General features: G+C 64.8%; 49 protein-coding genes (1 of these 49 running past the window's edge). 31 read left to right on the top strand and 18 right to left on the bottom strand.

Annotated features, from left to right (window positions below; translation table 11 throughout):
- Window positions 1–566: the 3' portion of a Bax inhibitor-1/YccA family protein gene (locus IEG05_RS09695; protein ID WP_014820361.1), read on the top strand. It extends 103 nt beyond the left edge of the window; only the last 566 of its 669 coding nucleotides appear in the window; the start codon falls outside the window, past its left edge; it ends in the stop codon at window positions 564–566.
- Between the two features lie 99 nt (window positions 567–665).
- Here IEG05_RS09695 and IEG05_RS09690 read toward each other — a convergent pair whose 3' ends face one another.
- Window positions 666–1,934, bottom strand: coding sequence for an MFS transporter (locus tag IEG05_RS09690; RefSeq protein WP_014820362.1), 1,269 nt, complete (start codon window positions 1,932–1,934; stop codon window positions 666–668).
- A gap of 214 nt (window positions 1,935–2,148) precedes the next feature.
- Between IEG05_RS09690 and tusD the strand changes: the two genes are divergently transcribed.
- The 6 genes from tusD to IEG05_RS09660 all read left to right on the top strand — a co-directional run bounded on the left by tusD (window position 2,149) and on the right by IEG05_RS09660 (window position 5,603).
- On the top strand, window positions 2,149–2,541 hold the full coding sequence (gene tusD / locus IEG05_RS09685; RefSeq protein WP_014820363.1) for a sulfurtransferase complex subunit TusD: 393 nt from the start codon (window positions 2,149–2,151) through the stop codon (window positions 2,539–2,541).
- Window positions 2,541–2,900, top strand: a complete 360-nt coding sequence (gene tusC, locus IEG05_RS09680; protein WP_014820364.1) for a sulfurtransferase complex subunit TusC — start codon at window positions 2,541–2,543, stop codon at window positions 2,898–2,900. The genes tusD and tusC overlap by 1 nt, the downstream gene beginning before the upstream one ends.
- Window positions 2,900–3,202: a sulfurtransferase complex subunit TusB gene (gene tusB, locus IEG05_RS09675; protein ID WP_014820365.1), complete on the top strand. Its 303-nt coding sequence runs from the start codon at window positions 2,900–2,902 to the stop codon at window positions 3,200–3,202. The genes tusC and tusB overlap by 1 nt, the downstream gene beginning before the upstream one ends.
- Window positions 3,199–3,531 (top strand): TusE/DsrC/DsvC family sulfur relay protein, encoded by a 333-nt coding sequence (locus tag IEG05_RS09670; protein WP_014820366.1) that lies wholly within the window; start codon window positions 3,199–3,201, stop codon window positions 3,529–3,531. The genes tusB and IEG05_RS09670 overlap by 4 nt, the downstream gene beginning before the upstream one ends.
- Window positions 3,528–4,511 (top strand): glycosyl transferase family protein, encoded by a 984-nt coding sequence (locus IEG05_RS09665; protein ID WP_014820367.1) that lies wholly within the window; start codon window positions 3,528–3,530, stop codon window positions 4,509–4,511. Before IEG05_RS09670 ends, IEG05_RS09665 begins: the two co-directional genes overlap by 4 nt.
- Window positions 4,512–4,595: 84 nt before the next feature.
- Window positions 4,596–5,603, top strand: a complete 1,008-nt coding sequence (locus tag IEG05_RS09660) for a glutathione S-transferase family protein (RefSeq protein WP_020306321.1) — start codon at window positions 4,596–4,598, stop codon at window positions 5,601–5,603.
- A 115-nt stretch (window positions 5,604–5,718) separates the two neighbouring features.
- Here IEG05_RS09660 and nahK read toward each other — a convergent pair whose 3' ends face one another.
- The 5 genes from nahK to IEG05_RS09635 all read right to left on the bottom strand — a co-directional run bounded on the left by nahK (window position 5,719) and on the right by IEG05_RS09635 (window position 14,778).
- Window positions 5,719–8,319: a hybrid sensor histidine kinase/response regulator NahK/ErcS' gene (gene nahK / locus IEG05_RS09655; RefSeq protein ID WP_020306320.1), complete on the bottom strand. Its 2,601-nt coding sequence runs from the start codon at window positions 8,317–8,319 to the stop codon at window positions 5,719–5,721.
- Window positions 8,288–9,451 (bottom strand): nitric oxide-sensing protein NosP, encoded by a 1,164-nt coding sequence (nosP, locus tag IEG05_RS09650; RefSeq protein ID WP_003284516.1) that lies wholly within the window; start codon window positions 9,449–9,451, stop codon window positions 8,288–8,290. Before nosP ends, nahK begins: the two co-directional genes overlap by 32 nt.
- Window positions 9,452–9,779: 328 nt before the next feature.
- Complete coding sequence (locus IEG05_RS09645; RefSeq protein WP_003284517.1) at window positions 9,780–10,967, bottom strand: porin; 1,188 nt, start codon at window positions 10,965–10,967, stop codon at window positions 9,780–9,782.
- A 293-nt stretch (window positions 10,968–11,260) separates the two neighbouring features.
- On the bottom strand, window positions 11,261–13,792 hold the full coding sequence (gene pqqF / locus IEG05_RS09640; protein WP_046619440.1) for a pyrroloquinoline quinone biosynthesis protein PqqF: 2,532 nt from the start codon (window positions 13,790–13,792) through the stop codon (window positions 11,261–11,263).
- 38 nt (window positions 13,793–13,830) lie between these two features.
- A complete protein-coding gene (locus IEG05_RS09635) occupies window positions 13,831–14,778 on the bottom strand; it encodes a MerR family transcriptional regulator (RefSeq protein ID WP_003284519.1) in 948 nt (315 codons plus the stop codon).
- 93 nt (window positions 14,779–14,871) lie between these two features.
- On the opposite strand from IEG05_RS09635, the gene IEG05_RS09630 reads away from it, so the two are divergent.
- Window positions 14,872–15,318: a thiol-disulfide oxidoreductase DCC family protein gene (locus IEG05_RS09630; protein WP_046619441.1), complete on the top strand. Its 447-nt coding sequence runs from the start codon at window positions 14,872–14,874 to the stop codon at window positions 15,316–15,318.
- On the opposite strand, the gene IEG05_RS09625 is transcribed toward IEG05_RS09630, so the two are convergent.
- A complete protein-coding gene (locus IEG05_RS09625) occupies window positions 15,315–15,629 on the bottom strand; it encodes a DUF6482 family protein (RefSeq protein ID WP_169313165.1) in 315 nt (104 codons plus the stop codon). The genes IEG05_RS09630 and IEG05_RS09625 overlap by 4 nt on opposite strands.
- Before the next feature lie 207 nt (window positions 15,630–15,836).
- Here IEG05_RS09625 and folE point away from each other — a divergent pair, with 207 nt between their 5' ends.
- From folE to IEG05_RS09590, 7 genes are all read left to right on the top strand, one after another.
- Window positions 15,837–16,394, top strand: coding sequence for a GTP cyclohydrolase I FolE (gene folE / locus IEG05_RS09620; RefSeq protein WP_014820374.1), 558 nt, complete (start codon window positions 15,837–15,839; stop codon window positions 16,392–16,394).
- Window positions 16,394–16,765 (top strand): dihydroneopterin triphosphate 2'-epimerase, encoded by a 372-nt coding sequence (gene folX / locus IEG05_RS09615; RefSeq protein WP_014820375.1) that lies wholly within the window; start codon window positions 16,394–16,396, stop codon window positions 16,763–16,765. The genes folE and folX overlap by 1 nt, the downstream gene beginning before the upstream one ends.
- Window positions 16,766–16,775: 10 nt before the next feature.
- On the top strand, window positions 16,776–17,294 hold the full coding sequence (locus tag IEG05_RS09610) for a chalcone isomerase family protein (RefSeq protein ID WP_046619442.1): 519 nt from the start codon (window positions 16,776–16,778) through the stop codon (window positions 17,292–17,294).
- Window positions 17,291–18,529, top strand: coding sequence for an MFS transporter (locus IEG05_RS09605; protein WP_046619443.1), 1,239 nt, complete (start codon window positions 17,291–17,293; stop codon window positions 18,527–18,529). Before IEG05_RS09610 ends, IEG05_RS09605 begins: the two co-directional genes overlap by 4 nt.
- The gene (locus tag IEG05_RS09600) at window positions 18,526–19,053 is read left to right on the top strand and encodes a DUF3833 domain-containing protein (RefSeq protein WP_014820378.1); all 528 of its coding nucleotides are present in this window, start codon (window positions 18,526–18,528) and stop codon (window positions 19,051–19,053) included. The genes IEG05_RS09605 and IEG05_RS09600 overlap by 4 nt, the downstream gene beginning before the upstream one ends.
- Before the next feature lie 237 nt (window positions 19,054–19,290).
- On the top strand, window positions 19,291–19,731 hold the full coding sequence (locus IEG05_RS09595) for a PAS sensor domain-containing protein (RefSeq protein ID WP_014820379.1): 441 nt from the start codon (window positions 19,291–19,293) through the stop codon (window positions 19,729–19,731).
- Window positions 19,732–19,908: 177 nt separating this feature from the next.
- On the top strand, window positions 19,909–22,566 hold the full coding sequence (locus IEG05_RS09590) for an EAL domain-containing protein (protein WP_046619445.1): 2,658 nt from the start codon (window positions 19,909–19,911) through the stop codon (window positions 22,564–22,566).
- Between the two features lie 41 nt (window positions 22,567–22,607).
- Here the strand turns inward: IEG05_RS09590 and hemH are convergent, their stop codons facing one another.
- Together hemH and IEG05_RS09580 are read right to left on the bottom strand one after the other, a co-directional pair.
- The gene (gene hemH, locus IEG05_RS09585; protein ID WP_046619447.1) at window positions 22,608–23,633 is read right to left on the bottom strand and encodes a ferrochelatase; all 1,026 of its coding nucleotides are present in this window, start codon (window positions 23,631–23,633) and stop codon (window positions 22,608–22,610) included.
- Between the two features lie 80 nt (window positions 23,634–23,713).
- Window positions 23,714–24,616: a TIGR01777 family oxidoreductase gene (locus tag IEG05_RS09580; RefSeq protein WP_046619449.1), complete on the bottom strand. Its 903-nt coding sequence runs from the start codon at window positions 24,614–24,616 to the stop codon at window positions 23,714–23,716.
- A gap of 332 nt (window positions 24,617–24,948) precedes the next feature.
- On the opposite strand from IEG05_RS09580, the gene IEG05_RS09575 reads away from it, so the two are divergent.
- The 9 genes from IEG05_RS09575 to IEG05_RS09535 are packed head-to-tail and all read left to right on the top strand — an operon-like array spanning window position 24,949 to window position 34,328.
- Complete coding sequence (locus IEG05_RS09575) at window positions 24,949–25,908, top strand: YbgA family protein (RefSeq protein ID WP_023443726.1); 960 nt, start codon at window positions 24,949–24,951, stop codon at window positions 25,906–25,908.
- Between the two features lie 2 nt (window positions 25,909–25,910).
- Window positions 25,911–26,846, top strand: a complete 936-nt coding sequence (locus IEG05_RS09570; protein ID WP_023443725.1) for a MerR family transcriptional regulator — start codon at window positions 25,911–25,913, stop codon at window positions 26,844–26,846.
- Window positions 26,843–28,273, top strand: a complete 1,431-nt coding sequence (gene phrB, locus IEG05_RS09565) for a deoxyribodipyrimidine photo-lyase (RefSeq protein ID WP_046619450.1) — start codon at window positions 26,843–26,845, stop codon at window positions 28,271–28,273. Before IEG05_RS09570 ends, phrB begins: the two co-directional genes overlap by 4 nt.
- Entirely contained in the window at window positions 28,270–28,698 is a 429-nt protein-coding gene (locus tag IEG05_RS09560; protein ID WP_046619451.1) for a nuclear transport factor 2 family protein, read from the top strand. The genes phrB and IEG05_RS09560 overlap by 4 nt, the downstream gene beginning before the upstream one ends.
- Window positions 28,695–29,462: an SDR family NAD(P)-dependent oxidoreductase gene (locus tag IEG05_RS09555; RefSeq protein WP_023443722.1), complete on the top strand. Its 768-nt coding sequence runs from the start codon at window positions 28,695–28,697 to the stop codon at window positions 29,460–29,462. Before IEG05_RS09560 ends, IEG05_RS09555 begins: the two co-directional genes overlap by 4 nt.
- 2 nt (window positions 29,463–29,464) lie before the next feature.
- Window positions 29,465–30,712 (top strand): NAD(P)/FAD-dependent oxidoreductase, encoded by a 1,248-nt coding sequence (locus IEG05_RS09550; RefSeq protein ID WP_046619453.1) that lies wholly within the window; start codon window positions 29,465–29,467, stop codon window positions 30,710–30,712.
- Entirely contained in the window at window positions 30,709–31,524 is an 816-nt protein-coding gene (locus IEG05_RS09545; RefSeq protein WP_191121991.1) for a DUF1365 family protein, read from the top strand. Before IEG05_RS09550 ends, IEG05_RS09545 begins: the two co-directional genes overlap by 4 nt.
- A complete protein-coding gene (locus IEG05_RS09540; protein WP_046619454.1) occupies window positions 31,511–32,788 on the top strand; it encodes an SAM-dependent methyltransferase in 1,278 nt (425 codons plus the stop codon). The genes IEG05_RS09545 and IEG05_RS09540 overlap by 14 nt, the downstream gene beginning before the upstream one ends.
- Window positions 32,789–32,831: 43 nt before the next feature.
- Window positions 32,832–34,328 (top strand): methyl-accepting chemotaxis protein, encoded by a 1,497-nt coding sequence (locus IEG05_RS09535; protein WP_046619456.1) that lies wholly within the window; start codon window positions 32,832–32,834, stop codon window positions 34,326–34,328.
- A 14-nt stretch (window positions 34,329–34,342) separates the two neighbouring features.
- Here the strand turns inward: IEG05_RS09535 and IEG05_RS09530 are convergent, their stop codons facing one another.
- Window positions 34,343–35,674 (bottom strand): oxygen-independent coproporphyrinogen III oxidase, encoded by a 1,332-nt coding sequence (locus IEG05_RS09530; protein ID WP_046619457.1) that lies wholly within the window; start codon window positions 35,672–35,674, stop codon window positions 34,343–34,345.
- 261 nt (window positions 35,675–35,935) lie between these two features.
- Here IEG05_RS09530 and IEG05_RS09525 point away from each other — a divergent pair, with 261 nt between their 5' ends.
- From IEG05_RS09525 to IEG05_RS09505, 5 genes are all read left to right on the top strand, one after another.
- Complete coding sequence (locus tag IEG05_RS09525) at window positions 35,936–36,694, top strand: SIR2 family NAD-dependent protein deacylase (RefSeq protein WP_046619460.1); 759 nt, start codon at window positions 35,936–35,938, stop codon at window positions 36,692–36,694.
- Window positions 36,695–37,139: 445 nt separating this feature from the next.
- Window positions 37,140–39,698 (top strand): nitrite reductase large subunit NirB, encoded by a 2,559-nt coding sequence (gene nirB / locus IEG05_RS09520; RefSeq protein ID WP_046619462.1) that lies wholly within the window; start codon window positions 37,140–37,142, stop codon window positions 39,696–39,698.
- Window positions 39,698–40,081, top strand: coding sequence for a nitrite reductase small subunit NirD (gene nirD, locus IEG05_RS09515; RefSeq protein ID WP_046619465.1), 384 nt, complete (start codon window positions 39,698–39,700; stop codon window positions 40,079–40,081). The genes nirB and nirD overlap by 1 nt, the downstream gene beginning before the upstream one ends.
- Window positions 40,082–40,166: 85 nt before the next feature.
- Window positions 40,167–40,979 (top strand): formate/nitrite transporter family protein, encoded by an 813-nt coding sequence (locus tag IEG05_RS09510; protein ID WP_014820396.1) that lies wholly within the window; start codon window positions 40,167–40,169, stop codon window positions 40,977–40,979.
- Between the two features lie 60 nt (window positions 40,980–41,039).
- Window positions 41,040–42,761 (top strand): bifunctional protein-serine/threonine kinase/phosphatase, encoded by a 1,722-nt coding sequence (locus tag IEG05_RS09505; RefSeq protein ID WP_046619466.1) that lies wholly within the window; start codon window positions 41,040–41,042, stop codon window positions 42,759–42,761.
- Between the two features lie 3 nt (window positions 42,762–42,764).
- Here the strand turns inward: IEG05_RS09505 and IEG05_RS09500 are convergent, their stop codons facing one another.
- On the bottom strand, window positions 42,765–44,735 hold the full coding sequence (locus IEG05_RS09500; protein ID WP_191121990.1) for a DEAD/DEAH box helicase: 1,971 nt from the start codon (window positions 44,733–44,735) through the stop codon (window positions 42,765–42,767).
- A 207-nt stretch (window positions 44,736–44,942) separates the two neighbouring features.
- On the opposite strand from IEG05_RS09500, the gene IEG05_RS09495 reads away from it, so the two are divergent.
- The gene (locus IEG05_RS09495; RefSeq protein WP_046619470.1) at window positions 44,943–47,930 is read left to right on the top strand and encodes a PAS domain-containing protein; all 2,988 of its coding nucleotides are present in this window, start codon (window positions 44,943–44,945) and stop codon (window positions 47,928–47,930) included.
- 22 nt (window positions 47,931–47,952) lie between these two features.
- On the opposite strand, the gene IEG05_RS09490 is transcribed toward IEG05_RS09495, so the two are convergent.
- The 7 genes from IEG05_RS09490 to IEG05_RS09460 all read right to left on the bottom strand — a co-directional run bounded on the left by IEG05_RS09490 (window position 47,953) and on the right by IEG05_RS09460 (window position 57,399).
- Window positions 47,953–49,914 (bottom strand): PhoX family protein, encoded by a 1,962-nt coding sequence (locus IEG05_RS09490; protein WP_046619472.1) that lies wholly within the window; start codon window positions 49,912–49,914, stop codon window positions 47,953–47,955.
- Window positions 49,915–49,942: 28 nt separating this feature from the next.
- Window positions 49,943–50,773 carry an energy transducer TonB gene (locus IEG05_RS09485; protein ID WP_046619473.1) on the bottom strand — a complete coding sequence of 277 codons (831 nt, stop codon included), beginning with the start codon at window positions 50,771–50,773 and terminating at the stop codon, window positions 49,943–49,945.
- Entirely contained in the window at window positions 50,773–51,234 is a 462-nt protein-coding gene (locus tag IEG05_RS09480) for an ExbD/TolR family protein (protein ID WP_046619474.1), read from the bottom strand. The genes IEG05_RS09485 and IEG05_RS09480 overlap by 1 nt, the downstream gene beginning before the upstream one ends.
- Window positions 51,235–51,247: 13 nt before the next feature.
- The gene (gene tolQ, locus IEG05_RS09475) at window positions 51,248–51,961 is read right to left on the bottom strand and encodes a protein TolQ (protein ID WP_003300068.1); all 714 of its coding nucleotides are present in this window, start codon (window positions 51,959–51,961) and stop codon (window positions 51,248–51,250) included.
- Between the two features lie 69 nt (window positions 51,962–52,030).
- Entirely contained in the window at window positions 52,031–53,947 is a 1,917-nt protein-coding gene (locus IEG05_RS09470; protein WP_046619475.1) for a phytase, read from the bottom strand.
- Window positions 53,948–54,022: 75 nt separating this feature from the next.
- Window positions 54,023–56,506, bottom strand: coding sequence for a TonB-dependent receptor (locus IEG05_RS09465; RefSeq protein WP_046619478.1), 2,484 nt, complete (start codon window positions 56,504–56,506; stop codon window positions 54,023–54,025).
- Between the two features lie 593 nt (window positions 56,507–57,099).
- On the bottom strand, window positions 57,100–57,399 hold the full coding sequence (locus IEG05_RS09460; protein ID WP_152664402.1) for a hypothetical protein: 300 nt from the start codon (window positions 57,397–57,399) through the stop codon (window positions 57,100–57,102).
- Window positions 57,400–57,463: 64 nt separating this feature from the next.
- On the opposite strand from IEG05_RS09460, the gene IEG05_RS09455 reads away from it, so the two are divergent.
- On the top strand, window positions 57,464–57,671 hold a 208-nt coding region (locus IEG05_RS09455; protein ID WP_224742764.1), incomplete at its 3' end, for a transposase.

The raw sequence follows: 57,671 nt of genomic DNA, 5'->3' as shown, positions 1-57,671 counted from the left end.
TCAGCGGCCTGGTGGCTTACCTGGCCATGCAGGCCAACGCGGCCTACCCGAACATCTTCGTGGTGCTGATCGGCTTTTATGGCCTGTTCTTCCTCACCGCCAAGCTGCGCAACTCGACATGGGGCCTGGTCTCCACCTTCGCCCTGACAGGTTTCATGGGCTACACGCTGGGTCCGATCCTCAACATGTACCTGGGGTTGGCCAACGGTGGCGAGCTGATCAGCTCGGCGCTGTCGATGACCGCCCTGGTGTTCTTCGGACTGTCGGCCTACGTGCTGATCACCCGCAAGGACATGAGTTTCCTCAGCGGCTTCATCACCGCGGGTTTCTTCGTGCTGATCGGTGCGATGCTGGCGGGCTTCTTCTTCCAGATCACCGGGCTGCAGCTGGCGATCAGCGCAGGTTTCGTGCTGTTCTCCTCGGCCTGCATCCTGTTCCAGACCAGCGCGATCATCCACGGTGGCGAGCGCAACTACATCATGGCCACCATCGGCCTGTTCGTCTCGCTGTACAACCTGTTCATCAGCCTCCTGCAGCTGCTGGGCATCTTCGGCGGCGACGACTGATTCACGGCTGAGCCTGCCCGCCTCGGCGAGCAATCCGACACCCTGCGAAGGCCACGCTTTCGCAGGGTGTTTTCGTTTGGGCGGTCAATACGTCGCGCCTCAGCCGGCGCGCGAGGTCTGAGCCTCGGGCGCGGCATCCTCGAAGCGGTCTACCTGGCGCAGACTCCTGAAGCCGAGCATCCAGCCGCCGGTCACCGCCAGCGTGCAGAAACTGCCCAGCAGCGCCGCCGGTACCGCACCGAACCAGGCGGCACTGATGCCGGCGCGGAACTCGCCGAGCTCGTTGGACGAACCGATGAACAGCATGTTCACCGCATTGACGCGCCCACGCATGGCGTCAGGCGTGGAGAACTGAATCAGCGACGAGCGGATGTACATGCTCACCATGTCCGCGCCTCCGGCGACGAACAGCGCGGCGAACGACAGCCAGAACAGGCTGGACAGCGCGAAGACCATATTGGCGAGACCGAACACCGCCACGGCAATGAACATGGTCATGCCGACATGGCGGTTGAACGGCCGCGTGCTCAGGTAGAAGCCCACCACCACTTCACCCAGCGCCATGGCGCTGCGCAGCGCACCGAGGCCGGTCGGGCCGACGTCCAGCACCTCCTGGGCGTAGATCGGCAACAGCGCGACCACGCCGCCGAGCAGCACGGCAAACAGATCCAGCGAGATGGTGCCGAGGATGATCGGTCGCGAGCGGATGAAGCGAATGCCCGCGGTGAAGCGCTGCCATGCGGTAGCCTCCAGCGCCCGCATGGCCTCGCCGTAGCGCACCGGTACCCGTTGCAACAACACGATTGCCGCGAGGAAGAACAGCAGGCAGGCCGCATAGGTCAGCCCGCCACCGCCGAGTGCGTAAAGGCCACCGCCGAACACCGGCCCGGCGATGGTCGAGCCGCGCACGATCATGCTGTTGGCGGCAATGGCTGCAGCCAGGCGCTCACGCGGCACGATCTGCGGCAACAGGCTGGACAACGCCGGCGCGGTGAAGGCGCGGGCGCAACCGTAGAACACCAGCACGATATAGAAGCTCGGCACCGCCCCGCCGCTGAGCGAGAGCCACAACAGAGCCGCCGCGCAGATCGCCTCGAGCGCCCAGCTCAGGGCGAGGATGCGCTTGCGATCGTAGCGGTCGATCAGGTCGCCGGCTGGCATCAGCAACAGGAACATCGGGATGAACTGGGCTAGGCCGACATAGGCCAGCGACAGCGGATCGCGGGTCATGTCGTACACCTGCCAGGCCACCACGACGGCGAGGATCTGCACGGCGAACATGGCCAGCACGCGACTGATCAGAAACGGCAGAAAGCCAGGCTGGCGGTAGACGGAATCAGGCAAAGCGGAAGTGTCGGCTACAGACATGGGATATCCAGACAGCCAGGCCCGGTACGGGCAGAAAGCCGGCCAATCTACCGGAGTGGCGAAGACCCGAGCAATGCTGGCCCGCCCGGGCGCAGCCCGTTAGCTCGGGTATCCCGCGGAGCCTTACCGCGCGACGACAGTCCGGATGGGCGACGACGGATTCTTCATCCTCGCAGCTGGCGTATCATGTCGGCTGTTTCGCAATGGTGCCCCGATGAAATTCGTAATCGCCCTGTTCGCCCCACCCCACTCGCCGGCCGCGCGTCGCGCGCTGCGCTTCGCCGAAGCCGCGCTGTCTGGCGGCCACGAGATCAGCCGCCTGTTCTTCTATCAGGACGGCGTGCACAGCGCCTCGGCGAACATCGTCGCGGCCCAGGATGAGCTGAACGTGGCGGCCGAATGGAGTCGTTTCGTCAGCGCTAACCAGCTGGACGGCGTGGTCTGCATCGCCGCGGGTTTGCGGCGCGGCGTGCTCGATGCCGGCGAGGCGCAGCGTTATCAGCGACCCGCGGCAAACCTCGCGGCCGGCTGGGAGCTGTCCGGGCTGGGCCAACTGCACGAGGCGGCACAGCAAGCCGATCGCCTCATCTGCTTCGGAGGTCATTGATGGCGCGTTCCCTGCTCATCATCAGCCGCCAGGCGCCCTGGTCCGGCCCATCCGCCCGCGAGGCGCTGGACATCGTGCTGGCCGGCGGCGCCTTCGAGCTGCCGCTGGGAATGCTGTTCCTCGACGACGGCGTATTCCAGCTCGCCGCCGCGCAGCAGGCGGCACCCATCGAGCAGAAGGATTTGACTGCGAATCTGCAGGCACTGCCACTGTTCGGCATCGATGCCCTGTTCGCCGCACGACGCAGTCTCAGCGAGCGCAACCTCGCCGAATCGGCGCTGGCACTGCCGGTCGAGATCCTCGACGATGCCGGCCTGCACACCCTGATCAACCGCTACGACCATGTGATCACGATCTGATGGCTACTCTGCACCTGCTTTCTCATTCGCCGTTCAGCGACAGCCGCTTCGCCAGTTGCCTGCCGCTGCTGGGCGACGCCGACGCCCTGCTGTTGACCGGTGACGCCACCTATGCGCTACAGCCCGGCAGCCAACCGTGCCAGGCGCTGGAGCAGCTGCCCGAGCAGGTCGCCCTGTTCGCCCTGGAAGAAGACATGCAGGCCCGCGCGATCGCCGCCCTGCCGCCGCGCGTCCAGCTGCTGGACTATCCCGGCTTCGTCGAACTGACCTGTCGCTATCCGCGGGTCAACAGCTGGTTATGAGCCTGATCGTCGAAGGGCGCGAAATCGCGCTGGACAAGGACGGTTTTCTGGTCGATCTGAGCGACTGGAACGAAGCCGTTGCCGAAGCGCTGGCGCGCCGTGAAGAGTTGGAGCTGGAAGACGAACATCGGGAAGTGCTTCGGCTGCTGCGCGAGTTCTATGCCGAATTCCAGCTGTCGCCGGCTACACGCCCGCTGATCAAGTACACCGCACTCAAGCTGGGGCCTGAAAAGGGCAACAGCATGCACCTCAACCGCCTGTTCAAGGGCACCCCTGCCAAACTGGCCGCCAAGCTGGCCGGGCTGCCAAAACCGAGCAACTGCCTATGAGCCTCGAAACGCCTGCAGAACATCCTTTCGCCGCCTTCGTGCGCATCCTTGGCAAAGGCAAGCGCGGCGCCCGCGACCTGACACGCGAAGAAGCCCGCGAAGCCATGGGCATGCTGCTCGACGGCAAGGTGGAGGACGCTCAGCTGGGCGCCTTCCTCATGTTGCTGCGGCACAAGGAAGAAAGCCCCGACGAGCTGGCGGGCTTTACCCAGGCCGTGCGTGAGCGCGTGCAGGCACCGACTATCCCGGTCGATATCGACTGGCCGACCTATGCCGGCAAGAAGCGCCACCTGCCCTGGTATCTGCTGGCAGCCAAGTGCCTGGCAGCCAATGGCATACGCATCCTCATGCACGGTGGCGGTGCCCATACTGCTGGGCGCATCTATAGCGAACAGCAGCTTGAGCTGCTGGGCATTCGTCGATGCGAGAACTGGCAACAGGTCAGCGTGGCACTGGACCAGAGCAATCTCGCGTTCATCCCGCTGGGAGCCTGGATGCCGGTGCTGCAGCGCATGATTGACATGCGCAACCTGCTCGGCCTGCGCTCGCCAATCCACTCGCTGGCGCGCCTGCTCAACCCGCTGGGCGCACGCTGCGGTCTGCAGAGCATCTTCCACCCCGGCTATCAGGATGCCCATCGCCAGGCCAGCACCCTGCTCGGCGACCACGCCATCGTCATCAAGGGCGAAGGCGGCGAGATCGAGATGAACCCGGACAACATCTCCCATCTCTACGGCACCACTGGCGGCACGCCGTGGGACGAGGAATGGCCGGCACTGTCCGAGCGGCGCCACGTGAAGCCCGCACAGCTCGACCCGCAGCAGCTGCTTGCCGTCTGGGCTGGCGAGCAGGAAGACGCCTACGGTGAATTCGCTGTGATCGCCACCATGGCCCTTGCCCTGCGAGGCCTTGGCGCCACGCGGGAGGCAGCTTTCGAGCAAGCGCAAAGCTACTGGCGCACCCGCCATTCATCGATTTAAGCGATAGGATTAACCCGCCATTCGGTCACATCGATCGAACGATGCTTCCTAGACTGGCCTCCTATGCCGTAACAGGAGGGCACCATGGGATTACTGATCGATGGCCAGTGGCACGACCGCTGGTACGCAAGCCGCGATGGCAAATTCGAACGCGAACAGGCCAAGCGCCGGCACTGGGTCACGCCCGACGGCGCGCCCGGGCCTGACGGCCAGGGTGGCTTCCAGGCCGAGGCCGGTCGCTATCATCTCTATGTTTCGCTTGCCTGTCCGTGGGCGCATCGCACGCTGATCTACCGCAAGCTCAAGGGGCTCGAGCCGCTGATCGACGTGTCCGTGGTCAGCTGGCTGATGGCCGAACACGGCTGGACCTTCGACAAGTCCACCGGCTCCAGCGGCGATGCGCTGGACGAATTCGACTACCTCCATCAGCGCTACACCCGTGACGATCCGAAGTACTCGGGCCGGGTCACCGTTCCCGTTCTTTGGGATCGCGAGCGCCGGTGCATCGTCAACAACGAGTCGGCCGATATCATCCGCATCTTCAACAGCGCTTTCGACGAGCTGACCGGCTCTACGCTGGATTTCTACCCAGAGGCGCTGCATGGCGAAATCGATGCGCTAAACGCGCGGATCTATCCGGCGATCAACAACGGGGTCTACCGAGCAGGTTTCGCCACGACCCAGGAGGCCTACGAAGAGGCCTTCGACGAGTTGTTTCGTGAGCTCGACTGGCTGGAGCGACGCCTGGGCAAGCAGCGCTACCTGACCGGGGAGTACCTGACAGAGGCCGACTGGCGCCTGTTCACCACAGCCATTCGCTTCGACGCGGTTTACCACGGCCACTTCAAGTGCAACCTGCGCCGCATCGAGGACTATCCGAACCTGTCGAACTGGCTGCGCGAGCTGTACCAGTGGCCGGGAATTGCCGAAACGGTGGATTTCACACACATCAAGAACCACTACTACGCCAGCCATCGACAGATCAACGGAAATGGCATCGTGCCGAAAGGTCCGCTTCTTGGACTGGATCGACCACATGATCGCGAGCGCCTGCGAGGCAACGGCATCTGGGTGAGATCGGAGCACAGCTAGCCTGAAAGCCATACCATCGCCCAGATGTCGTGCTTCTACAAAACTCCAGGTCCTGTGGGAAGCGCGCCCGCGGCGATGCGGTCACATCCGGCGGCTGCCGGGGCCAGCGGATCAGTCATCCAGCTGTACCATGCTCGAGCATATGGCACATGGCAGTCTTCAGCTTCATCGGCCGCACCGGCTTGTGCATCAGCATATGGCCCAGCTCGCGGACCTGCTGCTTGAGTTCGTTGCTGTAGTTGGCGGTGATCATCAGCGCCGGTAGCGGGCTGGCGCGGCGCGCATTGACGGTGGCGACGACATCGATGCCGGTGTGGCCATTGTCCAGGTGGTAGTCGGCGATCATCAGATCGGCCTCGGCATGGAAGTTGTCCACCTGCCTCGCCAGGTCCTCCTCGGACAGCGCCGTGATCACCTTGCAGCCCCAGCCTTCCAGCAACGTGCGCATGCCCGCACAGATCGCCGTGTCGTTATCCAGCACCCAGACCCGGGCGCCCTGCAGCCGCTGTAGCACCAGCTCCGTGGTGCTCGTCTCAGGCCGCGCCTTGGGTGCGCGCTTGGCCAAGGGTACGTCGATGGCGAAACACGAGCCGCGTCCCGGGTGCGAACTGACCCGGATACGATGGCCCAGCATACGGGCGATCTTCTCGACGATGGCCAGGCCAAGGCCGAGACCACGATCCTGGTTGGGACGCACGCCCTCCCCGCGTTTGAATTCCTGGAAAATTTCCTCGAGCTTGTCCGACGCGATGCCCACGCCGGTATCCCAGACTTCGATGGACAGACTCTGCCGGTGGCGACGACAACCGAGCAGTACGCGTCCTTTGGGTGTGTAGCGAATCGCGTTGGTCAGCAGATTGCGCAGGATGCGCGCGAGCAGCTGGATATCGCTGCGCACCAGCGCCGAACAGGGAATGAAGTCCAGCTGCAACTGTTCGGCCCCGGCGATCTGGCGGAACTCCATGGCCAGGTTTTCCAACAGCTCACTGACGGCGAACGGGGCGATATCCGGTTTGATCACGCCGGCATCCAGCTTGGAAATATCGACCAGCGTGCCGAGCAGGTTCTCCACGTCTTCCAGCGAGTTGCTGATGTTGCGGATCAGCCCGCCGTTGGGCGCCCCCGGTTGTTCCAGCAAGGCGCTGGTGAACAGCCGCGCGGCGTTGAGCGGCTGCAGCAGGTCATGGCTGACCGCGGCAAGGAATTTGGTCTTGGACAGGTTGGCCACTTCCGCCTCGCGCTTGGCTTCGCGCAGCCGCGCCTCGACATGGCTGCGCTCGTCGATCTCGCGCAGCAGCTGGTCGTTGAGGCTGGTCAGCTCGGCAGTGCGCTCACGCACCCGCTGTTCGAGATTCTGATAGGCCTGGTGCAGCGCCTCAGCGGTGCGCCGGCGATCGGTGATGTCCTGAATCAGCACGAAAATACCGGCCACTTCGCCATTGGCCTGCCGGTTCGGCACATAGGAGCGCAGCATGTAGCGCTGCTGGCCGGCATGGTTGCGCTCGGCCATCTCGAAGCTGACGCTCTCGCCCGACAGTGCGCGATCGATGTAGGGCTCCAGTTGCCGCCAGTGCTCGCCGCTGTGGACCTCGCGCAGCGACTGGCCGAGCATGCCGTCGCTGGGCCAGCGATACCATTCCTCGTAGACCTTGTTGGTGAACTCGTAAGTGAGATCGGCCGAGACGTAGGCGATCAGCGCCGGCACATGGTCGGTGATCAGGCGAATCCAGCGCTCGCTCTCGCGCAGCGCCTCGGCATGGCGGTAGCGCTCGGTGATGTCAGTAAAGGTATTGACGAAGCCGCCGGTGGGCAGCGCATGGGTGCGAATTTCCAGCACGCGGCCATCGAACAGGCGCTGCTCCAGCTCGCGGATTGGCCGGCCGCGGGCGTCACGGCTGTTGGGTGTGAGCAGGGTCAGCTCGCTGTCGGCCATGACCTCCTCGAACGGTCGATGTGCCTCGATCGGCGCCAGCCCGCAGAGTTCGAGAAAGCGCCGGTTCCACAGCTCCAGCGCACCCTCGGCGCTGACCATCGCTACGCCCTGGGACAGGTTGTCCACCGCGCGCTGCAACAGCCTCGACTTCTGCGCCAGCGCCTGCTCGCGACGCATGGTCTCGCTGACTTTCACCTCGGTGATGTCGGTGTAGAGAATCACCAGCCCGCCTTCACGGGTCGGCCGCTCGCTGACCTGCACCCAACGGCCGTTGTTCAGTCGATACACCGTGGGCTCATCGCCCTTGCCGCGGTGTTCCTCGACGATCAGACCGGTGCTTTCCGCCAGCCGGCGGACCTCGGCCAGCCGCGTGCCGGCGTTGATGCGCGCGCGCGTGCGCGTCCATAGCGACTTGAAGCGACGGTTGAACAGGACGATGCGCTGATCCCGGTCGAACAGCACGAAGGCGTCGGAAATGCTTTCGATGGCGTCTACCAGGTGCTGGTGCGCGGTTTCCGCACGCAGCCGCGCATCGCTGAGCAACTGGTTGCTGCCCTTGAGCTCGGCCATCGCCTGGTTCAACGCGTCGGTGCGCTCGCGCACCTGCTCGGCCAGTTCCACCGAATGCTGGAACGCCGCATAGGATGCATCCCGTCCGGCGCCACTGGATTCGACGCGCTCGATCAGTGCAGCGTTGATGCGTTTGAGCTTGAGGTTTTCGCGCTCGAGTTCGGCCTGGCGCGCCAGCAGCTCAGCGACCTGCCCGGCCTCCGGGTCGGCCAATGGCGACACCGGTGAAGGTCTGGTTGATGTGCATGCCATTGAACTGCTCTCCGTAGGTGTTGAAGCCGATCACCTGCTGGCGTCGGAGAAAAGCCGAGGTCTGTTCGCTGGTGTCGTTGCCCTCGATTTCCAGCCGGCGCAGAAAGCAGTCGCAACCAATGGTCAACAGCGGCGGCCCGAGGCGCTGTTCCAGCCGCTCGAACAGGGCTTCCAGATTCGGCATCAGCGGACCGGGTTCCATGGCGGTGAGCACGATGCCGTTCTCCACCGCGCAATAGAAGGTCAGGCTCATGTCCTCGTTGACCTTCTGGATCGAGCGCACGTAGTAATGCTCGTTGATCCGCACCGCCAAGGGATGGGCGGCGAACAGACGGTGATCGAGATCGCTGACCGGCACACCGATCAGCCGGGCGTATTCCTCGGCGGCCGGCTCGGCGTTCAGCTCGTAGACCCGCCTGCTGTTGCTGTCGGCGCGGGTCACGACCAGTTTGTCTTCGAGTGGCAGGATGTGATGGGTGGTGAACACCTCGAAATCCAGCCAGGTGTTGATCAGCACCACGATCGCCGCACCGCTGTAGAACCGGCCGTCGTAATAGACGTAGGTATCGCTGAGGTGATTGTCGTCGCCAGCCGAACCGCCGAAATGCGGAATGCTGCCGAACGCGGCGCTAAGCGCAGACAACACGATTTCCTCACGGCTGGACAGCCCGTCGAGCAGCGTCAGCGCAAAGCTGTGGTCCTTGATCGGCGCCAGCGAGTTGCTGCGGCAGTCGCTACCCAGGCGTTCGACCAACTGCTGTGCCTCGATCAGGCTGAAGCGATCCATCTCGTCGATCAGCTCGCAGGCGATGGAAAAGCTTCGATGGTCGAAGCCGACTGCCGTCACGCAGCTGCGCCCATAGCCCTGTGAGGTGATCTCGCCTGCCGAGGTGCAACCGACCAGACGCACGCCACCGAAGTATTGGCGCAGCGCATCGCCCAGCGCCGGCAGGTCGTATTCAGCGGAACAGAAGAACAGCACGAAGCCCAGATGCGGGTGCATCAGTTGGCGCGCCAGGTCCTGCGCCACCGTTTCGGGTAGCCGCGCCTCGGACATCGCCGTGCGGATCACTTCGCCTTGTTCATCGGTCACGCACGATACCCCGCACCACCTGAATCGGATGTCCCCATTCTTGGGCAGGGCATATGGGACGAAAATGCTACTTGAGTACCGGTAAAGGCCTGCCTAGGTAGCATCGCGACGAAACAACGCAGGTTGCCAACAGTTCCGCTGCCGAGAGCGGTGATGTCGAATTGAGCAGATGGCGAAAAGGCTGGCCCCTCACGGGTACCAGCCTTTCAGGTGCAGCGGTTGTCGTTGCACTCAGGGCGTGGGGACGATCAACGTACGCACCACTGCATCGCAACGGATGGCACGACCTACGGTTCGACTGCCATCCGCGCCCTTCCGTCGCTGTTGCTTAGAAGCTGAGCGCAGCACCCACTGCGAAGGTGCGGGTTTCTTCATCCAGCGCCGGGCTATCCTTGCCTTCGATCTCGAACTGGTTCAGCTCGGCAACCAGCGTCAGGTTGTCGTTGATGCTGTGAAACAGAGCGATGCCGCGGGTCTCGTAGTCAGCCGCACTGCCCAGACCGTTGCCGTCATCCTTCGTTTTGCCGTAGGACAGGGCTACGCGGTTCTTGCCGAAGCGGTAGGAACCCTGCAGCAGGTAGCCGTCGCTGTCCACCTCACGCAGCAGTGCTTCGCCGGCGTTGTTGGTGAAGAACGGGTTGATGCCCTCGGCCTGGAAGCCCGAGGCGGTCAGCGACAGGCTGCCCATTTTGGCCTGCACGCCGTAACCCAGGCCCTTGGAATCGACTTTGTCGATGCTGCTGTCGGTGTTGTCCGAGCTCTGCTGCATGCCGTTGATCCAGGTGTAGAACTGCGTGCCGCCCATCTCGAACTCGTAGGTGATCTCGGTTTCGAAACGCGGTGCTTCCTGGTACGCCTTGTCCAGAGTGGACGAGGTGTCCTCGGTGGTATCCACCGGGTCCATGATGCCTGCGGCGATGCGCAGACCATTCATCTTCGGCGAGCGATAGGTGATCTGCGAAGTCGGGAACGGGTATGGATAGCCGGTACCAATATTGCCGAAGGAGACGCCGCCGCCATCGACCAGGCCCAGGGTATCGCTGACCTGACCGTAACCGCTGAGCATTTCGTCGAGCAGGATGTTGGAGCGACCGAACAGGCCGAAATCCTTACCGAAAAGCACTTCGCCCCACTGCTCACTCGCTGCGGTCGCGTAGAACTGACGCACGTCGATGCCGGTTTCGGTGCCGTTGGTATCGCTGTCGTTGATCGTTACCCAGAAGGATGAGCGGCCACCGAGTTTGAGGTCGCCGACCTGCTTGCCGAAGTTGAAGCCGATCCAGTTGGGCAGAAAGCCCATCTTCACCCGCGACTGCTTGCGGTCGAACTGCTCACCATCCCGATCGATGTCGCTGTGGACGTAGAAGGTGTTGAAGTAACCATCTACGGCGAAGGTGGTGTCCCCTTCATCGTAAAGCATGATTTCGGCAAGTGCCGATTGGCTTACGGTCATGGCGACGGCACTGGCAAGGGCCAGTGGTAGCAGGGTTGATACGGCTTTCTTGTTCTTGTGCATGGCGCTCTCCGCGGTAATGACGACAAGCAGTCGTGACGGGAGCGATTATCGAAAGGCCATCAGGGCGCACATACGCTTCGATGGCGGCGAAAGGCTAGTACTTTCGCCGCGGGGGTCGATCTGCGCGCAAAGCATGTCATCCGCTGACGTCATAGATGTGGGCTTAGGTACTACATCCAAAGCAGCGCGCGCCTAATCCGGCGCAGACAAAAGCCCGATCCTTCTATTGCTCGTAGTGGATGCGGAACGCCCGGCAGTACAGGGCTACCGTCTGACGACGGGGGCGGGTTCGGTCAGCGCTGCTGCCAGCGCGCGTCCGGTGCGTCTGCATTGGCCACGACACACCAACCGCCGATGGCGCTGCGCAGTGCATGTAGCTGATCACGCATATCCTGAACCTGGAGGACAGCCATGGCGGCGTTCACAGCGGCGGGATGGCTGTTGTCGCCGCCAGCCAAGCGAGCTTGCCAGATGCGCTCGGCATGCCGCCGCAAGTCCGCGCTCTGTTCTGACAGCGACGCGCTGTCGAGGGACGCCGCGGTGGTCTGCGCAGCCAGGTTGCCAGCGAAGGCTTCAAGGAAGGCTTCGATATGGCCAAGAATTTCGGGGGCCGAAGCGCTGGGGGATTGCACGGCGAACACGATACCGGGCCGCTCGCCGAACTGGCGAAAGCCGCAAAACACCGCGTAGCCCAGTTGCAGCTCGCTACGCAGGCGGCGGAAGAACGCGCCCTCCATGAGCCGTGAAAGCTGTCGCCAAGCCGCCTCCGTGGCCGCCATACGATCCGGCAGAGGGCAAAACAGGACCAGCGCAGTTTCTTCACCCGGCTCGCCAAAGCGAGACCACTGGTAGCGCGGCACGCCTGCGGCCTGCTCACTGCTGATGAGGTCCGGCATGCCGGGCACAGCATCGAGAACATCCTGCAACGGTCCACTCAGATGAACTGAGAATCCAACCGCCAATGCATCCCAGTGTGACCGGAGCCAGAGCTGATCGAGTCCGGCCTGATGCAGAGGAAGGCCATCAACGGACGTCATCGGCTCCAGCAGAGCAGGAATTCGGCGTAGCAGCTGCCGTATCAGTATCTCGTCGGCACACGGGGTTTCGGCTTTGCTGAGCAGGCGCGAACCTTCATCGAACGCACTGGCTGGTGGCGCCTTCAGTACCCTGAGCAAGTCCCGAAGAATGATCGGTGCCGCCTCGGCATGGCCGACCAGGGACAGACACCAACTGCGCCCGTGGTCTTCGAAACGCACCTCGACCCCCGCCTGTGCGGCGGCATGGGTATGTGGTCGCAATGCAGCGTTCAGCACGTGCCACAGGCCGGCCGCCGGCTGCCCACTGGACAGGCGCCACCTGACATACAGTGCACCCTGCCCACTTGCACCGTCGCCGTGCTCGAGCCAACACAGCGATGGCGACAGCACCGGCGCCGTCCGCGGCTGCACTCGCTCACTCAACCAGGGATTGCGCTCGGGGAGCTGCCATTGCCACGCTCTGGGATCTGGAATCGGCAGCTGTTGCGAAGCCACCTGCAGCGCAAATCCCGCGCCTTTCGTAGCGATGCGCGCGTGACCGTCACCGTCGCTGTCATCGACGGTAAGGATGATCGGCTCACAGCCGTGCAACGCTGTGCCCAGCGTCCTGAACGCATGCTGTACATCTGTGGCGTTGGTAGACGGCGACCAGGCTCCCGGATCGATCCAATAGCGCAACAGCGCCAATGGCTCCTTGCCCAGCAGCTCGCGCTGGCGAATATGCACGTATTCGCTCCACAGCTCGGACCAGGGCGCCTGCGATGTCATGAAGTGCAGCCAGCCACGCGCTGCCGCAACGAGCTGACCGCGATCCGCCATGCCCTGCTCTGTCAGCTGAAATTCGAGTACGACCACGCCCTGCCCCGCGTGCCAGTAGGGCGTCCGCAGCCCCAGCGCATCGCACCAGTGCGCCTCGCGCATTGCCGCGAAGAAACTGCCATTGGCCTGGGAGGCCAAGCATGACCGCAGGACATCCAGCGCCACGGCGACGCCTTCGGGCAGGTCGTCCAGCGCGAATGCCATGGCCAGGCAGGGCTTTGCAGCGTCAACCTTCAGCTGCAACGTGGCGCCGTCATCAGCGCGCAACGGCGGCACCGGCCTTGCTACCAAAGGTGCAGCCGGCAGCTGGCACTCGACGCAACTCAACACCTCAATCAGTTGCTCAAGGCTGCAGGGAGCGGCAACCAGCAGCTCCATCTGCTCGGCGTGGTAGAAGCGTCTGTGATAGCCCTGCAGCGCCTGCTGGAACGCCAGCAGCTCTACCGGCAGCGTGTCGCGATTGCCCGCGTGAAAAGCAGAAAACGGATGCGGGGTGGTCAGCGCCGTACCAATAGCGGCGTCGCACAGGGTTTCCCGATCCCGCCCACGCGCCAGGAATTCGGCCTGTAACACCTCGCGCTCGCGAAGCTGCGCAGCCGGATCGAGCAGTGGCCGAGCAAGCATATCGAGCAGGCGCTTCAACGCTTCGTCAAAGGCCGCAGGCGAAACCTGAAAGAAGAAATCGGTGTGGCGCTCGCGGGTCGATGCATTCAGTAGCCCGGCACAGCCCTGCACGAACGGCATCAGACTTTGCGACGGCCCGTAGGCATGGCTGCCTAGAAACAGCAGATGCTCGAGAAAATGCGCGAGCCCCGGATATTGACTCGGCGCGTCGTGCGCACCGGCATGCACGCGCACTAGCGCTGCCGCCTGGCTGCCAGTCGGCAACTGGATAAAGCCCACCTGCAGACCATTGGAAAGCACGTGGCGCAACGGTAGCAAGGTAGAAGGAACGCTGTCTGGCGTCATGGATTACTCTCCTCTAGCCCGACAGTCACGCGCATCGCTCAAGTATCCAGCTGGCCGGCGAGAAATTGCCGCAAACGGCGCTGCATCAGCTTGCCGGAACTACCCAGGCAGGCGATCGGCGTACCCGCCAGCGCTTCACGACCCAGTTCGGCGGCCTCACCGGCCACCGCCAGCGGGCAATCGAGCCCTAGCGATAGCTTGTTGAGCTGGCGTAGTTGCGCCTCGCCGTGGGGAACGTTGGAGAACAGGACCAGGCCCTGCGGTTTCATCTTGTCGCAGACCAGCGCGAGCTCCTCCAGCGGCTGCCCGATCGGCAGCACGCTGACGGCCAGGCTGTCGCCGCTCAACATCAGCCCTGCTACCAGCAGCTCCAGTTCGCGGCACTGCCCTGGCATCGCGGCGAGCAGTACGCGCTCGCCAGCCGGCATGCGAGCCAGCTGCAACCGCTGGAGCACCCGGGCACGGAGAAAGGCATCGAGAAAGAGCCACTCGCTGGTGCCGCCGAACTCATCCTGACGCAGCAGAAGCTCCTGCCAAACCGGCAACAGAACATCCTGAAAAACCACGGCCAGCGGATAGGTGGAGAAGACCTGGCCATAAAGCTGCTCCAGGCGCACCTCGTCGAAGCTATTCACGGCTTCGCGCAGCTGCGCTTGCCACTCACCCCACTCCCCACTGACAACTATTGCGGGCTCCTCAGCTTCGCGGGTTGCCGCGCTGCGCGCCAGAATGCTGCCGACCTTGCTTACCGCCACGCCACGCTCGGTCCAGGAAAGGATGCTGCGCACCGCTTCCACATCTGCCATCGAGTACAGCCGATGGCCACTGTCCGTGCGTGTCGGCCGGATCAGTCCGTAGCGGCGTTCCCACGCGCGCAAAGTCACCGGGTTGACACCAGTAAGGCGGGAAACCTCGCGGATAGGAAATAGCTCCTGCTGCTCGAACGCATTCGAGGCCAGGTTCGAAGCGCCGGAAGAATCGGTCATGGGGCGGCTCGCTGGAAGAGAATGCCGAGATTGTAACCCAGCGTTTCGCAGCATACCCTCTACAAACGTTGTACAAACCCGAGGTGCGATGAAATGACGCCCGATCTGCCGTTGACGCTCTATGTCGATCGCGCCTGCCCGCTCTGCGCCCGTGAAGTCCGCTGGCTAGAAAAAAAGGCCGATCCTGCACGGCTGCTACTAGTCGATATCAGCGCTGCAGACTTCAACTCCGACGGCCTCGACCGAGACGTAACGCAACTGCGCAGGCGCTTACATGCGCGTAGCGCCAGCGGAGTCTGGTTGACTGGCGTGGACGCTACCTACTGGAGCTGGCGTCTGGCGGGCCACGGCGTTTGGGCCACCCCGCTCGGCTGGCGGCCACTGCGCCCGCTGCTACTGCTCGGCTACCAGCTGTTCGCCGTGCTACGCCCCCATCTGGATTGGCTGCCGCATCCCGACGGTGCGAATCGTTGTGCCACCCAGTGCAACGTCCCGCAGAAGCCGTCGAACGCTGACGGCACAACCGAAGATCACCGTTAGTTCTGTGCGAGCAGCGGCATGCGCAGGCCGAGCCCGAACTCCACAGCTGCCGGGCGGCCGATCATCTCGTCATGGCTGACCGGCTGCCGCCAGTAGACCTCGCGCACACCGCACGCCCGAAGCTCCCGCTTCAAGCTGCCCTGGTCGCTCCAGACGTTACGCTGGCCTACGGCGAACTGCCGCCGGCGACCGCTGCGCTCGACCACCCAGGCGCTGTATCCACAGCAGCGCAAACCATGCAGCTCGACCCGCTCTATTCGGCCGAGACATAGCGCAATACGTAGCCTCAACCTCGATACGCTCAGTTTCATATTCGGATACCTGTACAGATTCGCTTGTCCGCATAGCCAGGCAATTGCTCTCTGCCTGCCAAACTGCGGGTTCCAGCGAAGCAGCTTTCGTTTCAGTAGAATATTCCTGTACATTTATCTGTACAACAACGAATATTCGTATAGCTTTATTGCATCCAGTACCCGCTGTGCATCCACAACAGCGCCCGCCTTACGAAAGGAACCGTCATGAACGATCTGCCTGGTCATTACCGCGAAATATTGTCCGGGGTGGGTGAAAACCCGGAGCGTGAAGGTCTGCGCGACACGCCGCAACGCGCGGCGAAGGCGATGCAATACCTGTGTGGCGGTTACAACCGCAGCCTGGAAGAGATCGTCAACGGCGCGCTTTTCGCCTCGGACAACGACGAGATGGTCATCGTCAAGGACATCGAGCTGTACTCCCTGTGCGAGCACCACATGCTGCCCTTCATCGGCAAGGCCCATGTGGCGTACATCCCCACCGGGCGCGTGCTGGGCTTGTCGAAGATTGCGCGAATCGTCGACATGTTCGCCCGCCGCCTGCAGATCCAGGAAAACCTGACCCGCCAGATCGCCGAAGCCATTCAGGAAGTCACCGGCGCCGCTGGTGTTGCGGTGGTCATCGAAGCCAAGCACATGTGCATGATGATGCGCGGCGTGGAGAAGCAGAACTCGGTGATGAACACCTCGGTGATGCTCGGCGCCTTCCGCAGCTCCTGCAACACACGGATGGAATTTCTACAGCTGATCGGGAGGGGCCAGTAATGCCGCGCCTGGAACCTGGCATGGCGCGCATCCGGGTGAAGGATCTGCGCCTGCGCACCTACATCGGCATCAACGAGGACGAGATCCTCAACCGCCAGGACGTGCTGATCAACCTGAGCATCCTCTACCCGGCGGTCGAGGCGGTGCGCGACAACGACATCGAGCAGGCGCTCAACTACCGCACCATCACCAAGGCGATCATTCGTCATGTCGAGCTGAACCGCTTCGCCCTGCTCGAGCGCATGACCCAGGAAATCCTCGACCTGGTGATGGCACATCCCGCGGTGAGCTACGCCGAGGTGGAAGTCGACAAGCCCCACGCGCTGCGCTTTGCCGACTCGGTCTCGATCACCCTCGCCGGCAGTCGCTGAGCACGATGTCGTGAATATCCGCCGCGTTGTGCTCGCCAGCCTGCTGTCGCTGATCCCACTGATCGCAGCGGCGAGCTGGCGCGAAGCCGTGCCGCAGGCGCGACTGATTGGCGAAGGCCAGTTGCGCTTTTTCGGCTTGCGCATCTATGACGCGCGCCTGTGGAGCGAAACCGCGCCGCTGCAAGCCCGGACGGCGTTCGCACTGGAACTGACCTATCACCGCTCCATCAGCCGCGACGACTTGGTTCGCACCAGCCTGGAAGAGATTCAGCGACTCTCCGGCGAGCCGCTCGAAGCCGAACAGCTGCGCCGCTGGCGCGCAGACATGCAGCAGGCCTTCGTCGATGTCGAGGCGGGTGACCGAATCACCGGCGTCTTCTTGCCCGGGCGCGGTTGCCGCTTCTATGTGAATGATCGCCTGCAGCATGAGGTCGCCGACGCTGCGTTCGCCGACGCCTTCTTCGCCATCTGGCTCGACCCGCGCAGCCGCGACCAGAAGCTGCGGCGCAACCTGCTGGGCCAGCGATGAAAAGCCCGGCGCTGGCAGCCTATGGAATGCTCGGCCTGCCGCTGGCGATGGCCATGCTGCCGATCTATGTGCTGGTACCGAATTTCTATGCGGCCGATCTCGGCCTCGGTCTGACGCTGACCGGCGCCGTGCTGTTTCTCGCCCGTCTGCTGGACACCGTGCAAGACCCCTGGCTTGGCCGCCTTATCGATCGTCGCTCACCACGCGGCTGGACCATTCTGCTCGGCGGCGCGGCTGTGTTGCTGAGCCTGGCGATGGCGGCACTGCTGATCCCACCCGGCAACTTCGGCAGCTTCGGCCTAGCCGCTTGGCTCGGCGCGTTGCTGGCGCTCACCTATACCTTGCACAGCCTGATCAACATTACCTATCTGGCCTGGGGCGCGCGCCTCTCCGACCAGCCGGATACCCGCACCCGAGTCGCTGCCTGGCGCGAAGGTGCCGGGCTGTTCGGCGTGGTGCTCGCCAGCGTGCTGCCTACCGTGCTGGCGACGCAATATGGCATGGCCGCGGCACTGGCAACCTTCGCCGCCACCTTCGCCGTGCTGCTGTTTCTCGGCACGGCGACCTTGTTGTTCGGCGCCCCACGCCCCCATCGCGCCGTGCGCACGCAAGCCAGCAGCTGGCGACTGCCGCTGCGCAATCGTGCGTTCCAGCGGCTGGCGGGCGTCTACTTCATCAATGCCGTGGCCGTGGCGATTCCGGCCACCCTGGCGCTGTTCTTCATCGCCGACCGCCTGCAACTGGCGCGACTGACCGGGCTGTTCCTGGCGCTGTACTTCATCAGCGGCGCATTGGGCCTGCCGCTCTGGACCCGTCTGGCCGATCGCATCGGCAAACGACGCAGCTGGCGGATCGGTATGCTCACGGCCTGCGCCGCTTTTATCTGGGCGGTGCTGCTGGAACCGGGCTCGGCCTGGGCCTATGCCGGCGTCTGCATGATGTCCGGCCTTGCCCTCGGAGCCGATCTGGCTCTGCCACCAGCGCTGCTGGCCGACATCATCCCAGTCGAGGACCGTGATTCCACCGCCGCCTACTTCGGCTTGTGGAGCTTTCTCGCCAAGCTGGCGCTGGCACTCGCCGGTCTGGCTTTGCCATTGCTGGCGTTGAGCGACTACCAACCGGGCACCGCGGCCGGCTGGAACCTTGCGCTGGTCTACGCCGGCCTGCCCTGCCTGCTGAAGCTACTGGCGGCGCGGCTGCTCACTTCCCTGCCCTGCGGAGAAACGAAATCATGAAAAAGGTACTGATCCTGGCTTGCTGCCTGCTGCTGCTCAGCTGCACCGCCGTCGATGTCGAGCATTACCGAGACGAGGAGCCGCAGCTTGATCTGCGCAAGTATTTCGTCGGCACGGTGGATGCCTGGGGCATGTTCCAGAAGCGCTCCGGCGAGGTCGTCAAGCGCTTTCATGTCGAGATCGAAGGCAGCCTCGATGGCGACAAGCTGATCCTCGACGAACACTTCCGCTACAGCGACGGCACTACCCAGCAACGCGTCTGGACGCTGACCGAGGAACGCCCGGGGCACTGGCGCGGCACGGCTGCAGACGTGGTCGGCGAGGCCGTTGGCGAAGTGGCCGGCAATGCCCTGCGCTGGCGCTACGTGCTCAGCCTGCCGGTGGATGACAAGGTTTACGACGTACACCTGGACGACTGGATGTACCTGATCGACGAGAACACCCTGGCCAACCGTTCGTTCATGAGCAAGTTTGGCGTCGAGGTGGGACAGGTCACCCTGTTCTTCCGCAAACGCAACGAATGAGCGGGTGGCCTGTGCGGTGAGTTGGTTGAGGCACGTTCGGATGACCATGCTTCCGAGACAAGGCGCTGCGACGAGTCATAGCGGGCTATGGTGAGGAGCAGCAACGCAGTATCGGGGCCATAGGCGCCGAAATTGACCAACTGAACTTGCTAAACAGGCCACTGATGGCACCTGCAGGGCACCGAGCGGGCCAAGTTGTTCTAGAATGCGCGGCATGCCCTTTCAGGATGTCGTGACATGATCAATGCCAAGCTGTTGCAACTGGTTATCGAAGCCTCCAACGACGGAATCGTGGTCGCCGAACAGGAAGGCGATGACAACATCCTGATCTACGCCAACCCGGCGTTCGAGCGGCTGACCGGCTATGCGGTGGACGACATCCTCTACCGCGACTGCCGCTTCCTGCAGGGCGAGGACCGCGACCAGCCGGCCCTGCAGGCCATTCGCGAGGCGGTGAAGAACAACCAGCCGTGCCGCCAGATCATCCGCAACTACCGCAAGGACGGCACGCCGTTCTGGAACGAGCTTTCCATTACGCCGGTGTTCAACGAGGCCGATCAGCTGACCTACTTCATCGGCATCCAGAAGAACGTCACCGCCGAGGTCGACGCCTTGCAACGCGTCGAAGCGCTGGAAGCCGAGATTCGCGAACTGAAGGCAAAGCTCGCGCAGAACTGAGCACGCCGCCCGGCCCGCGTCCGGCGGGCCGTTGGCTCAACGATGCGGCAGCGCTGCGCCCTCAAGTACCCGGACAACCCTACCTAAGTGCCGTTACTCGGTAGCGGTGGATATGGGATACTGGCAAATCGCCATTTCACCATCCTGCAGTGGGCGGTTGCGCCCTAGGATTCTGTCTTGACTCTCAATGCCGTCGTACAGAACGCGGTCATGCTGCTCGCGTTGTGCTGGCTGCTGGCCTTTACCACCCGCAGCTGGAACCGGAGCGGTCAGCTCTCCGCTCAATTGCTCGCCGGACTCTGGTTCGGCAGCGCCTGCATCATCGGCATGCTGATCACCAGCGTCGGCCACACCGGGATCATCCTCGATGCGCGCACCGTGGTGCTGAGCATGGCCGGGTTGTTCGGCGGGCCGCTGGTGGCCACGATCGCCGGCACCCTGGCTGGCGCCTACCGCCTCTGGCTGGGCGGGCCCGGTGTGGTACCGGGGCTGGCGAACGTGGTGTTGCCGATCGCTCTGGGGCTCGCCTATGGCTGTGCATATCGCAAGCGTCTGGTCAGCATCGGCTTCTGGCAATTGCTCACGTTCGGCGTGTTGCTGCACCTTGGCGCGCTGGCGCTGGTTGCACTGATGCTGCCCAACGGGCTCGGCGCCGCCGCCGTACGGGAAGCTGCCTTGCCAGCGCTGTTGGCGCTGCCCATCGCCACCGCGACCCTCGGCGTCCTGCTCAAGGATCTGCTGGAGCGCGACAAGATCGAGCAGGCGCTGCGCTTCAGCGAAGCCCGGCTGCGCGCCATAGGCCAAGCTATACCTGACCCGCTACTGGTGGTCGACGAGGACGGTCGCTGCCTGGACGTGATCTGCTCAGAACGCAATCTGTTGTATGACGAAGCCACCCGCCTGCGCGGCAAAACCGTGCAGGACGCTATGCCGGAAGCGGACCAACAGCGCTACCTCGACTACATCCGACAGACGCTGAACAGCGATACGCCGCAGCTAATCGAATACAGCTTACCGACACGGGTTGGCATACGGATGTTCGAAGGTCGTGCATTACCGCTGGAGCAACCACCAGGGCAAAAGCGCGCGGTGGTCTGGCTGAGCCGCGATATCACGGAGAGGGTGAACAGCGAGCTGGAGCGCAGGATCGCCTCCATCGCCTTCGAATCGCAACAGGGCATGCTGATTACCGACGCGCAGAGCCGCATCCTGCGGGTCAACCGGGCTTTCACCCGCATCAGCGGCTACAGCCCCGCCGAAGCCATCGGTCAGACCACCGCTCTGCTCGCGTCCGGCAAGCACGGCCCGGAGTTCTATCGCGCCATGTGGTCGAGCATCGAAACCACCGGCGTATGGGAAGGCGAAATCTGGAACCGGCGCAAGAGTGGCGAGATCTTTCCCGAATGGCTGACCGTCAGCGCGGTGCGCAACGCGCTCGGAGAAGTGACTCACTATGTCGCCGCCTTTACCGACATCACCGATCGTAAGGCGGCCGAAGAGCGGATTCATAATCTGGCGTTCTACGATCCGCTGACCGGTCTGCCCAACCGCCGGCTGCTGCTCGACCGCCTGCACCAGGCCATGGCCGCCAGCCGCCGCGGCAATCAGCTGGGCGCGCTGATGTTCATCGACCTGGACAACTTCAAGAACATCAACGACCTGCACGGGCACCAGACCGGCGACCAGGTGCTGCGCATCGCCGCCGAACGTCTGCACGCCGAGGTGCGCGCCAGCGACACGGTGGCGCGCCTGGGTGGCGACGAGTTCGTGGTGATGCTGGAGAACCTCGGCGATGACCCGCTACGCGCAGCGGGCCAGGCCGAGCACATCGGCATGAAGCTGCTGAACTCACTGGACCGGCCGTATCGCCTGGCCGATCTCGCGCTGTACAGCAGCGCCAGTATCGGCGTGGTGCTGTTCGGTGCCGAAGCCAGCAGCAGCGACGAGCTGATGAAGCGCGCAGACATGTCGATGTACGAAGCGAAGATTTCCGGCAAGAACGCCCTGCGCTTCTTCGATCCACGCATGCAGCTGGCCGTGCAGGAACGGTTGCGTCTGGAGGAAGATATTCGCCTGGGCTTGAAGAACGGCGAATTCATACTCAATTTCCAGCCGCAGCTGGAGCAGACCGAAGGCATCATTGGCGCCGAGGCGCTGGTGCGCTGGCAGCACCCGCTGCGCGGTCTACTCACTCCAGCGGCATTCATCGCCCAGGCCGAACACGCCGGTCTGATCCACACCCTCGATCAACAGGTGCTGGCGCAGGCCTGCGCACAACTGGCGCGCTGGGCCGAAACGCCGGAATTCGCCCACCTCAGCCTCTCGGTAAACCTCAGTGCACACCTGCTGTACCAGGACAATTTCGTCGAGGGGGTGCTCGAGCTGCTGGAAGGGAGTGGTGCCGATCCGGCCCGACTGAAGTTGGAGCTGACCGAAACGCTGCTGCTGGACAACATGCCCGAAGCGATCGCCCGCATGACGCGGCTCAAGCAGCACGGCATCCGTTTCGCCATCGACGACTTCGGTACCGGCTATTCCTCGATGAGCTATCTCCAGCAGCTGCCGCTGGATCAGCTGAAGATCGACCAGACCTTTATTCGCCGCCTACCGGACGACAGCAGCAGCCTGACCATCGTGCGGGCCATCTGCGCCCTTGCGACCGGTCTGGGCCTGGAGGTCATCGCCGAAGGCGTCGAAAGCGAGCCACAACGGGCGATGCTGCTCGCCAATGGCTGCCATCGCTATCAGGGTTATCTGTTCGGTAGACCGCTATCGGCAGATGCGTTCGAGGAGCTGGTTCGCAGCACCGAGGCGGACGACGGCGTGACAGCCTGACGTGGGACGCATCACCGCGCGATGCGTCCCCGAGCCTGCGGTCAGAGCGCCAGAGGCGCGCGACCGCAGAGTGTCACCAGCGCCTTTACCCAATCCTCGTGGGTATTCAGACAGGGCACCAGCACCAGTTCCTCGCCACCCGCCTCGATGAACTGCTCACGACCGCGATCGCCGATCTCCTCGAGGGTTTCGATGCAGTCGGCGACGAAGGCCGGGCACATCACCAGCAGCTTCTTCACGCCCTGCTGCGCCAGCTCGTCGAGACGCGTCTCGGTGTAGGGCTCGATCCACTTGGCGCGGCCGAGGCGCGACTGGAAAGACACCGACCACTGATCGTCACGCAACCCGGCCTGCGCCGCGAAGCCGGCGGCGGTGCGCATGCACTGCGCGCGGTAGCAGCTGGCGAGTACCTCGCCCTCGACACGCTGGCAGCAATCATCGCCCTTCAGGCAGTGCGCGCCGGTTGGATCGGTCTTGTGCAGGTGACGCTCGGGCAGCCCGTGGAAACTCAGCAGCAGATGATCGAAATCCTGTTGCAGATGCGACCTGGCACTGGCTACCAGCGCGTCGAGGTACTCCGGCTGGTCGTAGAACGGCTGCAGGATCGACAACTGCAGAGACAGTCCGCGCTCGCGGATGACCCGGCGCGCTTCCTGAATGACCGTCGTCGTGGTGCTGTCGGCGAACTGCGGATAAAGCGGCGCCAGGGTGACCTGGGTGATGCCCTGCCCGGCCAGACGCGTCAGCGTGGTCTCAATGGAGGGCTCGCCGTAGCGCATCGCCAGCTCCACCGGGCCTTGCGTCCAGTGCGGACGTACCGCCTCGTGCAGACGGCGGCTCAGCACCACCAGCGGCGAACCTTCCGGCCACCAGATCGAGGCGTACGCATGCGCCGATTGCTCGGGGCGCTTGATCAGGATCAGCGAGACCAGCAGGCGCCGCAACGGCCACGGCAGATCAATAACGTACGGATCCATCAGAAACTGGTTGAGGTAGCGGCGTACATCAGCGACTTCCGTGGAGGCCGGCGAACCCAGATTAACCAACAACAACGCCTGCTCTGTCATGCAACTTTCCTGACTACTGTTTTTTAGGTTGCGCCGTACCCCAAGCGGGGGGCGCGCTATTTTCACACAGGGCGCCACCTTCAGGGAGGCGTCAATAGGTCGGCCAGGGCTGAATCCAGATCGTTGAAACGGAAGCGGAAACCTTCCGCCTCGGCCCTCTGCGGCAACGCATGTTGCCCCCCGAGCAGCAGTCCGGCCAACTCGCCGAGCAGGGGCTTGAGCACCGCTGCCGGGACTGGCAATACCGTCGGGCGATGCAGGCAGCGGCCAAGGCTGCGCGTGAACTCGACGTTGCGCACCGGGGCCGGCGCACAGGCATTGTAAGGCCCGCTTGCCGCCGGCTGGCGCAGAAGAAAATCAATCAGGGCGATTTGGTCTTCGATATGAATCCACGGCATCCATTGCCGACCATCGCCGATGCGCCCGCCCAAACCAAGCCTGAATGGCGGCAGCAACCGCTGGAGAAAGCCGCCGTCACGCGCCAGCACCAGCCCGGTACGCACCAGCACCACACGCATTCCCAGCACTGTCGCCTCCATCGCGCGCTCTTCCCAGGCATTGCACAGCTGGCTGGCAAAATCGGTGGAGACCGGCTGATCGGCTTCGGTCAGGCGGTGCTCACCGCCGTCGCCGTACCAACCCACGGCGGAACCAGAAATCAGCAGCGCCGGTTTCTGCTCGCGTCGGCCCAGCCACTCGACCAGCTGTTCGGTGAGCTTGACCCGACTGTCCCATAGCAACACCTTGCGCGACTTGGTCCATGGCCGATCGGCGATGGGGGCGCCGGCCAGATTGACCACCGCGTCCAGCGCCACGGCATCCAGCTGCTGCAAGCTGCCCACACCCTGCACCTCGGCACCACACAGCGCGGCAACGCGTTGCGGCGTGCGGCTCCATACCCACAGCCGATGCCCGTCCGCCAGCCAGCGCCGACACAAGGTGCGGCCTATCAGCCCGGTACCGCCCGTCAACAAGATGTTCATGGTGAGCTCCTGGCGCGCAGCCATTGCGCGGGTTTGACGACTTGCTTGAAAGCATACACCTATACACAGGCACATGAACCGTACAGCATTTTCACGCCACCGCTTCGGCTGAGCCACTGGCGCACATCAGGCTGGCCGACAAGCGCTGTAGATCGCTCAGCCACCAAAAAACCCCTCCGTACGCGGCGACAACTATCCAAAGCCACTCGTTGACGACATTTGTACAGGATTATGCACTTAGTTGTACATTCTGTATTGACTTGTACAACACCACGATTATGATGGCCACAAGTTGTACAGAAACCCAACTTGTACAAGACGAGGTCGCCATCATGCACACCAAGCTCCCCACGCCCAAGATTGGAATCAGCGCCTGCCTGCTTGGTAATCCGGTGCGTTTCAACGGTGGCCACAAGGAATCGCGCCTGTGCAGCGAAACCCTGGCGCAACACTTCGAGTTCGTGCCGGTGTGCCCGGAGGTTGCCATCGGCCTTGGCACACCTCGCGAGCCGATCCGCCTGGTCGGCGACACCGACGCACCAAAGGCTGTCGGCACCGTACGTCCCGAGCTGGATGTCACCGAAGCCCTCGCCGCCTACGGTCGGCAGATCGCCGAGCAGTTGCACGACATCAACGGCTACATCCTTATGCAGAAATCGCCGTCCTGCGGCATGGAGCGGGTCAAGGTCTATGCCGCCAACGGCCATACCCAGCCCGGAGGTGGTAGCGGCGTGTTCGCCCAGGCGCTGATGCAGGCCTGTCCGGATCTGCCGGTCGAAGAGGACGGTCGACTGAACGATGCCGTGCTGCGCGAAAACTTCCTCACCCGCGTCTATGCCCATGCCGACTGGCAGCGCCTGCGCCAGGCCGGCCTCAGCCGCCGGGCCATCGTCGATTTCCACTCGCGCTACAAGTACCAGCTGATGGCGAGCAACCCGCTGCAGTACAAGGTGCTCGGCCGGCTGGTCGCGCAACTGGCCGAACACTCGCTGGAGGAGTTCGCACCGCAGTACTTCAGTCAGTTGATGCAGGCGCTGAAGAAGCCGGCCACCCGCGGTACGCACTGCAACGTGCTGCTGCATCTGAGCGGTTACCTCAAGGACGCGCTTGGCGCAGAGGACCGCCGCGAGATGCGCCACCTCATCGATCAGTATCGCGCCGGCGTCATTCCGCTGGTGGTGCCGCTGACCCTGCTCAAGCACCACTTCCGTCGGCATCCCGATCATTACGTCGCACGCCAGGCCTACATGCAGCCGCATCCCGAAACCCTCAGCCTGCGCAACGGAATCTGAACATGAATGAATCAACGGACCTGACGCAGCTGACGGCCGACGGCCTCCTGCCGATCCGCGAAGTGGCGCGCATCACCGGCGTTAACGCCGTGACCCTGCGTGCCTGGGAGCGCCGTTACGGGCTGATCGTCCCGCTGCGCACGCCCAAGGGTCATCGGCTGTACGAAGAAGCACATATCCAGCGCATCCGCGACATCCTCACCTGGCTCAATCGCGGCGTTTCGGTCAGCCAGATCAAGCCGCTGCTGGACACCACCACGCCGCCGGAGCTGCCCAGGCAGAACCAGTGGTCGGAGCTGCTCGAAGAGCTGCTGCAGGCCATCGACCGCCTCAGCGAACGACGCCTGGACGATGCCTTCAACCGGGCCATGGCGCTGTATCCGCCGCGCACGCTCTGCCAGCACCTGCTGCATCCGCTGCTCGAGGCACTCGAACAGCGCTGGCAGGGCCAGTACGGTGCAGCGGTGGAGCGGGCGCTGGTTCATTCCTGGCTGCGCAGCAAACTGGCGACCCGCATCTATTTCAACAACCGGCAGCAGGTCGGGCGTCCGCTGTTGCTCGCCAATCTGGATAACGAGTCCTTCGCACCCGGTCTGTGGTTGACCGCCTGGCTCGTCTCCAGCACCGACTGCCCAGTTGAAGTCGTCGAGTGGCCGGTACCGCTAAACGAGCTGAACCTGGCGATGGAGCGCATCCTGCCGCGCGCCCTGTTGCTCTATGCGAGCAACAGCCTGCCGGGCAACTGCCTGCAACGCGACCTGCCGCGTCTGATCGAGCAAAGCGTCGCGCCGCTCTGTGTGGCCGGGCCGGCCGTTCATATCCATGCACCCGAGCTGCACCGACATCGCGGGCTGATGCTCGCTGAGGGTCCCCTCGGCGCCCTGCGGCAGCTGCATGGCGCCGGCCTGCTGCCCGGTAGCGAAGGGAGTGCATCATGACCCAGCTGCTCTGGCTGCGCAGCGATCTGCGCACAAGCGACAACACCGCCCTCGCGGCTGCGATGGCTTGCGGCCCTACCGTGGCGCTGTATCTGGTGACCCCGGGGCAATGGCTCGCCCACGACGATGCCCCGTGCAAAGTCGACTTCTGGCTGCGTAACCTCGCCGAGCTGTCGACGCGGCTGGGCGCGCTCAACGTCCCGCTGCTGATTCGCGAGGTCGATGATTGGCAGGCGGTACCCGACGCGCTGCTGAAGGTCTGCCGCGAACAGGGCGTGCAGCGGCTGCATTACAACGACGAGTACGGGGTAAACGAGCAGCGCCGCGATCAGGCAGTTACGACGCATCTGGAAGCGGCCGGCATCAGCGTGCGCGGCTATCTCGACCAGCTGCTGTTCACTCCGGGCAGCGTACAGACGCAGTCGGGCAGCTACTTCAAGGTGTTCAGCCAGTTCCGCAAGGCCTGCCTCGCCCACCTGAGCGTATCGCTGCCAGCCTGCGAGCCGGTGCCTGCGGCCCAGGCGCCGCTGGGTATCACCAGTGACCCGATACCCACGACGGTCACCGGTTTTCCGCGACCCACGGACTATCTGCGCGCGCTCTGGCCAGCCGGCGAAGCCTTCGCCCAGCGGCGCCTGGCAGCGTTCGTCGAGGACGACCTGAACGAATACCACCAGCGCCGCGACCTGCCCGCCGAGCCCGGCACCAGCCAGCTGTCGGCCTACCTCGCCGGCGGTGTCATTTCCATCCGCCAGTGCCTGCACGCGGCGCTTGGCTACAACCAGGGCGAGCTGGACAGCGGCAGCACCGGCGTCACCACCTGGATCAACGAACTGCTCTGGCGCGAGTTCTACAAGCACATCCTGGTCGGCTATCCGCGGGTATCCATGTACCGCGCCTTCCGCCCGGAAACCGAGGCACTACCCTGGCGGCGTGCGCCGTACGAGCTGGAAGCATGGCAGCAGGGCCGCACCGGCTTTCCGATCATCGATGCGGCCATGCGCCAGATGCAGGAAACCGGCTGGATGCACAACCGCCTGCGCATGGTCGTCGCCATGTTCCTCAGCAAGAACCTGCTGATCGACTGGCGTGAGGGCGAGCGCTGGTTCATGCGTCACCTGATCGACGGCGACCTGGCCGCCAACAATGGCGGCTGGCAATGGAGCGCGTCCACCGGCACGGACTCGGTGCCCTACTTCCGCCTGTTCAATCCGATCAGCCAGTCGCAACGCTTCGACCCGGACGGGCAGTTCCTGCGCCGCTGGCTTCCCGAGCTGCAGCACCTGAGCAGGCGCGACGTGCATAACCCGTCGGCGCACCGCAACCTGTTCGGCGTAACCGAGTACCCCGCCCCCATCGTCGACCTCGGCGCCAGCCGGGCGCGGGCTCTGGATGCCTTCCGCAACCTGCCGGATGCGCAAGCATGAGCGGCTTCCTGCAGTCTTTCGCCTGCGAGTTCGCCCGCCTCGACGCGAGCAATCTCGACCGCCTGCGCGACCTCTACAGCGCCGACGTGCACTTCACCGACCCGCTGCATGAGGTCTGCGGACTCGTCGAGCTGGAGCGCTATTTCAGCGAGCTGTATGCCAACGTCGAACATCTGCATTTCGAGTTCATCAGCCACGATGAGACGTGCGACGGCCAGGGCTATCTGCGCTGGATCATGAGTTACCGACATCCACGGCTGAACGGCGGCAAGCTGATCAGCCTCGAAGGCTGCTCGCTGCTGCGCTGGAACGGCGCCGGCAAGGTCGTCCGCCACCGCGACTACTTCGATGCCGGTGCCCTGCTCTATCAGCATGTGCCGTTGCTCGGCGCGGCCATTCGCTGGCTGCAGCGGAGGCTCGCGTGAACCTCTCGCGACGTATCTGGCTGACCGGCGCCAGCAGTGGCATCGGCCTGGAGCTGGCGCGTCAGCTGCTCGCCGACGGGCACTGCCTGGCGCTGTCGGCACGCCGCGCCGAGCCGCTGCAGGCCTTTGCCCGGCGCTACCCGGGGCGTGTGCTGGTGTTGCCCGGCGATCTCACCGACAGCGAACAGGTGCGCGACATCGGCGCCGCCATCCAGACGCAATGGGGCGCGTTGGACAGCGTGATCCTCAACGCCGGCACCTGCGAATACATCGACGCCGGCCGATTCGACGCGGCGCTGCTGGAGCGCGTGATGGGCGCCAACGTACTCGCTGTCGGCTACTGCATCGAGGCGGCACTACCTCTGCTGCGCCAAGGGGTGCGCCCGCATCTGGTCGGCGTCGGCAGCTCGGTGACCTGGCTGCCGCTGCCGCGTGCCGGGGCTTACGGCGCATCCAAGGCGGCGCTGCGCTACCTGCTCGAATCGCTGCGTCTGGATCTGGCCAACGAAGGCATCGACGTCACCCTCGTCAGCCCGGGGTTCGTCGACACACCGCTGACCCGTCGCAACGACTTTCCCATGCCCATGAGCTGGCCGGCGGACAAGGCCGCACGGCAGATCGCCCGACGGCTGGAACGCCGCCCGCTGCACATCGCGTTTCCGGCGCCGTTCATCTCTGTGCTGCGCCTGCTCTCACTGCTGCCCGCACGCCTGCAATTCGCCCTCGGCCGGCGACTGGCGCGTACGCCTCTCAAGGAAGGATAACCATGAAAATCGCCATCATCGGCAGCGGTATTGCCGGACTTACCTGTGCGCATCTGCTGTCCCGTCAGCACCAGGTCGCGGTGTTCGAATCGGCCAGCTGGATCGGCGGCCACACCCATACCGTGGACTTCCGCCTGCACGGCCGGGACTACGCGGTGGACACCGGCTTCATCGTCTTCAATGACTGGACCTACCCCAACTTCATCAAGTTGCTGGACAAGCTCGGAGTGCGCTACAAGCCGACCGAAATGAGCTTTTCGGTGAGCGATCCGCTCAGCGACCTGGAATACAACGGCCACGACCTCAACACGTTGTTCGCCCAGCGCAGCAACCTGTTCTCGCCACCGTTCTGGGGCATGATCCGCGACATCCTGCGCTTCAACCGCGAAGCGCTTGACGACTACAAGCACGGCCGCCTCGGTGCCCACGTCACCCTGGGTACCTATCTCGAGCTGGGCCGCTACAGCCAGCGCTTTATCGATCACTACATCGTGCCGATGGGCGCAGCGATCTGGTCGATGTCGCTGGCCGACATGCTGGAATTCCCGGTGGAATTCTTCATCCGCTTCTTCAAGAACCACGGGCTGCTGTCGGTGAGCGATCGCCCACAGTGGTACGTCGTCGAAGGCGGCTCCAGCGCCTATGTATCGCCACTGACGCGGGGTTTCAGCCAGCACATCCGTCTCAACTGCCCGGTGTTCGAGGTGCTGCGCGATGAGCACGGCGTAACGATCCAGAGCCCGGCCGGTGCCGAGCGTTTCGACAAGGTGATCTTCGCCTGTCACAGCGACCAGGCGCTGAGCCTGCTGGCCGAACCGAGCCGGGTCGAACGAGAGATCCTCGGAGCCATCGGCTACGCCGCAAACGACGTGGTGCTGCACACCGATACGCGCCTGCTGCCCAAGCGTCGCCGCGCCTGGGCCAGCTGGAACTACCGCCTCGGTGGGCCGACCACGCAGCAGGCCGCGGTGACCTACAACATGAACATCCTGCAGGGCATCGAGTCGCCGGAAACCTTCTGCGTCAGCCTCAACCAGAGCGAAGCGATCGATCCGGACCTGATCCTCGCGCGCTTCTCCTACGCCCACCCGCAGTACAGCCTGGCCGGCATCGACGCGCAGACCCGTGCCGACGAACTCCTCGGCGCCCGGCACAGCTACTTTTGTGGTGCCTACTGGGGCAATGGCTTCCACGAGGACGGTGTGGTCAGCGCGTTGCGCGTCGCCGCCGCCTTCGGAGAGTCGCTGTGAGCAGCGCCATCGTGCACAGCGCGCTGTACAGCGGCTGGGTGCAGCATCGGCGCTTCGCGCCGCGGGCCCATGCGTTCAGCTATCGCATGGGGTTGCTGTACCTCGACCTGGCCGAACAGGACGCCGTGCTCGGGCTTTCGCCCCTGAGTGGGCGTGCCCGCTTCGCCGCATTTTCCTTCCGCGAGCGCGACTACCTGCCGGAATACACCCGCCAGGGCATCGCGCTGGCCGACGCGGTCCGCCAGCGGGTCAGCGAAGCCCTCGGGCGGCCGGTCACCGGTGCCGTGCGCCTGCTGACCCAGCCGCGCAGCTGGGGGCTGTGCTTCAACCCGGTCAGCTTCTTCTATTGCTTCGACGAACAGGAACAGCTGACCGCGGTGCTCTGCGAAGTCAGCAACACGCCCTGGCGCGAGCGTTATCACTACGTGCTGCCGGCATCCGGCAATCGCAACCTGCGCTGCACCGTGGCGAAGACCTTCCACGTCTCGCCGTTCCTGCCCGGCGAGCTGGAATACCGCATGCGCTTCAACCCGCCGGGACGACGCATCGGCGTGCACATGGAGGATTGGCAGGGCGAGCAGAAGCTGTTCGACGCCACCCTCGGTCTGCAACGCCAGACGCTGACTTGCGGCGCGGTGCACCGCTACCTGCTCGGCTTCCCCTGGATGACCGCCAAGACCCTGCTCGCCATCTACTGGCAGGCGCTGCGCCTGCTGCTCAAGCGCACACCGATCTTCACCCATCAGCCCGCTACCAAGGCGTACGGGCTGGCCGTCCCGCAACCCACCGGAGCCCGCCATGAAGAGCCCTAGCCTGACCGTCAAAGTCCGTCCGCTGGCGGGCATGGGACTGGCCAGCAGCCTGCTGCGCCGTACCGTGCTGAATCAGCTCGAACACCTGCGCCACGGGTTGCTGAGACTGCAACACGGCGATGTCTGTCAGCAGTTCGGCGATCTGGCGAGCCCGCTCAAGGCAGAAATTCATATAACCGACAGTGCCGCCTGGGGCCTGATCGCCGCGCGCGGCTCGATCGGCGCCGGCGAAGCCTACATTCACGGCTACTGGCACAGCCCGGACCTGACCGCGGTGATCCGCCTGTTCGTCGCCAACATGGACGTGCTCGACAACATCGAGCGGGGCAGCCTGGCGCTGTTCGGCCAGCCGGTGATCAAGGCGTTGCACTGGTTCAACCGCAACACCCGCAGCGGCTCACAGCGCAACATCGCCGCCCATTACGACCTCGGCAACGAGCTCTTCGAGCAGTTTCTCGACCCGACCATGATGTACTCGGCGGCAATGTTCACCAGCCCCGAACAGGATCTGGAACAGGCCCAGCTGCACAAGCTCGAACGCATCTGCGAAAAGCTCGACCTGCAGCCCGAGGACCATCTGCTGGAGATCGGCACCGGTTGGGGCAGCATGGCGCTCTATGCCGCCATCCACCGTGGCTGCCGGGTGACCACCACCACGCTGTCGCGCGAACAGTTCGCCTACACCCAGCGGCGCATCGAACAACAGGGCCTGCAGGACCGCATCACCCTGCTGCTCAAGGACTATCGCGATCTCGACGGTCAGTTCGACAAGCTGGTGTCCATCGAAATGATCGAAGCGGTCGGCCACGACTTCCTGCCGACTTACTTCCGACAGTGCTCGCGGCTGCTCAAGAATGACGGGCTGATGCTGCTGCAAGCCATCACCATTCGCGACCAGCGCTACGAACAGGCGCGCCGCAGCGTCGACTTCATCCAGCGCTACATCTTCCCCGGCGGTGCCCTGCCCTCCATGCAGCGCATGCTCAATGTCGTAACCAGCGACTCGGACATGAACCTGCTGCACATGGAGGACTTCGGCGAACACTACGCGCGCACCCTGCGCCTGTGGCACGAGAACTTCCGCCGCGCCCGCGGCGAGCTGGAGCGCCACGGTTACGACGACTATTTCTACCGGCTCTGGGAGTTCTACCTGTGCTACTGCGAGGGCGGCTTCATCGAGCGCGCCATCGGCACCGCACAGCTGCTGCTGGCCAAACCGGGCGCTCGTCGGAAACCGCTCTACGACGGGTCAAGCGCGGCATAAGGCGCCCGATAACAATGGTGCGGATATCTACCCGGAGTCATCCATGAACAGCGAAAGCGTCACGCTGCAAGCGCATTACCTCAAGGCCGATCGCATCATGCTGGGTGTGATCTGGTTTCTGGTCGCCTATTCGTTCGGCGTGGCGGCTTTCCATGGCACTTGGGCGCAAGCACTGGTCATCGGCGGGCTGACCGGCGTGGCGGTAACTGCGCTGTACATGCTGATCCCTGGTCAACGTCTGCTGCGCTGCCTGATCGGCGCCGCATTCATGGTGTTCTCCGCGCTGCATATCAACCAGGCACACGGCATGCTGGAGATGCATTTCGGCATCTTCGCCCTGTTGGCGTTCCTGGTGTATTACCGCGACTGGCTGCCCATCGTAGTCGCCGCGCTGACCATCGCCGTGCACCACCTGAGCTTTTTCGCCCTGCAACAACAGGGCACCGACGTATTCCTGATGCCCGATGGCAACTGGGGCGAGGTATTCCTGCATGCGTTCTACGTGGTGCTGGAAAGCGCAATCCTGGTCTATCTGGCAATCCGTGCCGCCGCCGAGGCCCGCGAAGGCGAAGCGCTGCTCGGCGCTGCCGCCGCCATCACCGCGCGTCCCGAACGCATCGATCTGAGCTACCGCAGCCAGGTCAGCGGGCCGGTCACCCAGCGCTTCAATCAACTGCTCGACCAACTGGGCGATCTGGTCGGCGCCGTGGTACGCGACACCGCGGGGCTGGGCGGCACCGCCGCCAACCTCAGCGAGGCAACCCGCCAGCTGCGTGACGGTGCCAGCCGCCAACTGGACGAGACTGCCTACATGGTCGAAGCCATGCAGCAGATAACCGTAGCCATCTATGACGTCGCCGGCCACGCCGATCGCGCGGCGCAGGCTGCCCAGGGTGCCAGCCAGAAGGCCGGCCAGGGCCGCATCGCGGTCAGCGGCGTGCGCAGCGAGATCGGCACCCTTGCCGAACACATCGAAGGCACCGACCGCGTGGTTCAGGACCTGGCCGCGCAATCGGAGCAAATCGACCGCGTGCTGGAGGTGATCCGTACCATCGCCGAACAGACCAACCTGCTCGCCCTCAATGCCGCCATCGAGGCCGCACGAGCCGGGGAACAGGGTCGCGGGTTCGCCGTGGTCGCCGACGAGGTGCGCAATCTGGCGCAGAAGACCGCAGCTTCCACCACCGAGATCCAGGGCATCATTAGCCGCCTGCAGCAAGGCAGTCGCAAGGCCACCGAAGCGATGCAGAACAGCCGCGACAGCGTGGCCCGTTGCGTGAGCAGCAGCCAGGACACCACCGCCCTGCTGGACGCCATCGCCAGCGAGATCGAGGGCATCAGCCAGATGAACGAAATGATTGCCGCCGCGACCCACGAACAGACCGCGGTTTCAGCCGATATGGGGCGTCATCTGCAGAGCGTGCAGCAGGTCGCCGAGCGTAACGCCGGGGACGCCAGCGAGCTGGATAACGATGGTCGTCAGCTTCACGAGCTGGCCGGTCGCCTCGGCAGCCTCAGCAGCCGCTTCACCGTGCGGTGAAGCGGCGGCGCCAGTCAGCGCCGCCGGCGCCCGGCCGAATGACCAATCGCCATTGCGTTTGGCTGTTCGAGGGCCGCACACACCGCCGGCACCAGTAGCCGAGCGTGTAGCGGGATTTCCAGCCCGCTGTCGTCCAGCACGATCACCCCATCGGCATGCAGCTGCTGCAGCGCGGGCCAATGCCGCGCGTAGCGCTGCCGCACATCCACGCCGCAGTGCTGGCTGAGCGCGTCGAAGTCCAGCGCGAAGGTGCAGCGCAGGTGTTCGAGCAGCGACTGATGCAGCGGATCGACATGGCTGGCGTGCAGACCGCAAATGCTCGGTAGCTGGTCCTGGTCGAGCGCCTGCTGATAGGCCTGCGCGGTGCTGGCGTTCTGACAATAAAGGCCATCGACCCGGCTTATCGCGCCCACCCCGAACCCCAGGTGATCGCATTCGCTGTGCAGGGTGTAGCCATGGATATCGTGGTGCAGCGCGCCGATCTCCTGAGCCATCGCCAGATCGTCGTGAGGCAGGACGAACTTGCCCAGCCCGATGTAGCGGTAGCCGGCGGCGCTGAGCTGCTCGACACCATGGCGGTACATCGCCAGCGTATCGGCCACCGAAGCCAGGCCGAGGCGCGCGGGGTTGGAAGCGACCAGAGGCGCGTCGCGGTAATCGAACATCGTCACCTGATCGGGCGCCAGCTCGATGATCGACGCCAACTTGCGCGCGAAGCTGGCCGGCGTCTGCCAGGACCTGCCGTAGCCAAGATCCAGATTCACCGAGCGGTAATGCAACGCATGGGCGGCTTCGATCACCGCGCGGATGCGCGCCGAGCTGCGGAAATATTCGACCGTGCTGCCGTCGTCCGCGCGCAGATCGGGCACCGCGACGCTGAGCTGGTTGAAGCCGAGCTCGTGCAGTGCGCCAATCAGCGGCCAGTCGACATGAGCCAGCTCGACTTCAGCGAGAAAGCTGCCGGCATGGGAATCGACGAAACTGAAACGGCTTCTGAGCAGCGTCATCAGTTCTCGTAACGCGGCGATGCCCAGCGTGCCGGTGCTCAGCCACAATTGCTCGACCTGCTGCAGCGGCCCGGCATGGCAACCGAGCTGTTCGATCTCGCGGTGCAGCCGCAGCTGATAGGCCGCGGCCTCGCCAGGCTGCAGCTCGACGCCACCGGGCTGGTGAATGGATATCGACAGCGGGCGGCCGGCGCGACGCCCCTCGCGCAACGCGCGCAGCAGATCCAGCGGGGCGATCCGGTCGCTGAAATCGGCCGCAGCCGGATAGGTGCAGTGCCTCTGCCCGATCTGTCCGTAGCGTTGTACCAGCGCGTCGTCCCAGGTCACTGAGCCAAGCATGAGAGCCTCCCGGCTGCGAATATCGCGTCTGTTGCTTTACGCGGCATCATCCGCGAGCCGCTGCGGGCGACGTTGACGTCCGTCAAGTAGGTGACAGATGGCCACGGCGAGCAGCCGGACGGTCAGAACTCCGACGCGAAACACGATGTGCTGCTTGAGCAACAGCCCCTCGCGAACGCCGTTCGACCAGCCGACGTTTTGAAGAAGCCAGCAGCACGATGGTATTGATAGTGCGCCATCCACGCACCCCGGAGCCCGAACGTGATTCCAGCGTCCCTGATTTCCGCCCTGCGCTCGGCGCGCCATGTCGTCGTGTTCACCGGTGCTGGCGTTTCCGCCGAGAGCGGCATCCCGACCTTCCGCGACGCGCTGACCGGTTTATGGGAGCGTTTCGATCCGGGCGAGCTGGCCACGCCCGAAGCGTTTCGCCGCGATCCGGCGCTGGTCTGGGGCTGGTATGAATGGCGGCGCATGCGCGTCCTCCAGTCCCAGCCGAATCCTGCTCATCTGGCCATCGCCGACCTCGCGCGCCATGTACCGCAACTGACACTGATCACACAGAACGTCGACGACCTGCACGAGCGTGCCGGCAGCCAGGATGTCATTCACCTGCACGGCAGCCTGCACCGACCGCGCTGTTTCGCCTGCGCCCGCGAGCCAGCCGAGCCGCTGCCGGCTGCCGACGAGCCCGAAGGTGGCAGGCGCCTCGAACCGCCCCGTTGCAGCCACTGCGGCGGACGGCTGCGCCCCGGCGTCGTCTGGTTCGGGGAAAGTCTGCCCGTCGCTGCACTCAGTGCCGCGTTCCAGGCGGTTGGCGAATGCGACCTGCTGCTGTCGGTCGGCACCTCCGGCGTGGTCTACCCCGCCGCGGAGGTGCCGCATCGGGCGCGTGACGCCGGAGCCACCGTGGTGCATATCAATCCGCAGGGCGAACCGACTGCAGGCAACCGCGAACACCTGCTTGCACTGCCCGCCGGCAAGGCACTGCCCGAATTGCTCCACGAGGCGTTTGGCGCCTGATGCAGAAACAATCTGCGCCCGGCCTCGGGTCCTGATCGCCCCAAAGCGGGGAGCGCGCCCGCACCGTCGCACTGTTCTGGTTCAAGCCTGCCCCGCTCAGGTCGCAGTGACGGAGGCTAATCGCTCAGCATCCGAGCGACCAGCACTGCGCAACACCGCGCAATCGCGCGCCTGGCAGCCGCAAGTCCATGCTGCCGGACAAGCTGGCATACAACCTGCAACCACTCTGACAACACCTGCCGCCTCGCGGCAGGACGTCCCAGACGGTCAGCGGCGACCGTCAAGCCAACAGGCGCGGGACCGGGTGTAGCAGGCAACGAGGCCTGACCGACCACCCCACACACCACTAATTACCAGGCAAAGGCGCCTGGAGCTGATGCCAGCTCCAGGCGCCTTTTTGCGTTTTGCCGGCCCAGTGCCGCAGCAGCTCGACTGAGGAAAGGCCATGAGTTCTACCGTCACTCCGCTCACGCTCGAAAAACTGGTCATCGTCGGCAACGGCATGGTCGGTCATCACTGCATCGAACAGCTGATCGAGCGCGGCGCCCTCACCCGCTACGACGTGCACGTGTTCGGCGAGGAGCGCCAGCGCGCCTACGATCGCGTACACCTGTCCGAGTACTTCGGCGGCCGCGATGCCGAGTCGTTGGCGATGTGCGAAGCCGACTACTACAGCCGCCACGGCGTACAGGCCCACCTGGGCGAGCAGGTGCTGGAGATCGACCGCGAGCGCAAGGAAGTGGTCACCGGCAACGGCCGCCAGCCCTACGACAAGCTGATCCTGGCCACCGGCTCCTACCCCTTCGTGCCGCCGATTCCTGGTGCCGAAGGCAACTCGCGGCTGGTCTACCGCACCCTCGAGGATCTCGACGGCATTCGCGCGGCCGCAACCGGCGCACGCCGCGGTGTGGTGGTCGGCGGAGGCCTGCTCGGCCTGGAAGCGGCCAATGCGCTGAAGTCGCTGGGCCTGGAAGCCCACGTGGTCGAGTTCGCCCCGCGGCTGATGCCGGTGCAGCTGGACGATGCCGGCGGCGCGGCGCTGAAGGCGCGCATCGAGGCGCTGGGTGTCGGCGTGCACCTGTCGCGTGCCACCCAGGAGATCATCGCCGGCGAGCAACACGCCTACCGCATGGTTTTCCAGGATGGTGAGTTTCTTGAAACCGACCTGATCGTATTCTCCGCCGGCATCCGCCCGCAGGATGCCCTCGGCCGAGTCGCGGACCTAGAGATCGCCGCGCGCGGCGGCATCGTCATTGATAGCGAATGCCGCACCTCGGATCCGGCGATCTTCGCCATCGGCGAGTGCGCCAGCTGGAACGGCAGCGTGTTCGGACTGGTTGCACCGGGCTACAGCATGGCCCGCAGTGTCGCCGCGCAGCTGGCCGAGGAACCCCACGAGCCCTTCTACGGCGCCGACATGTCGACCAAGCTCAAGCTGCTCGGCGTCGACGTCGGTTCCATCGGGGATGCCCACGGCGCCACGCCGGGCTCGCGCAGTTACCGCTTCATCGACGAGGCCAGCGCCAGCTACCGCCGTTTGGTCGTATCCGCCGATGGCAAGACGGTTCTCGGCGCGGTGCTGGTCGGTGACAACAGCTACTACGACACCCTGCTGCAGTACGCGCAGAACGGCATCAAGCTGCCGGCCGATCCGTCCGCGCTGATCCTGCCGCAGACCGAGGGCGCTCCGACCCTTGGGCCGGACGCCCTGCCGGCCAGCGCGACCATCTGTTCTTGCCACAACGTCAGCAAGGGCGCGGTGTGCTGCCAGGTCGAAGCCGGCGTCACCGATCTCGGCGAACTCAAGGCGGCAACCAAGGCAGCGACTGGCTGCGGCGGTTGCAACGCCCTGCTCAAGCTGGTGTTCGATTCCGAACTGGCGGCGCGCGGCGTGGCGGTGGACAAGAGCCTGTGCGAGCACTTCGCCTACACCCGCCAGGAGCTCTACGGCATCGTCCGCGTCGAGGGCATCCAGAGCTTCGCCGAACTGCTGGCCAAGCACGGCCGTGGCCATGTCGGCTGCGACATCTGCAAGCCGACGGTGGGTTCGATCCTCGCCTCCTGCTGGAACCAGCCAATTACCGATCCGGCGCTGATTCCGCTGCAGGACACCAACGACACCTTCATGGCCAACATGCAGAAGAACGGCACCTACTCGGTGGTGCCGCGCATCCCGGGTGGCGAGATCACCCCCGAGGGGCTGATCGCCATCGGCCAGGTCGCGAAGAAATACGACCTCTACACCAAGATCACCGGCGGCCAGCGCATCGACCTGTTCGGCGCCCAGCTGCACGAGCTGCCGGACATCTGGGGCGAGCTGATCGCCGCCGGTTTCGAGACCGGCCACGCCTACGGCAAGAGCCTGCGCACGGTGAAATCCTGCGTTGGCAGCACCTGGTGCCGCTACGGCGTGCAGGACAGCGTCGGCATGGCGCTGCGCCTGGAGGATCGCTACAAGGGCCTGCGTGCGCCGCACAAGATCAAGTTCGCCGTATCCGGTTGCACCCGCGAATGCGCCGAGGCGCAGAGCAAGGACATCGGCGTGATCGCCACGGACAAGGGCTGGAACCTCTATGTCTGCGGTAACGGCGGCATGCGCCCGCGGCATGCCGAGCTGTTCGCCACCGACCTCGACGATGAAGCGCTGATCCGCACCATCGACCGCGTGCTGATGTTCTACGTACGCACCGCAGACAAGCTGCAACGCACCTCGGTCTGGCGCGAAAGCCTGGAAGGCGGCCTGGACTACCTCAAGGCAGTGGTCCTCGACGACAGCCTGGGCCTTGCTGCCGAGCTGGAAAGCCAGATGCAGCACGTGGTCGACAGCTACCAGTGCGAATGGACCAATGCCATCAGCGACCCGGAAAAGCTCAAGCGCTTCCGCACCTTCGTCAACGACGGCCGCGGCGACCCCGACATCCACTTCGTCAAGGAGCGCGGCCAGCGTCGGCCGGTGCGCGCCAGCGAACTTCACCTGATCCCACTTACCCAGGAGGTGCTCTGATGAGCCAGTCCAACGTCGTTCGTCTCGACTCCCGTTCCGCAGCCCCGGCGGCCTGGCAGGCACTGTGCAGCCGTGCCGATCTGGTCGCCAATTCTGGTGTAGTGGCCTGGCACGAAGGCGCCCAGGTGGCGCTGTTCCACCTGCCCGAAAACCCGGAAGGCGAGCAGCTGTTCGCCATCGACAATCGCGACCCCAAGTCCGGCGCCAACGTGATCGGTCGCGGCATCGTCGGCAACCTCAAGGGTGAGCTGGTGATCGCTTCGCCGCTGTACAAACAGCACTTCCGCCTCGCCGATGGCACCTGCATGGAATACCCCGAACAAAGCCTGCGCGTCTGGCCGGCACGCCTCAACGGCGATGCCGTCGAGATCGGCCTCGTCTGAGTTCCGCGCCGCCGCGCGTGCTGTCGGCGGCGCCCGGAAACACCGAATTTAAAAGCTTCTGCCAACTATTCGAGAGAAACCCGCCATGTCCTACATCATCCCCTCCGAGTTCGTCACCAAGATGGTGGACGCCGGTGAATCGAAGATCTTCATGTCCACCCGCGACACACTGATCCGCGCCTTCATGGCTGGCGCCATCCTCTCCCTCGCCGCGGTGTTCGCCGTGGCCGTGACCGTGCAGACCGGCTCGCCGCTGGTCGGCGCGATGCTGTTTCCGGTCGGTTTCATCATGCTTTACCTGATGGGCTTCGACCTGCTCACGGGGGTATTCATGCTCACTCCGCTGGCCCTGCTCGACCGCCGTCCTGGCGTGACCGTGAGCGGCATTCTGCGCAACTGGGGCTGGGTATTTCTCGGCAACTTCGCCGGTGCGCTGGTGGTTGCCTTCATGATGGCCTTCGTCTTCACCATGGGCTTTTCCACCGACCCGGGGCCGATCGGCGAGAAGATCTCGCACATTGGCGAGGCACGCACACTGGGCTACGCCGAGTTCGGTGCAGCGGGCTGGGCGACCATCTTCCTGCGCGGCATGCTGTGCAACTGGATGGTCTCGATGGGCGTGGTCGGCGCGATGATCTCCACCTCGGTCAGCGGCAAAGTCATCGCCATGTGGATGCCGATCATGCTGTTCTTCTTCATGGGCTTCGAGCATTCGGTGGTGAACATGTTTCTGTTCCCCTCGGCGATGATCATGGGCGGCGACTTCTCGGTGATGGATTACATGCTCTGGAACGAGATCCCCACCGCGCTGGGCAACCTGGTCGGCGGCCTGGCCTTCACCGGCCTGACGCTCTACACCACCCACGTGCGCACCGCACCCAAGCGCACCGTCTACTGACCCTGGAGTGAACGAAGGCCCCGGCTCGCATGCGCGCCGGGGCTTTTGCGCAGATTGAAGATGCCCAGCCAACTCGCCATTTCCCTCGGCCAGCATTCGGACCGCGGACGCAAACCGGCCAACCAGGACTTTCACGGCGCCTGCGTGCCCGCTGACGCCCAGCTCGCCAGCAAGGGCATCGCCATTGCGCTGGCCGATGGCATCAGCAGCAGCGAGGTCAGCCATGTCGCCAGCGAAACCGCGGTGGCGAGCTTTCTTTCCGACTATTTCTGCACCTCCGACGCCTGGTCGGTGAAGCAGTCGGCGCAGCGGGTGCTGGTGGCGATCAATTCCTGGCTGCATGCGCAGACCCGCCACAGCCCGCACCGCTATGACCGCGACCGCGGCTATGTCTGCACCTTCAGCGCGCTGGTGCTCAAGTCCGCTAGCGCGCACCTGTTCCACGTCGGCGATGCGCGCATCTATCGACTGCGCGACGGCGGCCTCGAACAGCTGACCGAAGATCACCGCGTGCGCGTGTCGGCGGAAACCAGCTACCTCGGCCGCGCGCTGGGCATCGACCGGCACCTGGAGATCGACTACCGCAATCTGCCGCTGGCGGTCGGCGATCTGTTCCTGCTCGCCACCGATGGCGTCTACGAGCACATCGGCGCGCGGGAGGTGGCGCAGCTCGTTGCCGAGCATGGCGACAACCTCGACCTGGCGGCGCGACGGATCGTCGAGCGGGCATTGGCGAACGGTAGCGACGACAACCTCACCGCACAGCTGGTGCGCATCGACAGCCTGCCGGAGCAGGCCGTCGACGACGTGCAGCGTCAGCTCGGCGAACTGGCGTTGCCGCCGCTGCTGGAGCCGCGCATGCAGTTCGACGGCTATCGCATCGTCCGTGAGCTGCACGTCAGCAGCCGCAGCCATGTGCACCTGGCCGTCGACAAAGCCAGCGGCGCCACGGTGGTACTGAAGACGCCCTCGCTCGATCTGCGTGGCGACCCCGCCTATCTGGAGCGTTTCCTGCTGGAAGAGTGGATCGCCCGGCGCCTCGACAATCCCCACGTGGTCAAGGCCTGCCCGCCGCCGCGGCAGCGCCGCTACCTGTACACCGTGAGCGAGTTCATCGACGGCCAGACGCTGACGCAGTGGATGCTCGACCATCCACAGCCGGACCTGGAAACCGTGCGCGGCATCGTCGAGCAGATCGCCCGCGGCCTGCGCGCCTTCCACCGCCTGGAGATGCTGCATCAGGACTTGCGCCCGCAGAACCTGATGATCGACGCCACCGGCACGCTGAAGATCATCGATTTCGGCTCGACCCGCGTCGCCGGGCTGGCCGAACGCAACGCACCGGGCACGCAGGACAACCTGCTCGGCACCGCGGCCTATACCGCACCGGAATACTTCCTCGGCGAGGCCGGCACGCCGCGTTCGGATCAGTATTCGCTGGCGGTGATCGCCTATCAGTTGCTCAGCGGTCGCTTGCCCTACGGCGCCGACGTCGCCAGGGCACGTACCACTGCAGCGCAGAAACGCCTGTGCTATCAGCCGCTGCGCCATGCACAGCGCGATATCCCGGCATGGATCGACGAAGTGCTGGGCAAGGCGCTGCATCCCGATCCGTCCCGGCGCTATGCCGAGCTGTCGGAGTTCGTCTTCGAGCTGCACCAGCCCAACCCGGCGTTTCTCAACCGCGCCCGCCCGCCGCTGCTGGAGCGCAACCCGCTGCTGTTCTGGAAAGGCCTGTCACTGCTGCTGGCTGGTGCAGTAGTTGCGCTGCTGTTGCGCTGAGCCCTAGCCACGCCGCCCCAGGCGCTCGGTGGCGCCTTGGGCCTTGCGGGTGTACCAGAACACTCGGCTGACGCCGCGGGTGATTGCCACGTAGCCCAGGCGCAGGCTTTCATCGGCCATGGCCTGGTCATAGCTGTTGCGGAAGAAACCCGAGTAGGTATACAGCGCGTTGCGCAGCGGGTGCGCCTGCACCGGCGCGCAGTCGTCGATGATGATCGCCACCTCGGCCTGCAACCCCTTGGCGCGGTGGATGGTGTAGGCCTTGACCGGCAGCTTGCGGTCCAGCTGCGCCTGGATGGTCCGCAACGGCTCGTTGCGCCGGCTGAGCAGCAGCACGGCGGTGCGTTCGCGGCTTTGCCGTTCGGCCACATGGGCACATTGCGCGGTGATCGCCTCGATCAGCTTCGGCAGGTCCTTGTTCAGGTCGAAACCGGTGACCAGCTTTACCCCGTGGTCACCCGGCTGCGTCGGTTTGCATGGCCGGCTGGTCCTGGCCTGCTTGAACCTAACCCCGGCCAGCACCGCCTCGCCATCGCGAATCACCGGTTCGATGGAGCGGTAGTTGGTTTCCAGCAGCAGCGTCTCGCTGCCCTTGGCGCCGCGCCGCGGAAAGTACTTGTCGAAGTCCATGAACAACTCCGGCGAACTGCCGCGCCAGCCGTAGATCGACTGCCAGTCGTCACCGATGGCCATCAGGCTCGGGCCGGCCTTCTGGCGCGCCAGCTGGCGATGCAAGGCCTGCAGCCATTGGACGATCTGCGGGGAAATGTCCTGGAATTCATCGATCAGCAGGTGCTCGAACGGCGCAAGGCTGGCCTGGGGCACATCCGTGCCCGAGCCCAAACGCTCGGTGAGCTGTTGAAAGGCCTCATTGAAGGTCATCAGCCCCTGCTCACGCAGCGCGGCCCGGAAGTAGCCATGGAAGCTCACCAGCGCTTCGACGAAATCCCGTTCGCGCGGCGCGCACTGCAGCTTGCCTGGCTGCAGCTGATCAACGCGAATGCCGATGCTCTCGATAAAGCCTGCCTGGGCATGGAACGCCTCGTACAGCGGCAGCGGCGTGAACTCGCCGGCCAGGGTGAAGGTATCGCCGGGCGCTTTCGGGGCAGCGCGCTTGCCCTGTTCGCTTTCGGTTGGCGGCGCAGACAGGTCGAGCAGTCGATGCACCAACTCACGGAATGTCGCTTGTTCGGCGTAACACTGCTGATAGGCCTGCTTGAGCAGGCGAACTTGCGCCGGACGCAGGCGTGCGGTGGCTAGCGGGTTATCCGGTTCGTCCGCCGCGGCGGCCTTGTCGTCCAACTGCTCGAACCACAGCGGCCGGCTCAGCACTTCACGCGCCAGCTGCGCCATGGCCGAATGGAAGGTGCGTACGCACTGACGCGCCTGCTGTGCATCGAACGGCACCTGCCAGAAGCCGAGCACGCGCACCAACTGTTCGCGCAGCTGCGCGCAAGAGGCGTTGGTGAACGAGATGACCGTCAAGCGTCCGGGCTCGATGCCCATGTGGCAGAGCATGAACACCACCCGCAGTAACAAGGTGGTGGATTTGCCGGAACCGGCACCGGCGAAGATCCGCGTCACCGGGCTGCGGCTGAGGATCATCGCCCATTGCTCGTCCGACGGCGCGCTGATGATACCCGCGGCCACCGCCTGCTCGACGCGGTCGCGCATCGCCTGAACCTTGGCGTCATCCACTTTCAGTTGCGCCGCGGCGTAGATCCCCTGCGCTGCCGTCCCCCGCGGCTTGGCGGCAGCACGCGCCGGCGCTTCCGAGGCGCTCTTCGGCTTGGCCTTGGCTGCAGACTTGCCCTTGCGCTTGGCGGTCGCAGCCTTGTTCGTCTTGCCGGGCGCACTGCCCCAGCGACGAAACAACAGCTCGTCCTCTTCGCGCAGATGGGCCGAGGTACGTGGAAAACAGCGCTGCAGCACCCCAGCGACCAGGGCCCTGTAGCGCTTGACGGCAGAAAGCATCGGAAATCACCGTGGGCATTGCATATCGTTGATATGGTACGGGTTTTTCCCTGTACTCTGGCCGCTACAAGGACGAACAGCAGCGAATGAATGTGGCAATCGCTCGCGTCGCCGGCAAGACTTCCTGGGCTATCGGCTGTCCGAGCTGAACCAGCTCTGATCTGGATAACCCTGCCCTGCCTTCACACCGGATACGGATCGCTACTGATGGACCCAGCAGCACACCCCGCGCCTGACGTCTCAAGCCATGTATTCCTCCCCGACGGCGGCGAACTCGGCGCACTGATTCGTCGCTTCGACTGGTCGCAAACGACGCTGGGGCCTCTGGCTGGCTGGCCGGCGAGCCTGAAGACCGTCACCGCCATGCTGCTGCTTTCGCCGACGCCCATCGTGCTGCTCTGGGGCGAGCGCGGCATCATGATCTACAACGACGCCTATTCCGTGTTCGCCGGCAGCCGGCACCCGCAGTTGTTGGGCTCGGAGGTGCGCGAAGGCTGGCCGGAAGTCGCCGATTTCAACGACAACGTCATGAAGGTCGGCCTGGCAGGCGGCACGCTTTCGTACAAGGATCAGGAGCTGGTGCTGTACCGCAACGGCCGTCCTGAGCGTGCCTGGATGAATCTGGACTACTCGCCGGTGTTCGACGATCAGGCGCAGCCGGCCGGTGTCATCGCCCTGGTCGTGGAAACCACCGAACGGGTACTGGCCGAACGAGAGCTGCAGGGCCAGCAGGCACGCCTGCAACAGATGTTCGAACAGGCACCGGGGTTGATGGCGATGCTACGCGGCCCTGAACACGTCTTCGAGATGGCCAACCCGGCCTATCTCCGGGTGGTGGGCGAACGCGACGTCATCGGCAAGCCGGTGCGTGAGGCGCTGCCCGAAGTCGAGCGGCAGGGCTTCATCGACATTCTCGACCGGGTCTATCGCAGCGGCACCGCCTTCGTCGGCTCCGGTATCCGCATCGGCCTGCAGCGTACCCAAGGCGAAGCAGAGGAAGAGCGTCTGCTGGATTTCGTCTTCCAGCCGGTGGCCGACGCGAATGGCAATGTCAGCGGCATCTTCGTCGAAGGTAATGACGTCACCGAGCGCGCCGAGGCCGAACAGGCCCTGCGCGAGAACGAACAGCGCCTGCGCTTTCTCGATGCCCTGGCCAAGGAAACCGCCCGCAGCGTCGACGCCGACGCCATCCTGACCACCACTACACGCATGCTCGGCGAGCATCTGGGCTTGTCCAGCTGCGCCTACGCCGACATGGACCCCGACCAGGACGGCTTTACCATTCGCGGCGACTGGGCCGCGCCCGGCTGCACCAGCATCGTCGGACGCTATCGGTTGGAGGCATTCGGCAAACTGGCAGTAACCAAACTGCGTGGCGGTGAAGCCTTCATCGTCGACGATCACTGTGCGCAGCTGCCACCGGACGAGGCTGCCACCTTTCAGCAGCTCGATATTGCCGCCACCATCTGTTTGCCACTGGTCAAGGAAGGCCGGCTGACCGCCCTGATGGCCATCCATGATCGCGCGCCCCGTGCCTGGAGCGCCTACGAACTCGCCCTGCTCACTGAAGTTACCGACCGCTCTTGGGCACATATCGAGCGCGTGCGCTCGGCGGCAGCGGTCAGGCAGCGCGAGCAATGCTTCCTGGAACAGCTCGAAGCCAAGGTCGCCGAGCGCACGGCGGCGCTGGCACGCAGCGAGGCGAACATCCGCGCGGTGCTGGAAACCTCGCACCTGTACAAGGCGATGCTCGCACCGGACGGCTCGATTCTCTACGTCAACGCCACAGCACTGGCCGGCATCGACGCACGCTTCCATCAGTTGGCGGGCACGCCGTTCTGGGACTCGCCCTGGTTCAGTGCCACCCCCGGCATGCCGGAAGCGATGAAGGCGATGACCCTGCGCGTCGCGGCCGGCGCCACCGAGCACGGCACCATGACACTGAACATGCCGGGCGGCACGCGCACGTTCGACTTCTCCATGCGCCCGGTGCTGGGTGACGACGGTACTGTCGTCGCCCTGGTCCCGGAGGCGCTGGATATCAGCGAGCGCGTCGCCGCCGAGCAGACGCTGCAACAGCTGCACAAGATGGAAGCGCTGGGCAACCTCACCGGCGGCATCGCCCACGACTTCAACAATCTGCTCATGGCCGTGCTCGGCAGCCTGGAGCTGCTGCGTCGGCGCATGCCGGCCGATCCGGCCCTGCTGCGCCTGGTGGACAACGCCCGCGCTGGTGCCGAACGCGGCGCCTCGCTCACGGCACGCATGCTCTCGTTCGCCCGCAAGCAGGAACTGCACAAGACGCCGATCGATCTGCGCCAGTTGATCGAAGGTATGCAGGCACTTCTGCTCAGCTCGCTCGGCCCGACCATCCAGCTGGAGGTGGAGCTGCCGCAGCGACTGGCGCGGGTCAAGACCGATCCCAACCAGCTGGAAACCGCCCTGCTCAACCTCGCCGCCAACGCGCGCGACGCCATGGCCGGCGAGGGCCGCATTCTCATCGTCGCCGAACAGGTGACGCTGCCCGGCGAGCAGCACGGCCTCGCAGCCGGGCGCTACGTTCGCCTGAATGTCAGCGACAGCGGCACCGGCATGGACGAGACGACGCTCAAGCGCGCGGTCGAGCCGTTCTTCACCACCAAGGGCGTCGGCAAGGGCACCGGTCTCGGCCTGTCAATGGTGCATGGCCTGGCCGAGCAATCCGGCGGGCGGCTGGTGCTGCGCAGCAGCCCGGGCGCCGGCACCACCGCGCAAATCTGGCTGCCAGCACTGGAGGACGAGCCAGCCGCGGAACCGACTCACAACCCGTCACCGCATGACCTCCCGCGCAGGACCACGCGTCCGCTGTCCGTGCTGGCCGTGGATGATGACGAGCTGGTGCTATTCGGCACCGCCGGCATGCTCGAGGCCGCCGGCCACCACGTCTTGACGGCCCGCTCCGCTGCGCAGGCGCTGGAGCTGCTGCAGGTGGCGCAGATCGACATGCTCGTCACCGACCACGCCATGCCGCTGATGAGCGGCGCGCAACTGGCTGCCGAGGTACGGGCAAGCCGGCCGGAGCTGCCGATCCTGCTGGTGTCCGGTTATGCCGAACTGCCGTCGGCCACCCCGGCGCTGCCGCTGCAGCGACTGGCCAAGCCCTTCACCCAGGACCAGCTGCTAGATGCCGTCGAGCAGCTGCGTGGCACCTCCTGACCAGATGGCGCCGGCACGATCGTCAGCTGCCGATCACGCCGCCATCATCCTTGGTGATCAGCACGGTGGACGAGCGCGGGCGTGACTGGCCGTCGCTGGCCGGGAAGCTCAACCCTGGGTGCTGCACATTGATCCACATGGCGCGGTAGTCCGGGCTCCAGGTGATACCGGTGATCTCGCAACCCCGTGGCCCGACCAGGAAACGCCGCACCTCGCGCGTTTTCGGATCGGCGCAGAGCAGCTGATTGGTGCCCATGGCCTGCATCGCCGATTCGTCATCGTCGAAATCGGTTTCGATCCACAAACGCCCGTCACGATCGAAGGCCAGCCCGTCCGGCGAGGAAAAGCAGTCGCCGTCGATCGTGCCGATCAGGTTGGAGGCAACCGACTGGCCCTGGGCATCTCGCGCACCACGGCGCTCGCCGGCGAGCAGGAAGACTTCCCACTGGAAACGCGTCGCCGCCGGGTCGCCACCCTCTTCCTGCCAGCGCAGGATCTGCCCGTGCAGGTTGTTCGGTCGCGGATTGGCCTTGTCCAGCGGCTGCTTGGTGCCGCGCGCGTCATTGTTGGTCAGGGTGACGTAGACCTCGCGGGTATCGGGATGCACTGCGACCCACTCCGGCCGGTCCATCGGCGTCGCGCCGGCGCGGTCGGCGGCGGCGCGGGCGTTGAGCAGCACCTCGGCCTGGCTGGGGAAGCCGTTTTCCGCGGTCAGGCCATGCTCGCCATGCACCAGCGCCAGCCACTGGCCACTGCCGTCGGCATCGAAACGCGCGACATACAAGGTGCCCTCATCCAGCAAGCGGCGATTGGCCGCGTCCGCACCGGGCACGAAACGGCCGCTGGGAACGAACTTGTAGACGTACTCGCCCTTGGTGTCGTCGCCCGAGTAGAACGCCATGCGCCCGTCCTCGCCCAGCGACAGCACCGAGCACTCGCGGCAGTAGCGGCCGAAGGCGGTGCGCTTGACCGGCGCGCTCTGCGGGTCGAACGGATCGACCTCCACCACCCAGCCGAACCGGTGCGGCTCGTTGACGAAGCCGCCATGGGGTTGGCCTGCCTGCGGCGTGGCATCGAAACGCGGATCGACCGTGCCCCAGCCGTAGAGCTTGCTCACGCCGCTGCCGGCGATGCCGTAGCGGTTGTGCGAGACGCGCGCGGCAAGATCGTCGGCGTCGTGGTTGACGAAGTAGTTGTGCCAGTTCTCCTCGCAGACCAGATAGGTGCCCCAGGGCGTGAAGCCGCTGGAGCAGTTGTTCAGCGTGCCGAGCACCCTCTTTCCTTCCGGGTCGTCCATGGTCTGCATCGCTGCATGGCCGGCCAGCGGCCCGGCAATGGCCATCGGCGTCATGCCGGAAATGCGGCGGTTGTAGGGTGAATCCATTACCCGCTGCCATTCGCCTTGCGCATCCTTGCGCACCTCAATGACGCTCAGGCCATGGGCCGCCTGCTCCTTGCGCACCTGTTCCAGCGGGCGCCGGCCATCGACCACGGCGATGCCTTCTGGATGCAGCGTCGGGTTGACGTACTCGTGGTTGATGGCCAGCAGGCCGCGGCTGTCGGGCGCGTCGGGGAACGGGAAGAAATGCATGCCGTCGTGGTTGTCGCCGGCCTGCCTGAGCTGGGCTTGCCAATCGTCGCTGGCATCCGGCTGCCACTCGGGTGCGTCGGCATGCACCGGATCGCCCCAGGAGAAGAACACCCGGGCGCTGTAGCCCGGCGCCACCTCGACACGGTCGAAATGCGGGTCGAGCTGGGTCGGGATACCTTCGAAGCCGAGCAGCGAATCGCCCCGGGTCGCGGCTCGCGCGCCGGCCATCCCGCCGCCGAGAAAGGCGATGCCGGCCAGGCCGAGCCCACCCTTGAGCAGCCCGCGCCGGCGGTGATCGATCGCCTGCTGCAGCGGCAGGTTGCCGCTCGGATTGACCGGTTGGTCGTCATGAGCGCCCACGCTCGCGTGAAAATCGGTGAAATCCTGTTTCATCGAAAACGGTTCCTGAGTCGTAACGGCATCATTCGATGCGGTAATGGAAGGTGTTCTTTACGTCGGGCACGGCAACCGCGCGGCCTTCGACGATGCGCGGCTGGTAGCGAAAGCTCTTGGCGGCGGTGAGTGATGGGCGGATGAACAGCGGATGGCAGTCGCCGACCACTTCGGGCGAGCGCACGCGCCCCTGCACATCGACCGTGTAGCTGACCGTGCAGGAACCCTGAAGCCCGGAGTCCAGCGCCCGTTGCGGGTAGACCGGCAGCTTCTTGGCAATCGGCAGGTATTGCCGGCTGGCTGCCTCGGCCGCTGCAGCCTGTCGTGCGCGCTCAGCCGCTTCCGCGCGTGCCGTTGCCTCGGCTTCGCGCGCCGCCTGCAACCGTGCCTCTTCCTGAGCCATCCGTTCCCGCTCCTGTGCCTGTTCCTGGCGGCGTTGCTCGTCGCGCTGACGCTGCTGTTCCCGCTGGCGTTCCAACTGCTCGCGCTGCTGCTTCAGCTGCTCGGCCTTGCGCTCCTCTTCGGCGCGCTTGAAGGCCAGCTCGGCCTGCTCGAGTCGCTGCTGCTGGGCGTGGGTATCGACCTGTGGCTCACGCGGCGGCGGTTCGACCGCGGGCTCGACGGGCGGTTCGACCGGCACTGCGCTCTCGGTTGGCGCCGGCGGCGGCAGGCTGATCAACTGGGTCTGCATCACCTGGGTGGCGACCGGCATTTCCAGCGCTGGCGACCAGCTGTCGAGCAACAGCGCGAACAGTCCGGCGTGCATCCCGAGGGTCAGCAATGCAGCCCCGGCCGGACCGATCCACTGTCGCGGGACAACTTCGCTGCCATGCGCGGCGGGCGTGCTGAAGGTCATCATCACGGCTGCCCGACTCCGGCCGGCGCCTCGGTGATCAGCCCCAGGTTGACCACCCCGCCGCGCTGCAGCTCGGCGATACCGGCGACCACACGACCGTAGTCCGCCGCCTCGTCGGCACGGACATAGACCTGGGTGTCGCCGCACTCGGCGATGATCGCGCCGACCTTGGCCTGCAGCTCGGCAAGGTCGACGGCGCTGTCGGTCTGGTTGTCGATGTCCAGCTCGCTGCCCAGGTTCCAGTAGAAGCCGCCATCGGCCTTTACCGAGAGCGTGAGGATCTGCCGCTCGTTCTCCACCGGCAGCGCTTCGGCTGCGACCTTGGGCAGCTCGATCTTGACGCCCTGCACCAGCATCGGCGCGGTGACCATGAAGATCACCAGCAGCACCAGCATCACGTCGATGTAGGGCACCACGTTCATTTCCGCCTTGGGCCCGTGTTTGTGCTGTGGTTTGACCAGCATGAAGGCGTCCTTCTCAGGCGGCTGCGGCGACGTTGGGTGAAGCGGCGTGCAGGCGCCGATGCAGGCGCGCCTGTAGCTCGTTACCGAATGCGTAGTAACGGCCGACCAGCGTCTGCCCACGGGCAGCGAAGCGGTTGTAGGCCATCACCGCGGGAATCGCCGCGAACAGGCCGATGGCCGTTGCGATCAGCGCTTCGGCGATGCCCGGTGCGACGGTCGAGAGCGTCGCCTGCTGCACCTGCGACAGGCCGAGGAAGGAGTTCATGATTCCCCACACGGTACCGAACAGGCCGATATAGGGGCTCACCGAACCCACGGTCGCGAGAAACTGCAGCCCCTTTTCCAGACGCTCCTCCTGCTCGGCGACGGCCACGTAGAGGCTGCGCTCGACACCCTGCGCCACCACATCCGGCGCGATCCCCGGCTGGCGTTGCAGCTGGGCGAACTCGCCGTAACCGGCGAGGAAGATGCGCTGCAGCGCGGCCTCGTCCGGCAACGGCTGCGCCTGGCCTTCGCGATAGAGCTGGGCAAGATCGCCGCCCTGCCGGAAGCGCTGCAGAAAGCCGCGCTGCAGGCGTTCGGCGCTGCGCAACGCCACGCTGCGACGGATGATCAGGTACCAGCTCGAAACCGAGGCCAGGACCAGAATCATCATCACCGCCTGGACCACCAGGCTGGCTTCGCTGATCAGGCCCCAGATGGACATGTGCTCGAGAGTCGTTTGCATGAATCGTTTCCTCCTGCCCCGACTGGGGCAGCTGCTATTGGATTGCGGGTCGGTTAGCGGGCGATGACGTCAATCCAGCCCCAGCGCATCGGCGATCGCCGACCAGGGCAGGTACTTGTAGTTCTGCGTCCCCTCGGGCATCCGCTTGCGGCCGTCCTGCACCACCAGCATTCCGCGGTTCCAGATGCCGCCGAGGTTGGCCGAGGTGACTTCCAGCCCATCGGTCTCGGACGCTCCGTCGATGCCGCGCTCGGCGTTCAGGCCGATGCGGAAGGCGCCGCGCACGGCGTAGGGAGCCTGGGCATCGAGCACCACGTAGCTGTCGTTGCCCTGACTGGAAATCACCAGGTAGTCGCCGCGCTCGCCGTGGTAGATAGCCAGACCTTCGATGTCGTCGTAGACCGGCCCGCCGACACCGATGATCTGCTCCGGCACCGCCGGCACATCGGCGCGGGCATCGACCACCCACACCGCGACGTCTTCCTCGCCGACGAACAGCCGCTCGCTGCGGTCGTCGGCCACGCAGCCCTCGGGCTGACTGTCCAGCTTGAAGCGCCGCACCAGCTCGCCACGCGGCTGGCCGGAGCTGCCATCGAGGCGGTACTGCAGGAAGGTGCCGTCCTTGTCGTTGGCGATGGCGTAGGTAGTGCCCTGGCGATCCTGGAACATGCACAGGCCATAGATTTCGCTCAGCGGCGTGGCGACCTCGCCGACATCGCGGAGCACCCCGCTCGCCCGGTCGATGGCGAACAGGTGCAGGCTGTTGTGATCGCGATTGCTGGCCACGGCCAGGTCCACGCGCTTGCTGCCAAGGCGGAAGCCGCTGCGCACATCGACGTTGTTCAGCCGGCCGGCGCGCAGGTCCTGCACCTGACGGCCGTCCAGGTCGTACACCACCAGGCCGCCCTTCTTGTCGGTGCCGAGCACGCGGCTCTGTGCCGGATCGCGCGGATGGACCCAGATCGCCGGATCATCGGCGGCATCACCCAGGCTCGGCACCGGGCCTGTCTCAACTGCGGCCGGCAGGCTGACGATCGGCTCGGCTTGCGACAGCGCGGTCGGTTGCCAGTCCAGACGGGCCGACTGCAGGCCGCGTTCATCCGCCAGCAGCAGCTCGACGCCCTCGGCACTGCGGCGCGCGCTGATGCGTTCCGGTTCGTCGAAACCGTCCAGTGCGATGACCTCATCGGCTTGCCAGCCTGCTTCGTTCTGCCGGTACAGATGCAGCACCGAGGCTTCGGGATCGAGCGCCAGCAGTCCGCCCGGCACCAAGGTCATGCCCGCTGCGGCATGGGCCAGGCTGCCGAACGGCTGGCGCAGATCGACCGGCTCACGCTGCAACGGCGCCTCGGCGTCGGCCGGGTAACGCCAAAAGCCGACGGACTCCTCGTTGACATAGAGCTGCCCACTGGCATCGTCCGTCTGGCAGAAGGCGCTCTGCGGCGGCAGGCTGAGCCCGCGCACCCGCCGCGCCTCACCGAGCAGGCGGCCCTGACTGCCGACCAGCCATTGCTCGCCGACGCCCTCCTCACCGAGCAGAAACACGAAGTCGTTGTGCGCGCTGTCGCGGTACAGGCAAAGCCCCTCGATGGCGAATGCTGTGCGCGGCAGGTACAGCGGCTGGCTCCAGGCACGCGCGGCATTCAGGCCGATCAGCATCGCCTGCTGGCGCTTGCGCTCGACCGTGGCGAGCAGCAGGCCCTGGCGGTCGACGCGATGGTCCAGTCCTTCGAAGCGCCCGGCGTGGCGCGCCAGGCTGTTACCGGCGGCATCCAGCAGCTGCAGGCCCTGGTCATCGACCTGCACACGGTCGGCGCCGGTCCAGGGGGTGTCGCCGTTTAGCAGCTGGGCGTACTCGAGGCCGACCAGCAGCGGTTCGCTGATGTTCAGCTGGGCCGACTTCGCCGGTGTATCTGGTTGCGTGGACTGGCAGGCCGCCAATGCGATGCACAGGCCGAGCAGCATGGTTTTGGGTAATGCGTTCATGGTGTATCCATTCAGGCTGCCGCCTGCCGGCGCCCGACCGAAAAGGGGAACGGCGGGCACCGGAGCGGCATGGGGTCAGAAGTGGGTGAGGGTCAGGCCGAGCTTGTAGGTCGGGCCGTACTCTTCGTACTGGGCGTTGTAGGCGCGGCGGCCGCTGTAGACGTAGTAGGACTCGTCCGTCAGGTTCAGCGCCTCGAAGGTCAGCTGCAGGCTCGGCGTGATGAAGTAGCCCGCCTTGAAATCGACGAACAGCTGATCGTCGACGTACAGGTCGTGCGCCTCGTCGTCGATGCCAGCCACCTCGTAGAGGTAGTCCGACTTGTAGTTCGCAGCCAGGCGCAGGTTGAGCCGGTCGTTTTCCCAGCCGAGCATCAGGTTGCCGACCGTGTCGGAGTGATTCGGCAGGTCGATGCTGCGCTGCATGCCCTGCCCTTCGATGTCCGCGTCGGACTGGCTGAAGGTGGCGTTGGCGCCCAGCAACAGACCGTTCCACGGCGCCGGCAGCCAGTCGAGCTTCTGCGAGTAGGCCAGCTCCAGGCCGTAGAGCTTCGCGCTGCTGCCGTTCTGGAAACTGAGCGCTTCGTCGAACGCGGCCCACTGGCCGGTGCCGGCCAGATCGGTGTTGTAGATGAAGTTATCGATGTCCTTGTAGAACAGGTACGCCGACACCACGCCGGCGCGGCCCATGTAGTGCTCGATGCCAAGGTCGTAGTTGATCGATTCCAGCGGCTTGAGATCGGGGTTGCCGAACTCGGCGTCGTTGCCGTCGATGACGAAACCGGGCGCCAGCTGGCCGAAGGTCGGGCGCACAACGCTGTTGGTCCAGGCGGCACGGATCATGGTGTCGTCGGTCAGTTGGTAGCGCAGGTGTAGCCCCGGCAGCCAGTGGTCATAACGACTGCTGCTGGAGATCGACTCAAACTGGTCATCGCGCAGGCCGGTGCTCTTGGCGCGAAAGCGCGTGCCCTCGTAGCGCAGGCCGGCGATGACGCGCCAGCGGTCGATATCCACGGTGTTCATCAGGTAGGCGGCGTTGATGTCCTCGTGCATGTCGAAGTCATTGATGCGCGACTCCTCCTCGTCGTAGAACTCGCTGGCATCCAGACCGCCAATCGCGCCCTCGATGGCCGAGGCACTGATGCCCGGGCCGAAGCGGCCGAGCGCATAGTCGACGTTGCCGCCCTGAAAGTCGGCCAGAGTCAGGTCGTCGAAATCGTCGTATTTCCAGACCTCGTTATCGTTGTCCTTGTGCCGGCGGCTGAGCTTGCCGCCGAACTTGGCCTGCGCGGCGTAACCCTGGATGTCGTACTCGCGCGCCAGGTCCAGGCGGATGTTCTTCTCGCGGTCGCGGGTGTCGCTTTTCTCCCACTCCACTTCATCCAGCTCGAAGGACGCCGGGTCGTAGAAGGGCGAATCGATCGTCAGGCGGGGCTTGCGGCTGCTGGAAAAGCCGGCATCGGCGAAATCGCCCTCGAAGGTCGCGCTGGCGATACCGCCCGGATTGCGCTCGCGCGACTGGCTGTAACCGGCCTGCCCGCTCAGGGTCCACAGGCCCATCATGCGTTCACCGCCGAACACGTAGGACTGCACGGTCTGGGTGTCCTCGCGGGACTTCAGCTCGCGCCAGCCCTCGGCGTCACCGGTCTCGCCCGGCAGCTGCGAATCCTCGAAGGCAACACCGGCGGCGTTACGCGTTTCGGTGTCCTTGAAGCGGCTGTACAGCGTGCGCAGGTAGTAGCTGCTGACATCGTCCGGCTTGTAGTCGAAGTTCAGCCCGAAGCCGGTGCGCTCGCGGGTGATCTCGTAGTCGCGCTGCTCAAGTTCCTCCAGCCGCGCGCCGTCGTCGGCGAAGTCCCACTTGCCGCCGGTCTCGACGTTGTCCGAGCCGAAGTCGCGCTCCTGCCAGCTGACGGCTGCGGCGACGCCGAAATTGTCGACGCCATCGCCCAGGCTGAAGCGGTCGCTGATGGCGCCGGAGAATTTCGGGCTGGTCTTGTCGACGTTGTCGTCATGGCTGCCCTCGCCGCTGAGGCTGTAGAACAGCCCGTCATGGTCGAAGGCCGACAGGCTCTGTACCTCGATGGTGCCGCCCAGGGAATTGGCATCCATGTCCGGCGTCAGCGTCTTGACCACCGACAGCGACTGCACCAGCTCCGATGGCAGCACGTCGAGCGCCACGGCACGGCGATCGCTCTCCGGCGATGGGACCAGGGTGCCGTTGATGGTGACGCTGTTCAGATCCGGCGCGATGCCGCGCACGCTGACGAAGCGCCCTTCGCCCTGGTCGCGCTCGACCGAGATGCCCGGAATGCGCTGCAGCGCCTCGGCGGCGTTGTCGTCCGGCAGCTGGCCGATGCCGTCTGCATGCACCACGCTCTTCACGCTGTCGGAATTGCGCTGGTCCTTCAGTGCCTCATCGATGCTGACCGCTTGGCCAATGACTTCGACGTGCTCCATGACAAGCGGCTCCTCGGCCCACGCCGAACCGGCGCTGACGGCCAGGGCCAGCAGGCTGATGCGGAATCCTGCATGGCGGATGCCGCTGCGGTATGTGCTCATGAACAATCCCCCGAACGGTGTTTACCGGGTCCATCCCGGAACTGCAGCGGACGGTAGGTGGGGGATATGGCGGTTCTGTGACAGGAGGTTCGGGAGGGCTTGGAATAGGGAGTTTTCGGGGATTTTGCGAGCGGGATTGAGCTGATATGACCTGTTTTTTAGCAGTATGGATATGGAAATGCCTATCGCAGACACGCTGGGATCAAGTTGGGGGAGCAACCCATTTTCCGGGTGTTCCGGTACTTCTGTTTCGCGCTGCTGCGCGAGTTCCTTTTGGCAGTCGCCCGGATGGCCGGCCCCGCCAAAAGGAACCAAAAAGTCTTGCCCTTACATCCGGGTCTCGCTACGCGAGACTTCCCTCATTCCATCGCTTCTCCGAGGGTCACCGTGCAAGGGCCATCCATGGCCCTTTACGGGGGGACGCCTAGTTCTCTCGCGGCATCCATGCCGCTCGCCCCTCTACGTAGCGATTACATTCGGCCTCCTGAAAGGGGCGGTCGATGTCGCCTGCAAGTCCGTGATTGCGAGGATCCAATATGAGGGAAAACCGTAAAGGACGTTTCCAACGAACGACACGGGTCGGCTGATCGTCATCACCCATCTGTTGAAAATCGTCGCAGGCCCCACCCTCGCCCCTGCATCCGGCCCCGCGCGGAGCGCGGGGCCGGATGCAGGGGCAAAGCGTTTTTGGTTACTTTTTCCGCGTCTGGAAAAAGTGACTCGCCCAGCAGGGCGAAACCTGAATCGCCAGGCAACTCGGCAATCGGCATCGACTCGATGCCAGCAAGCCCCTCGTCCAGAACTGATCCAAATCCAGCAGGGCAAACCACATCCCCAATCTCACCCAGCAAATCAACCAAACCAAAAAACCCCTGAGCCAATTCAACCCCCACCCCATTCATCCAACCGTCACATCCATCGTAAGCGTCCGCCCTGCACCCACTGCCGACCGAAGCCTTGAATAGCCACAATGGTGCCCACCATTTTTTAGTGGACACCATTGTGGATACGCTCCCTTCTACTCCTCGCCGCAGTCGACGCCCCAACTTTTCGGTGGAGTTCAAGCGTCGTGTCGTCGAGGCCACGCTATTGCCCGGCGCATCCGTCGCGTTGATCGCCCGAGAGCATGAGGTCAACGCCAACCTCGTCTTCAAATGGCGCCGTC

The organism is Stutzerimonas kunmingensis (genome assembly GCF_014764705.1).
GTDB lineage: Bacteria > Pseudomonadota > Gammaproteobacteria > Pseudomonadales > Pseudomonadaceae > Stutzerimonas.
The sequence above is the reverse complement of the archived record's forward strand: the minus strand, read 5'-3'. Positions and strand labels throughout refer to the sequence as shown.

Excerpts from the sequence above, each read along its gene's own strand:
- IEG05_RS09580 (WP_046619449.1), bottom strand. The coding sequence starts at position 24,616 with ATGAACATCTTGTTGACGGGCGGTACCGGGCTGATAGGCCGCACCTTG.
- IEG05_RS09535 (WP_046619456.1), top strand. The coding sequence starts at position 32,832 with ATGAACAGCGAAAGCGTCACGCTGCAAGCGCATTACCTCAAGGCCGAT.
- phrB (WP_046619450.1), top strand. The coding sequence starts at position 26,843 with ATGACCCAGCTGCTCTGGCTGCGCAGCGATCTGCGCACAAGCGACAAC.
- IEG05_RS09560 (WP_046619451.1), top strand. The coding sequence starts at position 28,270 with ATGAGCGGCTTCCTGCAGTCTTTCGCCTGCGAGTTCGCCCGCCTCGAC.
- IEG05_RS09505 (WP_046619466.1), top strand. The coding sequence starts at position 41,040 with ATGCCCAGCCAACTCGCCATTTCCCTCGGCCAGCATTCGGACCGCGGA.
- IEG05_RS09690 (WP_014820362.1), bottom strand. The coding sequence starts at position 1,934 with ATGTCTGTAGCCGACACTTCCGCTTTGCCTGATTCCGTCTACCGCCAG.
- IEG05_RS09465 (WP_046619478.1), bottom strand. The coding sequence starts at position 56,506 with ATGAGCACATACCGCAGCGGCATCCGCCATGCAGGATTCCGCATCAGC.
- IEG05_RS09570 (WP_023443725.1), top strand. The coding sequence starts at position 25,911 with ATGAATGAATCAACGGACCTGACGCAGCTGACGGCCGACGGCCTCCTG.
- tusC (WP_014820364.1), top strand. The coding sequence starts at position 2,541 with ATGGCGCGTTCCCTGCTCATCATCAGCCGCCAGGCGCCCTGGTCCGGC.
- IEG05_RS09635 (WP_003284519.1), bottom strand. The coding sequence starts at position 14,778 with ATGACCGATTCTTCCGGCGCTTCGAACCTGGCCTCGAATGCGTTCGAG.
- IEG05_RS09500 (WP_191121990.1), bottom strand. The coding sequence starts at position 44,735 with ATGCTTTCTGCCGTCAAGCGCTACAGGGCCCTGGTCGCTGGGGTGCTG.
- nirD (WP_046619465.1), top strand. The coding sequence starts at position 39,698 with ATGAGCCAGTCCAACGTCGTTCGTCTCGACTCCCGTTCCGCAGCCCCG.
- IEG05_RS09625 (WP_169313165.1), bottom strand. The coding sequence starts at position 15,629 with ATGAAACTGAGCGTATCGAGGTTGAGGCTACGTATTGCGCTATGTCTC.
- IEG05_RS09665 (WP_014820367.1), top strand. The coding sequence starts at position 3,528 with ATGAGCCTCGAAACGCCTGCAGAACATCCTTTCGCCGCCTTCGTGCGC.
- tusD (WP_014820363.1), top strand. The coding sequence starts at position 2,149 with ATGAAATTCGTAATCGCCCTGTTCGCCCCACCCCACTCGCCGGCCGCG.
- IEG05_RS09510 (WP_014820396.1), top strand. The coding sequence starts at position 40,167 with ATGTCCTACATCATCCCCTCCGAGTTCGTCACCAAGATGGTGGACGCC.
- IEG05_RS09480 (WP_046619474.1), bottom strand. The coding sequence starts at position 51,234 with ATGCTGGTCAAACCACAGCACAAACACGGGCCCAAGGCGGAAATGAAC.
- IEG05_RS09540 (WP_046619454.1), top strand. The coding sequence starts at position 31,511 with ATGAAGAGCCCTAGCCTGACCGTCAAAGTCCGTCCGCTGGCGGGCATG.
- IEG05_RS09530 (WP_046619457.1), bottom strand. The coding sequence starts at position 35,674 with ATGCTTGGCTCAGTGACCTGGGACGACGCGCTGGTACAACGCTACGGA.
- tusB (WP_014820365.1), top strand. The coding sequence starts at position 2,900 with ATGGCTACTCTGCACCTGCTTTCTCATTCGCCGTTCAGCGACAGCCGC.
- nirB (WP_046619462.1), top strand. The coding sequence starts at position 37,140 with ATGAGTTCTACCGTCACTCCGCTCACGCTCGAAAAACTGGTCATCGTC.
- IEG05_RS09485 (WP_046619473.1), bottom strand. The coding sequence starts at position 50,773 with ATGATGACCTTCAGCACGCCCGCCGCGCATGGCAGCGAAGTTGTCCCG.
- IEG05_RS09645 (WP_003284517.1), bottom strand. The coding sequence starts at position 10,967 with ATGCACAAGAACAAGAAAGCCGTATCAACCCTGCTACCACTGGCCCTT.
- IEG05_RS09575 (WP_023443726.1), top strand. The coding sequence starts at position 24,949 with ATGCACACCAAGCTCCCCACGCCCAAGATTGGAATCAGCGCCTGCCTG.
- IEG05_RS09470 (WP_046619475.1), bottom strand. The coding sequence starts at position 53,947 with ATGAACGCATTACCCAAAACCATGCTGCTCGGCCTGTGCATCGCATTG.
- IEG05_RS09495 (WP_046619470.1), top strand. The coding sequence starts at position 44,943 with ATGGACCCAGCAGCACACCCCGCGCCTGACGTCTCAAGCCATGTATTC.
- pqqF (WP_046619440.1), bottom strand. The coding sequence starts at position 13,792 with ATGACGCCAGACAGCGTTCCTTCTACCTTGCTACCGTTGCGCCACGTG.
- IEG05_RS09670 (WP_014820366.1), top strand. The coding sequence starts at position 3,199 with ATGAGCCTGATCGTCGAAGGGCGCGAAATCGCGCTGGACAAGGACGGT.
- tolQ (WP_003300068.1), bottom strand. The coding sequence starts at position 51,961 with ATGCAAACGACTCTCGAGCACATGTCCATCTGGGGCCTGATCAGCGAA.
- hemH (WP_046619447.1), bottom strand. The coding sequence starts at position 23,633 with ATGACAGAGCAGGCGTTGTTGTTGGTTAATCTGGGTTCGCCGGCCTCC.
- folX (WP_014820375.1), top strand. The coding sequence starts at position 16,394 with ATGCCGCGCCTGGAACCTGGCATGGCGCGCATCCGGGTGAAGGATCTG.
- folE (WP_014820374.1), top strand. The coding sequence starts at position 15,837 with ATGAACGATCTGCCTGGTCATTACCGCGAAATATTGTCCGGGGTGGGT.
- IEG05_RS09595 (WP_014820379.1), top strand. The coding sequence starts at position 19,291 with ATGATCAATGCCAAGCTGTTGCAACTGGTTATCGAAGCCTCCAACGAC.
- IEG05_RS09660 (WP_020306321.1), top strand. The coding sequence starts at position 4,596 with ATGGGATTACTGATCGATGGCCAGTGGCACGACCGCTGGTACGCAAGC.
- IEG05_RS09600 (WP_014820378.1), top strand. The coding sequence starts at position 18,526 with ATGAAAAAGGTACTGATCCTGGCTTGCTGCCTGCTGCTGCTCAGCTGC.
- IEG05_RS09490 (WP_046619472.1), bottom strand. The coding sequence starts at position 49,914 with ATGAAACAGGATTTCACCGATTTTCACGCGAGCGTGGGCGCTCATGAC.
- IEG05_RS09605 (WP_046619443.1), top strand. The coding sequence starts at position 17,291 with ATGAAAAGCCCGGCGCTGGCAGCCTATGGAATGCTCGGCCTGCCGCTG.
- IEG05_RS09630 (WP_046619441.1), top strand. The coding sequence starts at position 14,872 with ATGACGCCCGATCTGCCGTTGACGCTCTATGTCGATCGCGCCTGCCCG.
- IEG05_RS09550 (WP_046619453.1), top strand. The coding sequence starts at position 29,465 with ATGAAAATCGCCATCATCGGCAGCGGTATTGCCGGACTTACCTGTGCG.